Source organism: Pseudomonas sp. JV449, from assembly GCF_032424295.1.
Taxonomy (GTDB): Bacteria; Pseudomonadota; Gammaproteobacteria; order Pseudomonadales; family Pseudomonadaceae; genus Aquipseudomonas; species Aquipseudomonas marginalis.
Genome location: NZ_VYKD01000005.1, coordinates 113070 through 170740, shown reverse-complemented (window position 1 = coordinate 170740; position 57671 = coordinate 113070). Strand labels below are relative to the sequence as shown.

At 61.3% G+C, this 57671-nt stretch carries 54 protein-coding genes (2 of these 54 cut by a window edge); 36 read left to right on the top strand and 18 right to left on the bottom strand.

Annotated features, from left to right (window positions below; all coding sequences use genetic code 11):
- A protein-coding gene (locus F6S08_RS06035; protein WP_065924213.1) for a response regulator crosses the window boundary here: on the bottom strand, nt 1-372 show its start. 438 nt of this gene lie to the left of the window's left edge; the window shows 372 of its 810 coding nt (coding positions 1-372); its start codon is at nt 370-372; its stop codon lies beyond the left edge, outside the window.
- Between the two features lie 416 nt (nt 373-788).
- On the opposite strand from F6S08_RS06035, the gene F6S08_RS06030 reads away from it, so the two are divergent.
- The 8 genes from F6S08_RS06030 to F6S08_RS05995 all read left to right on the top strand — a co-directional run bounded on the left by F6S08_RS06030 (nt 789) and on the right by F6S08_RS05995 (nt 8523).
- The gene (locus F6S08_RS06030) at nt 789-1412 is read left to right on the top strand and encodes a DUF1120 domain-containing protein (RefSeq protein WP_065924214.1); all 624 of its coding nucleotides are present in this window, start codon (nt 789-791) and stop codon (nt 1410-1412) included.
- A gap of 46 nt (nt 1413-1458) precedes the next feature.
- Nucleotides 1459-2073 (top strand): DUF1120 domain-containing protein, encoded by a 615-nt coding sequence (locus F6S08_RS06025; protein WP_137211531.1) that lies wholly within the window; start codon nt 1459-1461, stop codon nt 2071-2073.
- Between the two features lie 38 nt (nt 2074-2111).
- Nucleotides 2112-2732 carry a DUF1120 domain-containing protein gene (locus F6S08_RS06020; protein WP_315871385.1) on the top strand — a complete coding sequence of 207 codons (621 nt, stop codon included), beginning with the start codon at nt 2112-2114 and terminating at the stop codon, nt 2730-2732.
- An 89-nt stretch (nt 2733-2821) separates the two neighbouring features.
- Nucleotides 2822-3445, top strand: a complete 624-nt coding sequence (locus F6S08_RS06015; protein WP_065924217.1) for a DUF1120 domain-containing protein — start codon at nt 2822-2824, stop codon at nt 3443-3445.
- A gap of 33 nt (nt 3446-3478) precedes the next feature.
- The gene (locus tag F6S08_RS06010) at nt 3479-4180 is read left to right on the top strand and encodes a fimbria/pilus chaperone family protein (RefSeq protein ID WP_065924218.1); all 702 of its coding nucleotides are present in this window, start codon (nt 3479-3481) and stop codon (nt 4178-4180) included.
- A 94-nt stretch (nt 4181-4274) separates the two neighbouring features.
- Nucleotides 4275-6707: a fimbria/pilus outer membrane usher protein gene (locus F6S08_RS06005; protein WP_315871384.1), complete on the top strand. Its 2433-nt coding sequence runs from the start codon at nt 4275-4277 to the stop codon at nt 6705-6707.
- A gap of 11 nt (nt 6708-6718) precedes the next feature.
- Nucleotides 6719-7855 carry a DUF1120 domain-containing protein gene (locus F6S08_RS06000; RefSeq protein WP_315871383.1) on the top strand — a complete coding sequence of 379 codons (1137 nt, stop codon included), beginning with the start codon at nt 6719-6721 and terminating at the stop codon, nt 7853-7855.
- A 17-nt stretch (nt 7856-7872) separates the two neighbouring features.
- Nucleotides 7873-8523 (top strand): DUF1120 domain-containing protein, encoded by a 651-nt coding sequence (locus F6S08_RS05995; protein WP_315871382.1) that lies wholly within the window; start codon nt 7873-7875, stop codon nt 8521-8523.
- Here the strand turns inward: F6S08_RS05995 and F6S08_RS05990 are convergent.
- Nucleotides 8520-9785, bottom strand: coding sequence for a CynX/NimT family MFS transporter (locus tag F6S08_RS05990; protein ID WP_315871381.1), 1266 nt, complete (start codon nt 9783-9785; stop codon nt 8520-8522). The two genes, F6S08_RS05995 and F6S08_RS05990, sit on opposite strands and share 4 nt — an antisense overlap.
- On the bottom strand, nt 9775-10434 hold the full coding sequence (locus tag F6S08_RS05985; protein ID WP_027604711.1) for a FadR/GntR family transcriptional regulator: 660 nt from the start codon (nt 10432-10434) through the stop codon (nt 9775-9777). The genes F6S08_RS05990 and F6S08_RS05985 overlap by 11 nt, the downstream gene beginning before the upstream one ends.
- Nucleotides 10435-10593: 159 nt before the next feature.
- Here F6S08_RS05985 and F6S08_RS05980 point away from each other — a divergent pair, with 159 nt between their 5' ends.
- Both F6S08_RS05980 and F6S08_RS05975 read left to right on the top strand, forming a co-directional pair.
- Nucleotides 10594-10905 (top strand): type II toxin-antitoxin system MqsR family toxin, encoded by a 312-nt coding sequence (locus F6S08_RS05980; protein ID WP_074843969.1) that lies wholly within the window; start codon nt 10594-10596, stop codon nt 10903-10905.
- On the top strand, nt 10902-11384 hold the full coding sequence (locus F6S08_RS05975) for a type II toxin-antitoxin system MqsA family antitoxin (protein WP_065924223.1): 483 nt from the start codon (nt 10902-10904) through the stop codon (nt 11382-11384). Before F6S08_RS05980 ends, F6S08_RS05975 begins: the two co-directional genes overlap by 4 nt.
- Nucleotides 11385-11434: 50 nt before the next feature.
- Here the strand turns inward: F6S08_RS05975 and F6S08_RS05970 are convergent, their stop codons facing one another.
- The 4 genes from F6S08_RS05970 to F6S08_RS05955 all read right to left on the bottom strand — a co-directional run bounded on the left by F6S08_RS05970 (nt 11435) and on the right by F6S08_RS05955 (nt 15604).
- Nucleotides 11435-12199, bottom strand: coding sequence for an amino acid ABC transporter ATP-binding protein (locus F6S08_RS05970; protein ID WP_003171943.1), 765 nt, complete (start codon nt 12197-12199; stop codon nt 11435-11437).
- 11 nt (nt 12200-12210) lie between these two features.
- Entirely contained in the window at nt 12211-13308 is a 1098-nt protein-coding gene (locus F6S08_RS05965) for an amino acid ABC transporter permease (RefSeq protein ID WP_027604714.1), read from the bottom strand.
- Nucleotides 13309-13318: 10 nt separating this feature from the next.
- Nucleotides 13319-14500, bottom strand: coding sequence for an amino acid ABC transporter permease (locus F6S08_RS05960; RefSeq protein WP_065948981.1), 1182 nt, complete (start codon nt 14498-14500; stop codon nt 13319-13321).
- Between the two features lie 72 nt (nt 14501-14572).
- Nucleotides 14573-15604 (bottom strand): amino acid ABC transporter substrate-binding protein, encoded by a 1032-nt coding sequence (locus F6S08_RS05955; protein ID WP_065875000.1) that lies wholly within the window; start codon nt 15602-15604, stop codon nt 14573-14575.
- A gap of 345 nt (nt 15605-15949) precedes the next feature.
- Here F6S08_RS05955 and F6S08_RS05950 point away from each other — a divergent pair, with 345 nt between their 5' ends.
- Nucleotides 15950-16606, top strand: coding sequence for an alpha/beta hydrolase (locus tag F6S08_RS05950; protein ID WP_027604717.1), 657 nt, complete (start codon nt 15950-15952; stop codon nt 16604-16606).
- Nucleotides 16607-16701: 95 nt separating this feature from the next.
- Nucleotides 16702-18165: an ATP-dependent RNA helicase RhlB gene (gene rhlB, locus F6S08_RS05945; RefSeq protein ID WP_074843967.1), complete on the top strand. Its 1464-nt coding sequence runs from the start codon at nt 16702-16704 to the stop codon at nt 18163-18165.
- 130 nt (nt 18166-18295) lie between these two features.
- Here the strand turns inward: rhlB and moaE are convergent, their stop codons facing one another.
- The 5 genes from moaE to F6S08_RS05920 form a co-directional block, all read right to left on the bottom strand.
- Nucleotides 18296-18745: a molybdopterin synthase catalytic subunit MoaE gene (moaE, locus tag F6S08_RS05940; RefSeq protein ID WP_065924226.1), complete on the bottom strand. Its 450-nt coding sequence runs from the start codon at nt 18743-18745 to the stop codon at nt 18296-18298.
- Between the two features lie 2 nt (nt 18746-18747).
- On the bottom strand, nt 18748-18990 hold the full coding sequence (moaD, locus tag F6S08_RS05935; RefSeq protein WP_027604720.1) for a molybdopterin converting factor subunit 1: 243 nt from the start codon (nt 18988-18990) through the stop codon (nt 18748-18750).
- Nucleotides 18987-19460 (bottom strand): cyclic pyranopterin monophosphate synthase MoaC, encoded by a 474-nt coding sequence (moaC, locus tag F6S08_RS05930; RefSeq protein WP_027604721.1) that lies wholly within the window; start codon nt 19458-19460, stop codon nt 18987-18989. The genes moaD and moaC overlap by 4 nt, the downstream gene beginning before the upstream one ends.
- A 96-nt stretch (nt 19461-19556) precedes the next feature.
- Entirely contained in the window at nt 19557-20951 is a 1395-nt protein-coding gene (locus F6S08_RS05925; protein WP_005785025.1) for a PhoH family protein, read from the bottom strand.
- Between the two features lie 347 nt (nt 20952-21298).
- A complete protein-coding gene (locus F6S08_RS05920; protein WP_315871380.1) occupies nt 21299-22423 on the bottom strand; it encodes a polysaccharide deacetylase family protein in 1125 nt (374 codons plus the stop codon).
- A gap of 120 nt (nt 22424-22543) precedes the next feature.
- Between F6S08_RS05920 and yaaA the strand changes: the two genes are divergently transcribed.
- From yaaA to F6S08_RS05835, 17 genes are all read left to right on the top strand, one after another.
- Nucleotides 22544-23323 (top strand): peroxide stress protein YaaA, encoded by a 780-nt coding sequence (yaaA, locus tag F6S08_RS05915; protein ID WP_065924228.1) that lies wholly within the window; start codon nt 22544-22546, stop codon nt 23321-23323.
- An 888-nt stretch (nt 23324-24211) separates the two neighbouring features.
- A complete protein-coding gene (locus tag F6S08_RS05910) occupies nt 24212-25528 on the top strand; it encodes a nucleotide sugar dehydrogenase (protein ID WP_065924229.1) in 1317 nt (438 codons plus the stop codon).
- 83 nt (nt 25529-25611) lie between these two features.
- A complete protein-coding gene (gene alg8, locus F6S08_RS05905) occupies nt 25612-27093 on the top strand; it encodes a mannuronan synthase (protein ID WP_161985711.1) in 1482 nt (493 codons plus the stop codon).
- Nucleotides 27094-27131: 38 nt separating this feature from the next.
- On the top strand, nt 27132-28298 hold the full coding sequence (locus F6S08_RS05900) for an alginate biosynthesis protein Alg44 (RefSeq protein WP_065924230.1): 1167 nt from the start codon (nt 27132-27134) through the stop codon (nt 28296-28298).
- 2 nt (nt 28299-28300) lie between these two features.
- Nucleotides 28301-29692 carry an alginate biosynthesis TPR repeat lipoprotein AlgK gene (gene algK / locus F6S08_RS05895; protein ID WP_027604727.1) on the top strand — a complete coding sequence of 464 codons (1392 nt, stop codon included), beginning with the start codon at nt 28301-28303 and terminating at the stop codon, nt 29690-29692.
- Nucleotides 29689-31176, top strand: a complete 1488-nt coding sequence (locus F6S08_RS05890) for an alginate export family protein (protein WP_065924231.1) — start codon at nt 29689-29691, stop codon at nt 31174-31176. Before algK ends, F6S08_RS05890 begins: the two co-directional genes overlap by 4 nt.
- Complete coding sequence (gene algG, locus F6S08_RS05885) at nt 31176-32744, top strand: mannuronan 5-epimerase AlgG (RefSeq protein ID WP_065924232.1); 1569 nt, start codon at nt 31176-31178, stop codon at nt 32742-32744. Before F6S08_RS05890 ends, algG begins: the two co-directional genes overlap by 1 nt.
- An 11-nt stretch (nt 32745-32755) precedes the next feature.
- Nucleotides 32756-34201 carry an alginate O-acetyltransferase gene (locus tag F6S08_RS05880; protein ID WP_074845124.1) on the top strand — a complete coding sequence of 482 codons (1446 nt, stop codon included), beginning with the start codon at nt 32756-32758 and terminating at the stop codon, nt 34199-34201.
- A gap of 24 nt (nt 34202-34225) precedes the next feature.
- Nucleotides 34226-35335: a mannuronate-specific alginate lyase gene (locus F6S08_RS05875; protein WP_315871379.1), complete on the top strand. Its 1110-nt coding sequence runs from the start codon at nt 34226-34228 to the stop codon at nt 35333-35335.
- Nucleotides 35336-35569: 234 nt separating this feature from the next.
- Nucleotides 35570-37102: an MBOAT family protein gene (locus F6S08_RS05870; RefSeq protein ID WP_315871378.1), complete on the top strand. Its 1533-nt coding sequence runs from the start codon at nt 35570-35572 to the stop codon at nt 37100-37102.
- 11 nt (nt 37103-37113) lie between these two features.
- Complete coding sequence (locus F6S08_RS05865; protein WP_027604733.1) at nt 37114-38298, top strand: alginate O-acetyltransferase; 1185 nt, start codon at nt 37114-37116, stop codon at nt 38296-38298.
- 16 nt (nt 38299-38314) lie between these two features.
- On the top strand, nt 38315-38968 hold the full coding sequence (locus tag F6S08_RS05860) for an alginate O-acetyltransferase AlgF (protein WP_027604734.1): 654 nt from the start codon (nt 38315-38317) through the stop codon (nt 38966-38968).
- A gap of 105 nt (nt 38969-39073) precedes the next feature.
- On the top strand, nt 39074-40525 hold the full coding sequence (locus F6S08_RS05855) for a mannose-1-phosphate guanylyltransferase/mannose-6-phosphate isomerase (RefSeq protein WP_315871377.1): 1452 nt from the start codon (nt 39074-39076) through the stop codon (nt 40523-40525).
- 432 nt (nt 40526-40957) lie between these two features.
- Nucleotides 40958-41422 (top strand): multidrug transporter, encoded by a 465-nt coding sequence (locus F6S08_RS05850; protein WP_315871376.1) that lies wholly within the window; start codon nt 40958-40960, stop codon nt 41420-41422.
- A gap of 14 nt (nt 41423-41436) precedes the next feature.
- Entirely contained in the window at nt 41437-42249 is an 813-nt protein-coding gene (locus F6S08_RS05845; RefSeq protein ID WP_315871375.1) for an SDR family oxidoreductase, read from the top strand.
- Complete coding sequence (locus F6S08_RS05840; RefSeq protein WP_027604738.1) at nt 42250-42663, top strand: hypothetical protein; 414 nt, start codon at nt 42250-42252, stop codon at nt 42661-42663. It begins immediately after the preceding gene.
- Nucleotides 42664-42799: 136 nt separating this feature from the next.
- Nucleotides 42800-44104 (top strand): hypothetical protein, encoded by a 1305-nt coding sequence (locus F6S08_RS05835; protein ID WP_315871374.1) that lies wholly within the window; start codon nt 42800-42802, stop codon nt 44102-44104.
- Nucleotides 44105-44789: 685 nt separating this feature from the next.
- On the opposite strand, the gene F6S08_RS05830 is transcribed toward F6S08_RS05835, so the two are convergent.
- The 4 genes from F6S08_RS05830 to F6S08_RS05815 are packed head-to-tail and all read right to left on the bottom strand — an operon-like array spanning nt 44790 to nt 49590.
- Complete coding sequence (locus tag F6S08_RS05830; protein WP_074843945.1) at nt 44790-45650, bottom strand: HlyD family secretion protein; 861 nt, start codon at nt 45648-45650, stop codon at nt 44790-44792.
- Between the two features lie 10 nt (nt 45651-45660).
- Nucleotides 45661-45861, bottom strand: a complete 201-nt coding sequence (locus tag F6S08_RS05825; RefSeq protein WP_065924242.1) for a DUF1656 domain-containing protein — start codon at nt 45859-45861, stop codon at nt 45661-45663.
- Entirely contained in the window at nt 45851-48028 is a 2178-nt protein-coding gene (locus F6S08_RS05820) for an FUSC family protein (protein ID WP_137211543.1), read from the bottom strand. The genes F6S08_RS05825 and F6S08_RS05820 overlap by 11 nt, the downstream gene beginning before the upstream one ends.
- A 26-nt stretch (nt 48029-48054) precedes the next feature.
- A complete protein-coding gene (locus tag F6S08_RS05815; RefSeq protein ID WP_315871373.1) occupies nt 48055-49590 on the bottom strand; it encodes an efflux transporter outer membrane subunit in 1536 nt (511 codons plus the stop codon).
- 183 nt (nt 49591-49773) lie between these two features.
- Here F6S08_RS05815 and F6S08_RS05810 point away from each other — a divergent pair, with 183 nt between their 5' ends.
- The 5 genes from F6S08_RS05810 to F6S08_RS05790 all read left to right on the top strand — a co-directional run bounded on the left by F6S08_RS05810 (nt 49774) and on the right by F6S08_RS05790 (nt 54169).
- The gene (locus tag F6S08_RS05810) at nt 49774-50742 is read left to right on the top strand and encodes a LysR family transcriptional regulator (RefSeq protein WP_027604744.1); all 969 of its coding nucleotides are present in this window, start codon (nt 49774-49776) and stop codon (nt 50740-50742) included.
- A gap of 112 nt (nt 50743-50854) precedes the next feature.
- Nucleotides 50855-51829, top strand: a complete 975-nt coding sequence (locus tag F6S08_RS05805) for a D-glycerate dehydrogenase (protein WP_315871372.1) — start codon at nt 50855-50857, stop codon at nt 51827-51829.
- A 99-nt stretch (nt 51830-51928) separates the two neighbouring features.
- Nucleotides 51929-52831 carry a chemotaxis protein CheV gene (locus tag F6S08_RS05800; RefSeq protein WP_027604746.1) on the top strand — a complete coding sequence of 301 codons (903 nt, stop codon included), beginning with the start codon at nt 51929-51931 and terminating at the stop codon, nt 52829-52831.
- A gap of 3 nt (nt 52832-52834) precedes the next feature.
- Nucleotides 52835-53317 (top strand): GNAT family N-acetyltransferase, encoded by a 483-nt coding sequence (locus F6S08_RS05795; RefSeq protein WP_315871371.1) that lies wholly within the window; start codon nt 52835-52837, stop codon nt 53315-53317.
- A gap of 108 nt (nt 53318-53425) precedes the next feature.
- Nucleotides 53426-54169 carry a YkgJ family cysteine cluster protein gene (locus tag F6S08_RS05790; RefSeq protein WP_315871370.1) on the top strand — a complete coding sequence of 248 codons (744 nt, stop codon included), beginning with the start codon at nt 53426-53428 and terminating at the stop codon, nt 54167-54169.
- A gap of 30 nt (nt 54170-54199) precedes the next feature.
- Here F6S08_RS05790 and F6S08_RS05785 read toward each other — a convergent pair whose 3' ends face one another.
- Both F6S08_RS05785 and F6S08_RS05780 read right to left on the bottom strand, forming a co-directional pair.
- Nucleotides 54200-54982 carry a transporter substrate-binding domain-containing protein gene (locus tag F6S08_RS05785; RefSeq protein WP_315871369.1) on the bottom strand — a complete coding sequence of 261 codons (783 nt, stop codon included), beginning with the start codon at nt 54980-54982 and terminating at the stop codon, nt 54200-54202.
- Between the two features lie 166 nt (nt 54983-55148).
- On the bottom strand, nt 55149-55382 hold the full coding sequence (locus F6S08_RS05780; protein ID WP_027604750.1) for a hypothetical protein: 234 nt from the start codon (nt 55380-55382) through the stop codon (nt 55149-55151).
- Between the two features lie 213 nt (nt 55383-55595).
- Between F6S08_RS05780 and F6S08_RS05775 the strand changes: the two genes are divergently transcribed.
- Both F6S08_RS05775 and F6S08_RS05770 read left to right on the top strand, forming a co-directional pair.
- A complete protein-coding gene (locus tag F6S08_RS05775; protein WP_065948996.1) occupies nt 55596-56762 on the top strand; it encodes an efflux RND transporter periplasmic adaptor subunit in 1167 nt (388 codons plus the stop codon).
- On the top strand, nt 56759-57671 hold the start of the coding sequence (locus tag F6S08_RS05770; RefSeq protein WP_315871368.1) for a multidrug efflux RND transporter permease subunit. It continues 2183 nt past the right edge of the window; 913 of the gene's 3096 nt are visible here — the first part of the coding sequence; the start codon lies at nt 56759-56761; the stop codon falls past the right edge of the window. Before F6S08_RS05775 ends, F6S08_RS05770 begins: the two co-directional genes overlap by 4 nt.

The window sequence follows — 57671 nt, the reverse complement described above, 5'->3', positions numbered from 1 at the left end:
TTCGCGGCAACGTTGCGGATCGTCGTCTACCAAGTTGCCGGTCAAGGCAATGATCGGTACGCGTGCCGACGCATTCGCGCATTCGCGCCGTCGAATCGCCCGGCTCATGCTGTAGCCGTCCATGACGGGCATCTGGCAGTCGCTGATCACCAGATCGTAGGGGTATTCGGCGAGCGCCGCGAGGCCGTCCAGCCCATCGACGGCCAGCTGATGGCCAAGCCCCAGTTTATGCAGAAACCACCCCATCAAGGCGCGGTAGGCGGAGTGGTCTTCCACCACCAGCACCTTCAAATGCTGCCAGTGTGGTGGCAGCGCGGTCGAGGGAGTCAATTCACGGGAAAGCACTGCGCTCAACGATACGCCAGTCTCCATGGTCACCTCAGTGTTGCGATCGGTTCGCCAGCGCCCGGTTGGCGCTGGCGCAAGAGTCAGAGATGCGCCTAAGCACACTCATATGACCGTCATCGCCAGACTAAAATATCTTCATGACCACTTCTAAGACGATGCAACAACTACGAAAAACCAATTTTCCTACATGATCTCGCATCTATTCCGACATGGACCCGATTGACTTTCAGGCCCCCTCGGCATTGTCGTAAAAGTTGTATTTCTCGCGGCCCCTCCCCTCGCTACATTGCGCCCCACCCCGATCAGAGGGAACGGGCTCGCCGCACTGCGGCAGCCTCGACACAGCGCGCCAAGCCACCTTGCAACCTGCCCCTCAACGGGACTGGTAAAGGCTTGCGCACGCCTTAAACAGCCGACCTTGCACTGGAACAATCTGAACAATGAACAAGTCCCTGAATCTGGTGGGCACCGCCCTGTTACTCGCCAGCACAACATCGGCCTTCGCCGCCAGCTCCGTAGACCTGACAGTAAAGGGGTTGATCACGCCGAGCGCCTGTACCCCCAACCTGCCTGGCGCCGTCGACTTTGGGAAAATCTCCGCCAAAGACCTGAGTCAAGAGAGCCAAACCCTGCTTGAGGTCAAAACCCTGCAACTGACCGTGAGTTGTGAAGCCTCCACGCTGTTTGGCATCAACCCCGTCGACAACCGTGCAGGCTCCTCAATGCGCGCCGGTGCCTATGGCCTGGGTCTGATCAACGGAACAGAGAAGCTGGGGCGGTATTACATCACGCTGCGCAATCCCGTCACCGATATCCCCTCGATCATGCTGACGATGTTCACTGACGGGCGGTGGTCAGAGCTTTATGAGGACGATGCGGTGGAACCGAATCGATTGTTTGCCTTCGGCGATTTCAACGGTGAGAGCGGTTGGGCACCTCACCCCCTCAAGAATGCAGCCGTGGAAATCGTACTCAACACCGCTATCGCGCCAGCAAAAGACCTGACCTTGACCAATGAAGTGGCATTGGACGGCTCAGCGACACTGGAAGTGAAGTACCTGTAACCCGGTCGACGCTACGTAGACCCCTCTTGTAAAGAGCCCTTTGCCTATGAACGCTTTTGCCTCCCGACTCATGTTGACACTGTTGTTCGCGCCGCCGGTAATGGCCGCCAGCAACACCGACCTCACCGTCAAAGGCACGATCACACCCAGCGCCTGTGCGCCACTGATCTCCGGCGGCGGCACAATCGACTTCGGAAAAATGGCAGTCAAGGACCTCAACGCCGGGCAATACACCTCATTGCCCAACCAATCCATGCAATTGAGCGTGCGTTGTGAAGCACCGACGTTCTTCACCCTGACCACCGTCGACAACCGCGCCGGCTCCTCTGCCAACCACCAGTACTGGCATGGGCTGGGCCTGACCCAGGAAGGCGAAAAGCTCGGCGGCACGGTTTTCCATCTCTATGGTCCCGTGGCTGATGGTGTCGCGGTACGCACCATCACCTCACAAGACGGCGGCGTGACGTGGCTACCAACCAGCCTGCTGACGCACACCCTGCTGACCGCCGTCGCGGTGGGCAACCAACTGGTGCCGATCGCGGTGAAGGATTTCGACGCTGAAATCCGCCTGTTCACCCACATCGCCCCCGCCGATAGCCTGACGCTGACGGATGAAGTGCCCGTCGACGGGCACGCCACGGTCCAGGTCAGCTACTTGTAAGTGCCACACACAGACTCACTCGAAAGGAACTCGCCCCTATGAAAGCCCTGTTAACCACCCTCACCACCAGCCTGCTGCTGCTCGGCTCCGCCAGCACCTACGCCGCGTCTACCGTCGACCTGACCGTCAAGGGCCTGATCGTGCCTAGCGCCTGCACGCCAAACATGAGCAGTGGCGGGATCATCGACCACGGCAAGATTTCCGCAAAAGACCTGCGTCCGGACAACCCCACATTGATCGGCAGCCACGTTATGACCCTGGTGGTGGTGTGCGATGCGCCCATTCAGTTTGCCCTGCACTCCATCGATAACCGTGCAGGCTCATCCATTTCCTCTTCCGACTACGGCTTGGGCCTGATCAACGGCACCCAGAAGCTGGGCTGGTACAAGCTGATGCTGCGTAACGCCGTTGCCGACGGCGCACAGATGCAACCGATTGCCTCCTCGGATGGCGGCAACACCTGGTACAGCGAAAAGTTCTGGGACGCCGGCTTGTACATGGCGCTGGCCACCCTGGACGACGCCACCCAACCGGCCTCCATCAAGGAACTGGTGACGGAGTTGGTAGTAGACACCTCCATCGCCCGCACCGATGGCCTGGACCTGAGCAACGAGGTGACGCTCGACGGCTCGGCCACCCTGGAAGTGAAGTACCTGTAAGCCTTGGGCGCCCATGCCTGGCGGGAACAGGCAGGCATGGGCATTTCTTCCGTTTCGGCCGTTTGCACGTCGGCCAGTGGCGCAAACCGATGACTACCTACCCTCGCCTCTTGGCGACAGTCCTTTTACTGACGAACGCCACGGCGGCCTTTGCCGCGTCGTTTGTCGACATCACGGTGACCGGTCGGCTGACGCCGGACGCTTGCCACGTGACGCTGTCTGACGAGGGCACGGTCGATCACGGCAAAATCCCGGCTCACACCCTCAGTCCCAGCGAGTTCACCCTACTGCCCAGCCGGGCATTGGCGCTGAATGTGCAGTGCGCCAGGCCCATGCTATTTGCCCTGGTTGGGATCGACAACCGAGCCGAGTCCGCCTTGGGCCCCGGGCTTTACAGCCTGGGCAGAAACATCCACGCGCCCGCCGAACGCCTGGGGTCGGTGGCGCTGTCTTATCGCAACCCGTTGGGCGATGCGCAACCCATGCAAGCGCTGGCTTCCAGCGACAACGGCGAAACCTGGGCACCGCACCCCAATGCCTCCCCCAGGACCTACGTCGGTTTTGCCCCCATCGGTGATCGCCAGCCCGACTTCATCGGCCAGTTGAGCGCCCAACTGCAAATCGACACCGCCATCAACCTGGCCCAGTACCTGACCCTGAACCAGGAAGTGCCGCTCGATGGCTCCATCGTCCTGGATTTGCGCTACCTCTGACTTCTTTATGCTGCCCCTATGGGAAACCCCGTCATGACGACGACATTGTTGAAAACCGCGGCCTGCCTGGCTGCCCTGACGTTGCTGCCGGCCACTTATGCACAGGCCGATGGCATGGTCCCAGACACCTCCGTGGTGATCATTTACGAAACCGATGGCGAAGCCGCCGTATCGGTGACCAACACCGACAGCCAACTCGCCTTGCTGCACGTCACCCTGGAAGATGTTCCCGAGGACACCGAGTCGTTACTGGTGGTCACGCCGCCACTGTCGCGGGTCGAACCGTCCAAATCGCAACTGGTGCGTTTCATCCTGCAAAGCCAGCAACCGTTGCTCACCCAGCGACTCAAGCGGGCAATCTTTGAAGGCATGCCCCAGGGCCGGCCGGCCACTGAAGCCGGGCATGCACGGGTAGGCGTGACGGTGCGCCAGAACTTGCCGGTAATCATTCATCCCAAAGGCCTGGCGCGCAATCGCACACCGTGGACTCTACTGAGCTGGTCGCAGCACGGCGCCACCTTGCAGGTGCGCAACGACAGCCCGTATGTAGTGCGCCTGGCCCAGGAACTGCGCCTGCTGCCCGGTGATGGCAAGGCGATGCTGCCGCGCACCTACGTGTTGCCGGGAGAAACCCTGAGCATGCCGGCCACCGGCGGCCCGGCCAGCACCGTACGGCTGCAACCGGCCACGGTGTATGGCTTTGCGGTAGCCGCCTACGAAGCCCCTCTGACCTGACGGCATACACCAGGCGCCCGGCGCCTGCATAACGAAGTGACGGCTCGAAGACCGTCACCAGGGCGCACAGACGCCCATCACTTGAGTGCCTTTCGTGAAAACAGTATTTAGCGACCGTGACGGCGAAGCCGTGCCCGACACACCTGCCCGCATCACTCGCCCGGCCATGCTGTTGGCGTGTGTGCTCTGGCCCGCAGCACCCTGGGCCGAAGCACGACCGGGGTTTGATGCCACGACCCTGCACCAGCGGGGCATTGATCCACAATTGGCCAGCCTGTTGCTCGACGCACCGCGCTTTGCCGCAGGCCGACATGCTGTCAGCCTGCGGGTCAACGGCCAGCGCCGGGGGCGGCTGGAGGTGGGGTTTGATCAGCAGGGGGCACTGTGTTTTGACCGCGCCCTGCTGGACGCCGCCAACCTGATCGTCCCCGCAGATGACGGCCCCTGCCATGACTTTCTGGAACGCTACCCACAAAGCCTGGTGGAGCCCGACCCGGCCAGCCTGACGGTGTCGCTGGTGGTGCCGACCGAGGCGTTGCGGCCTGCGCAACAAGACGTCTCGGGCTATGAAACCGGTGGGGTTGCCGGTTTGCTCAATTACGACCTCACCGGGTTCTACAACCGCTTCGGTGACGGTGACAGCCGTTTCGGCTCGGCCAATACCGAAGTCGGCTTCAACGCCGGCGACTGGATCGTGCGCAGCCGCCAGGTACAGACCTGGCAGGACGGTCTGTCGCGCAGCACGCACCTGGAGGCCTACGCCCAGCGCACGTTCGCCAGCCACCAGGCCGTGCTGCAACTCGGGCAGATCAACCTCTACAACCCAGTGCTGTCCGGCGCGCAGATCACCGGGGTGCAGGTCCTCACCGAACAGGCCCTTCAAGAGCAGGGCCAGGGCGCGACCATCGAGGGGATCGCCAACAGCCCGGCGCAGGTCGAGGTGCGGCAGAACGGCGCGTTGATTCACTCCACAGTGGTCCCCGCCGGGCCGTTTTCCCTGACGGACGTGCGCCGTTTGAACTCGCGCTCCGACGTCGAAGTCACCGTCCGCGAAAGCAGCGGTGGCGAGCGGCGTTTCACCGTCCCGGCGGCCATGCTCGGCCTTGGTTTGCCAGCACCGGGCTATTCGGTCGCAGCAGGGCGCGTGCGCAACATCGGCAATGCCCAGGGCGATGACCCTTGGGTGGTCAGCGCAGGCTGGACCGGCGCCGTGCACCCGCAACTGTCCCTGGGCAGCGGCGTGCTGGCGTCCAGCGAATATCGCGCGGGCGGGTTGAGCCTGGGCTGGCTGCCGTGGCTGGACAGTCAAATCCAGCTGTCCAGCCAACTCGCCGATACCCAGGCACGGGACAAGGTTCGCGGGCTGCAGACCGACCTGTCATGGGCCCAGCGCCTGAATGATCAGTGGTCGTTCAGCGTGGCCAATTCCTGGCGCACGGCGGGCTATCGGGAGCTGGAAGAAGCCACCTACGAACCCGAGACCACTCAGCAACGGCGCTCGCGTTATCGCGATCAACAAAGCGCGACGTTGGGATGGTCCCACCCGTGGTTGGGCGCGTTCAGTGCGGGGGCTTCACGCTCCAGCAGCTTTGATGGCGACAGCAGCAGCCGGGGCCTGGTCTCCTGGGGCACCAGCGTGCGCGGGGTGTCGCTGTCGGCCAGCGGCGAATGGCAGATGGGCGGCCGCCAGCAACAAGACAATGCGGTGTACCTGAACATCAGCGTGCCCTTGGGCGAGAGCCGCCGGGCCCGCGGCTGGGTGCGCAACTCCGGTGGCGAACACCGCACCGGGCTGGGTTTGAGTGAGCAGATCGACGATCAACTGAGCTACCGCGTCAGTGCCGAACACGACACCCGCGATCGACAGGTGGAAACCACGCTGGGCCTCTCCGCCCTGCCGCGCTATAGCCAACTGGACTTCAGCTACAGCCGCTCCGACGCCGAGCGTTCGAGCTACCAAGGCAGCGCCCGAGGCGGTGTGGTGATGCATGGCGGCGGCGTCACATTATCGCCCTACCCAGTGCGCGACACCTTCGCCGTGGCATCGGTGGGCGACATCAGCGGCATCAAACTGAGCACCCCCAGCGGGCCAGTGTGGACCGACTGGCAAGGCCAGGCCGTGGTGCCGCAGGTCAGCGCTTACGGCCGCAGCCCGGTGGAAGTCCAGACCCGCTCGCTGCCACGCAATGCGGATATCAACAACGGCCTGGCAATGATCGCGGCCGGGCGCGGGGCCGTGGATCGGGTCGAATTTGGCGTGACCCGCACACGTCGGGTATTGCTGCACGCGCGCACCGAACAGGGCACACCCCTGCCGCGCGGGGCGTCCGTCAGTACCGCTGGCGGGGAGTTCGTAACCCTGGTCCAGGACGGCGGCCAGGTGTTCCTGCCCAATGTGCTGGAGCAACCGCAATTGTGGGTCAGCGCCCCTGGCATGACGCGTTGTGCCCTGCGCTTCGAGTTGCCGGAAAAGAGCGACCCCCAGGTGTATTTCGAAACCGCGTCCGCACGCTGCGATAAATCATGAGGACCCTCACCATGAATACCGCTTCTACCCTGTCCCGCCTGGCCATGAGCGTGATGCTGCTGATAGTCGCCAGCAACGCCCTTGCCGAGGACGAGTGCCAACTGAACCTCAATGAATCGCTGCTGGATTTCGGCCTGATGAGCCGTATCGCACAACAGGACAGCCCCCTTGAGCGCCCGTTGGGTGAGCGCCGCGTCAGCCTGAATGTGAGCTGCGCGCAGCCGACCGACATGAGCCTGTTTTATCAGGCGCTGGCGGCCACTTCGCAGCGGCTGCGGTTCACCGAGCATGGCAGCTACGCGATCCAGGCCAGCGACGCGGTGCTGGACGGCACCGCCGTGGAGCTGGGATTGATCCCCGCACTCGGCCAGCCGCCAGTGGCCCGTGGCGCGCTGCTGAACTGGCGCACAGGCCACGGCATCGCACCGGTCAACGGCGAGACGCTACTCAACGGCCAGCATTTTTCCGTGCAATTGACCTTCAGCGCCTTCGCCGACATCGCCGCCACACGGGTCACGGACGCCACCACCTGGGAAGCCTCCGGGACGTTCCATGGCCGTCATAGCGCGCGCGAAGTGAATCTGCGCGCCCACTTCGCCCCCGCCGCGTGCAAACCTCAACTGTCCAACGGTGGCCTGGTGGATTACGGCACGTTGCTGGCGAAAGATCTGAGCCCCACCCACGAAAACCCACTGCCCACCCGCACCTTGCAGTTCTCTGTCAATTGCGACGCGCCCACCCCCTTTGCCCTGCTGATGCACGACAACCGCTCCGGCACGGCCACCGGCGGCACCGATGAAACCGCCTATGGCTTGGACCTGGACAACAGCGGGAACAAGATCGGCCGCTACTACCTGAACATCGACCCGGCAGACTTCACCGCCGACGCCTACCGCACGCTCTACCGCACCGACTCCACCAGCAGCGGCCAGGCCTGGAGCACCTCCAGTGCGCGGCAGATTCCCATCGCCGCCCACAGCCTCATGGGTTTTACCGACAGCGCCGGCAACACCCGCGGCCCCATTGCCCTGCAGAACCTGGCCGGCACCGTGCGTATCAAGGCGTACCTGGCCCCCACCCAGTCCATGGACCTGCGCACGGTGGTGCACATCCATGGTTCCGGCACCCTTGAAATCATCTACCTCTAATCACTGGAATCCGCTGAATGAACAAGTACTGCCTGGTTTTTTCTTCACTGCTATTGCTGCCCTCGACCGCGCCGGCACTGGCGGCGTCGACCGTGGAGCTGATCGTCAAGGGCAGGATCACGCCCGTCGCCTGCACGCCGCTGCTGTCCGCTGGCGGCTTGATCGACTACGGCAAGATTTCCCAGCAGGACCTGAACCTCGACAGAGGCACACGACTGCCGATCAAACATCTGCAAGTCAGCATTGGCTGCAACGCGCCGAGCCGCTTTGCCTTGCGCATGCGTGACAATCGCGATGGCACTGCCACGGTCAATAGCGAGATTTACTACGGGTTGGGGCTGGACCACAGTGGCAATCGCATCGGCCTCTATTCCATGAGCTTCGACCCGCGTAGCACCCAGGCAGACAGCGCCACACCCCTGTACGGCACCGAGTCCACCACCGGTGGCCTGGCCTGGCGCACCGCCAACCTCAACCCTATCGATATCGGGGCCAACAGTTACCTGGGGTTCACCACCGCCGAAGGCAGCACCGCCGGGCCCTCGGCGATCCAGGCGTTAACCAGCACCGTCAAGGTCGAGGCGGTGATCAATGCCAAGCAGAACCTGGACCTGAGCAGCGACACCTTGCTCGACGGCTCGGCGACCCTGGAAGTGCTGTACCTCTAGACTTTCTCGCTGCTGACCTTCACATACAGCGCCCGCCCCGCCCCCAGCCCGGCAACGATGGCGCCCAGGCCGATCACCGCGAAAATCCAGCCGATGGCCGACCAGCCGCCCGTCCAGTCGTGCACCAGGCCCACCGCAAATGGGCCAATGGACGCCAGGGTGTAGCCAAAACCCTGGGCCATGCTCGACAGGTTGGCCGCCACATGGGAGTCGCGCGAACGCAGCACGATCAGGGTCAGCGCCAGGCTGAACGTACCGCCCTGGCCCAGGCCGAGCAGGATCGCCCAGCCCCAGAGGCCGTCCAGCGGTGCATACAGGCAACCGAACAAACCGCCGAGGGTCAGCAGCATCACCACTACGATCGCCAGGCGCTGGTCTTTGCCACGGGTGGCGAGCCAGGGTGCGGCGAGGGAACTGAACAATTGCATGACGATAGAGCCGGACAACGCCAACCCGGCTTCGGTGGCGCTCAGGCCACGACCGATCAGGATCGACGGCAGCCAGCCAAACACGATGTACGACAGGGACGATTGCAGGCCCATGTACAAGGTGACTTGCCAGGCCAACGGATCACGCAGCAGGCCCTTCACTCGATAGGCGACCTGGTGGGTAGCGTGTTTGCGGCCGACCTGCGGTAACCAGAACAACGCCGCCGCCAACGCCGGCAGAATCCAGAAGCCCAGGCCAATGGTCCAGCGGTCACCGAAGTAATGACTCAGCGGCACCGTGGCACCGGCGGCCAACGCCGCGCCCAGGCACAGGGCCATGGTGTAGACCCCGGTCATGGCACCGGCCTGCCTGGCGAAATCACGCTTGATCAGGCCCGGCAGCAAGACGCCGATGATGCCGATGCTCGCACCGGCGATCAGGCTGCCGGCGAACAAGCCCACTTCGCCAAAAGCGCTGCGCAGGATGATGCCGGCGGCCAGGGTCAGCAAAATCCCCAACACCACCCGCTCGGCGCCAAACCGCCGGGCCAGGATCGGCGCCGTGGGTGCGAACAGGCCGAGGCACAACACCGGCAGGGTGGTGAGCAAACCGGCCTTGGCCGCCGACAACCCCAGGCTGCTGGAGACGTCGGCGAGCAATGGCGCCACGCTCGACAGCGCCGGACGCAGGTTCAAGGCCACCAGAATCAGGCCCAGCAGCAACAACCAGGGGCGACTCACCACCGGGTGGCTGCTTTGCACCACTTCGTCGTCGGCCTCGGCGTCGATCAACAGTTCGTCCAACTCGCTCGTACGCTTGGTTTCAGGGTTCATTGATCAACTGCCGGCAAAGGGATTTGGCGCGTTCCGGGTCCTGGTGTTCCACGGCTTCGAGCAGGGCGATATGCAGGTCGAACACCGCCTGGCGACGCGGCGAAATGTTCAGGGTCTGGCGCAACTGCGCGCCGACGATGGCGGAAAAGTACTGGTACAGCTCGCTCAATGCCGGGTTGTGCGCGGCGTCCACCAGGCGTTTGTGGAACAGCAGGTCGGCGCTGATATAGGCCTCGAGGTCACCGTGGTACAGCACCGCGCTGGCCTTGAGTGCCTCATGCAAAGCGGTGAGGTCGGCTTCGGTACGGCGCACCGCCGCGAGCCCGACGGCCTCCACTTCCAGTATCTGCCGCGTCTCCTGCGCCTGCTCCAAGGTGCAGTGGGATAACGCGCGCATGGCCCCCAGCGGGTCGGTCATGGAGCGCAGATAACTGCCGTCGCCCTGGCGGATCTCGATCAACCCGGAAAACGCCAGCACGCGCATGGCCTCGCGCACGGTGTTGCGGCTGATGCCCAGTTCGGCGGCCAGCTCCGGCTCGGTGGGCAGGCGTTCGCCGATGGCCCACCGGCCTTCGCTGATACGCCAGCGCAATTGCTCAAGGGCCTGGTCCACCAGGGAGCGTTTGATCAAGGGGGCGATGTCTGTCATGGGATGCAGGCTTTCGTCCAATCATAGGATGAATTTTCCTACAGCCTATTCAGAGTTGCCTACAAAGGCAACGCACTACGGTTCTTAGGCAGCAAAAGGAGCAGTATTTTCGATTGGTAAAATTACCCTCAAAGGGTAATTATTCAGCTCAGGTGTCTTATGGAAAAGTACACACCTCATTACGATCTGGCGGTGATCAAGACGGATGTCAGGCGGCTTGGAGGCCGGGCATTTACGCTCGCAGCAAAGCAAACAGGCGCGCGGCTCGGCCTGAATATCAACGAGATGCAAGAGGTCGTTTTCGAACTACAAAACAGGATGTTGTACAAATCGATGACCACGTATGCCGATCACCGGGTGTGGCAGGACGTGTACCACATCAATTCACACGGTCTGGAGATTTACATCAAGGTCACTTACTGCACAGCCGGTAACCCTCCAGTGATCTCCTTCAAGAAGAAGAGCTCATGAACACTCAACATTGCTTCATTTGCGGTGCACCCGACGCCATGACGCGCTTCGAAAGCCGCAGCGAAACCCTCCGTGTCAACGGCATGGAACGGCGTGTCGATGACCTGTCTGGCTGGGAATGCCAACTGTGCGGCGACGGCATGCATGACCCTGACAGCTCCGACCGCTATAGCGCCGCCAGCGATGAACTGGTCCGTACCGCGCGGACAATGATCGGCAACGAGATGAAACGCATCCGTCGCAAGCTGCACCTTACGCAGAAAGAAGCCGTGCAACTGTTGTCCGGTGGCGGTCACAACGCTTTTTCACGTTATGAACGCGGTGAGCTTCTGCCACCGAAGCCACTGGTTCTATTGATGCGATTGTTGGACCGTTACCCTCACCTCCTCGCCGACGCCAGGGTATTGGCCGAAGGCGCTGACCTGCGGGGCTTCACCCATACCGCGAACACAGGGCAGGAGGCGCTCAAGGCCTCCTGAACAGACAAAAATAAACCCGGCCAAGCCGGGTTTATTTTTTCAGGCATCGATCAATGCAGGATCTGGCTCAAGAACAGCTTGGTCCGGTCATTCTGCGGGTTGTCGAAGAAGTCATTCGGCGCCGCCTGTTCGACGATCTCGCCCTTGTCCATGAAGATCACGCGGTTGGCCACGGTGCGGGCGAAGCCCATTTCGTGGGTTACGCACAACATGGTCATGCCGTCTTCGGCCAGGCCGATCATGGTGTCGAGTACTTCCTTGACCATTTCCGGGTCGAGGGCCGAGGTCGGCTCGTCGAACAGCATGATTTTCGGCTTCATGCACAGGGCACGGGCAATCGCCACGCGCTGTTGCTGGCCGCCGGACAGTTGCCCCGGAAACTTGTGAGCCTGCTCCGGGATGCGCACACGCTCCAGGTAGTGCATGGCGATTTCCTCGGCCTTGCGCTTGGGCATCTTGCGCACCCACATCGGCGCCAGCGTGCAGTTCTGCAGGATGGTCAGGTGCGGGAACAGATTGAAGTGCTGGAACACCATGCCGACTTCACGGCGGATCGCTTCGATCTGCTTGAGGTCGTTGGTCAGCTCCACGCCATCGACCACGATGCGGCCCTGCTGGTGCTCTTCCAGGCGGTTGAGGCAACGGATGGTGGTGGACTTGCCCGAACCCGACGGGCCGCACAGCACGATACGCTCGCCCTGCTTGACGTTGAGGTTGATGTCTTTCAACACATGGAACTGGCCGTACCACTTGTTGACGCCCTGCATCTGGATAATGCCTTCAGGGCTCACAGGCTGTTTGATCGCTTCGCTCATAACATCAACTCCTAACGCTTGTGGCCTGTGTCGAGCTTGTGTTCCAAATGAATGGAATAGCGCGACATACCAAAACAGAAAATCCAGAACACCAGGGCGGCAAACACATAGCCTTCGGTGGCCATACCCAACCATTTAGGGTCGGCGGCGGCTTGCTTGACGCTGTTGAGCAGGTCGAACAGGCCGATGATGATCACGAGGCTGGTGTCCTTGAACAACGCGATAAACGTGTTGACGATGCCCGGGATCACCATCTTCAGGGCTTGCGGCAGGATCACCAGGCCCATGCTGCGCCAGTAACCCAGGCCCATCGCCGCGGCCGCTTCGTACTGACCTTTGGGAATCGCCTGCAAGCCACCGCGCACCACTTCGGCCACGTAGGCCGACTGGAACAGGATCACGCCGATCAACGCCCGCAGCAGCTTGTCGATGCCCATGCCTTCGGGCAGGAACAAGGGCAGCATCACCGAGGACATGAACAGCACGGTGATCAACGGCACGCCGCGCCAGAACTCGATGAAGGTCACGCAGACCACACGAATCGCCGGCATGTTCGAGCGCCGCCCCAAGGCCAGCACAATCCCCAGCGGCAAGGCACCGGCGATGCCGACAGTGGCGATGACCAGGGTCAGCATCAGGCCGCCCCATTGGCTGGTGGCCACGTTGGTGAGCCCGAAGATCCCGCCGTGCAGCAGGAAGTAGGCGATGATCGGGTACAGCACCAGGAAGCTCAGGCCATAGACCGCCTTGCGTGGGAAACGCGAGATGAACAACGGCGCCACGCCGACGATGGCCAGCCACACGGTCAGGTCCACACGCCAGCGCAGGTCGCCGGGGTAATAGCCGTACATGAACTGCCCGAAGCGCTGTTGGATAAACACCCAGCACGCGCCTTCCTTAGTGCAGTCAGCGCGGGTGGTACCGACCCAGTTGGCATCGAGAATGGCCCACTGCAGGATCGGCGGCACCACCAGGTAGATCAGGTAGAACGCCAACAGCGTCAGCAGGGTATTGAGCCAACTGGAGAACAGGTTGGCGCGCATCCAGGCCATCGGTCCGAAGACTTTGCTCGGCGGCGGCATATCAGGTTTGAAAGTATGCGAACTCATGTGCGTTTCCTCACCGCTCGATCAGCGCAATGCGCTTGTTGTACCAGTTCATCAGCAGGGAAATGCTGATGCTGATCGCCAGGTACACGCTCATGGTGATGGCAATAACCTCGATGGCCTGGCCGGTCTGGTTGAGCACCGTGCCGGCAAACAGCGAAACCATTTCCGGGTAACCGATACCGGCGGCCAGCGACGAGTTCTTCGCCAGGTTCAGGTACTGGCTGGTCAGCGGCGGAATGATCACCCGCAGGGCTTGCGGGATGATGACCTTGCGCAGCGTCGGCCCAGGGCGCAGGCCCAGGGAGCGCGCAGCTTCGGTCTGGCCGTGGCTGACGGACTTGATGCCCGAACGCACGATCTCGGCGATAAACGCTGCCGTGTACACGGTAAGCGCCAGGGTCAGCGCCAGCAGTTCAGGGATCAGTACCCAACCGCCGACAAAGTTGAAACCTGAAAGCTTTGGTATTTCCCAGTGCAGCGGCGCGCCGAAGATCAAGGCACACAGCGCCGGGATCACGATAAACAGCGCCAGGCCCGCCCAGAACTTATGGAAGGGTACGCCGGTCGCTTCAAAACGCTTGTTGGCCCAACGCGCCATCAGCACGATGGCCACGATGGCAACCACAATACTGGCCACAAACGGCCAGAACCCGTCAGCGGCCAGCGCTGCCGGCATGTTCAGGCCACGGCTGCTGACAAAGAAGGTGTCACCGAAGTTATGGCTGTTGCGCGGTCCCGGCATGGTCAGGAACACCGCGAAGTACCAGAACAGGATCTGCAGCAGCGGCGGAATGTTGCGGAACACTTCCACATACACGGTCGCCAGCTTGTTGATCATCCAGTTCGGTGACAGGCGCGCCACGCCGATGATGAAGCCCAGCAGGGTCGCCAGGATCACCCCGATAAAGGTCACCAGCAAAGTGTTGAGCAGCCCGATCACAAAGACGCGGGCATAACTGTCCGATTCGGTGTAGTCGATCAGATGCTGCGCGATGCCGAAGCCGGCACTGCGCTCAAGAAAGTCGAAACCCGAGGTAATGCCCCGGTGCTGAAGGTTGGTCTGGGTATTGTCGAAGAGGTACCAGCCCAGCGAGACCACCGCCACAATCGTGATGATCTGGAAGAGCCACGCACGCACTTTGGGATCGCTGAAGCTGAGCTTCTGCTTTGGTGCGCCGATTTGATTTTGCATGAAGTGCCCCGGAAAGAATGGAACAGAACATCACCCGGCGGTTGGCCCACCGGGTGACAGAACCATCAGCGATCAGCGCACAGGGGGTGCGTATTGAATGCCGCCAGCGTTCCACAGCGCGTTCAGGCCACGGTCGATTTCCAGCGGGGTGCTCTTGCCCAGGTTGCGCTCGAACACTTCACCGTAGTTACCGACTTGCTTGACGATCTGTACGACCCAATCCTTCTTCACTTTCAGGTCTTTGCCGTATTCGCCGTCAGCACCGAGCAGACGCGCAACGTCCGGGTTCTTGGTGGACTTGGCTTCAGCTTCAACGTTTTTGGACGTGATGCCGGCTTCTTCAGCGTTGAGCATGGCGTAGCCCACCCAGCGCACGATGGCCAGCCACTCGTCATCGCCGTTACGCACGACCGGGCCCAGCGGTTCCTTGGAAATGGTTTCCGGCAGAACCACGTAGTCCTTCGGCGCGGCCAGCTTGCTGCGCTGGGCGAACAGTTGGGACTTGTCGGAGGTCAGTACGTCGCAACGACCGGATTCCAGCGACTTGGCGCTTTCATCGGAGGTGTCGAAGGTGATCGGGGTGTATTTGAGGTTGTTGCCACGGAAGTAGTCGGAAACGTTCAGCTCAGTGGTGGTACCGGCCTGGATGCAGATGGTTGCACCGTCCAGTTCCTTGGCACTTTTGACACCCAGCTTGTTGTTAACCAGGAAGCCGATGCCGTCGTAGTAAGTGATGAAGCCCGGGAATTTCAGGCCCATGCCCGCATCGCGGGAGCTGGTCATGGTGGTGTTGCGCGACAGGATGTCGACTTCGCCGGATTGAAGCGCGGTGAAACGCTCCTTGGCGTTCAACTGGCTGAATTTGACCTTGGTGGCGTCGCCGAAAACGGCAGCGGCCACGGCGCGGCAAACGTCAGCATCGATCCCGAGGATCTTGCCGCTGGCATCCGGTACCGAGAAGCCCGGCAAGCCGTCACTCACGCCACATTGCACAAAGCCTTTCTTCTGCACGGCGTCCAGAGTGGCGCCAGCCTGGGCGAAACCACTGACACCCAGTACAGCCGCCGCGCTAACGATGGCCAGGGTGGATTTCAATACCTTCATTCAAACCTCCAGTTGCTCTTGTTGTGTCGAAGCTCCAACCTCAGCGCACCCTTATGAGGCGATATCGACCCGTGTTGGCTTTTTTTAGGGTCAAGCGGCATGAGGCTTTCGCGGTAATTCCAGCGGCTATCCTGAAAGCGGCAGTCACTGATAGTGTTACCGTCCCAGGAAAGTTCTGACATCGACCTACACATAGCAAGGCGCGTACCAGAGTGGCGGCTGAGTCGTTTCAGCCCCTGGTCAATAGAAAAAGATTCAACCTTGCGACATTCTCTTAACAGATCAACCTGTCGCGCACCGTTCCGACGCACCCAATCGGAGCGCACGCACATATATGGAGCAGACATGACCGAACCCTTGATTCTTCAGCCCGCCAAGCCCGCAGACGCCTGCGTAATCTGGTTGCATGGCCTGGGTGCCGATCGCTACGACTTCCTGCCGGTGGCCGAGGCGCTGCAGGAAAGCTTGCTGTCCACCCGCTTTGTATTGCCCCAGGCACCGACCCGTCCGGTGACGATCAATGGTGGCTACGAGATGCCCAGTTGGTACGACATCAAGGCCATGAGCCCGGCCCGCTCGATCAGCCTGGAAGAGCTGGAAGTGTCGGCAAAAATGCTGACCGATCTGATCGAAGCACAGAAGAGAACCGGAATAGACGCTTCGCGGATTTTCCTCGCGGGCTTTTCCCAAGGTGGCGCCGTGGTATTCCACACCGCGTTCCTGAATTGGGAGGGGCCATTGGGCGGCGTCATCGCCCTCTCCACCTACGCGCCCACCTTCAGCGATGAGCTTGAATTGTCGGCCAGCCAACAACGCATTCCAACGCTATGCCTGCACGGCCAGTACGACGAGGTGGTACAGAACGCCATGGGCCGCAGCGCCTACGAGCATCTGAAAACCCGTGGTGTCACCGTGACATGGCAGGAATACCCAATGGGCCACGAAGTGTTACCCCAGGAGATACACGATATAGGGACTTGGTTGACCGCTCGCCTGGGCTGAACCCCACGTTTATGTAGCCGTATGACAGACGCACTACGCCGCGCCCGATTCTTGCATTACACTGGCCGGCGTACATTCCTTAACCAATTAATGAGATCACCGTGCTCAAAGCACTCAAGAAGATGTTCGGCAAAAGCGAGGCTGAGCCGCTCGCGCCTGTTCCCAGTGCTCCTGTCCCCACCTCCGGCAGCCGCAATGACGGTCAACAGCCAGGCCGGACTGCACCTGTCGCCCAGCCGAAGACGCCGACGGTGACACCGCCCGAACAGGCAAAACTCGAGACGCAAGCCGCACCCGCCCCCAAGCCTCGCCGGGAACGCGCGCCCAAACCGCCGGTGATCCCGTGGAAACTCGAAGACTTCGTCGTCGAGCCCCAGGAAGGCAAGACCCGCTTCCACGATTTCAAACTCGCCCCGGAACTGATGCACGCCATCCAGGACCTGGGTTTCCCGTACTGCACGCCGATCCAGGCGCAGGTCCTGGGCTTCACCCTCGCCGGCAAAGATGCCATCGGCCGTGCCCAGACCGGTACCGGCAAGACCGCCGCGTTCCTGATCTCGATCATCACCCAGCTGCTGCAAACGCCGCCGCCGAAAGAACGCTACATGGGTGAACCGCGTGCGCTGATCATCGCGCCTACCCGTGAACTGGTGGTGCAGATCGCCAAGGACGCCGCCGACCTGACCAAGTACACCGGTCTCAACGTCATGACGTTCGTCGGCGGCATGGACTTCGACAAGCAGCTCAAGCACCTCGAAGCCCGCCACTGCGACATCCTGGTGGCGACCCCCGGCCGCCTGCTGGACTTCAACCAGCGCGGCGACGTGCACCTGGACATGGTCGAAGTGATGGTGCTGGACGAAGCCGACCGCATGCTCGACATGGGTTTCATCCCACAAGTGCGTCAGATCATTCGCCAGACCCCGCCAAAGGCCGAGCGTCAGACCCTGCTGTTCTCCGCGACCTTTACCGAAGACGTGATGAACCTCGCCAAGCAGTGGACGACCGAGCCGTCGATCGTCGAGATCGAAGCGCTGAACGTCGCCAGCGAAAACGTCGAACAGCACATCTATGCCGTGGCCGGTGCCGACAAGTACAAGCTGCTCTACAACCTGGTCAACGACAACGGCTGGGAACGCGTGATGGTGTTCGCCAACCGCAAGGACGAAGTGCGCCGCATCGAAGAACGCCTGGTGCGCGATGGCGTGAATGCCGCGCAGCTGTCCGGCGATGTGCCGCAACACAAGCGCATCAAGACCCTGGAAGGCTTCCGCGAAGGCAAGATCCGCGTGCTGGTGGCCACCGACGTGGCCGGGCGCGGGATTCACATCGACGGCATCAGCCACGTGATCAACTTCACCCTGCCGGAAGTGCCGGACGACTACGTGCACCGCATCGGCCGTACCGGCCGGGCGGGGGCTGCGGGCGTGTCGATCAGCTTTGCCGGGGAGGATGACTCGTATCAGCTGCCGTCGATCGAGACGTTGCTGGGGCGCAAGATCAGTTGCGAGACACCGCCGACGCACTTGCTGCGGGCTGTAGAACGCAAACGCCCGTAAGCTGAAATGCGATAAAAAATGTGGGAGGGGGCTTGCTCCCGATGGCAGTGGCACATTCAACATCTCTGTTGACTGATCCACCGCCATCGGGAGCAAGCCCCCTCCCACATTTGGTTCTGTGTTCGGCTGGCTATTTCCAGCGATCCGCCGCAGCGTGGTCGCTGTCTCGCCCTTCCACCCAGCGCGCGCCTTCGCTGGTATTTTCCTTCTTCCAGAACGGCGCACGGGTTTTCAGGTAATCCATCACAAACGCACAGGCATCGAACGCGGCCTGGCGATGGGCACTGGCGGCGGCCACGAACACAATCGGCTCGCCGGGCTCCAGCGCACCGATACGATGCAGCACTTCGAGCTTGAGCAGCGGCCAGCGTTGCTCGGCTTCGACGGCGATCTTGGCCAAGGCTTTTTCAGTCATGCCCGGATAGTGTTCGAGGAACATGCCAGACACCTCGCGCCCCTCGTTGAAGTCGCGCACATAGCCGACAAAACTCACCACCGCGCCCACGCCCACATTCGCCGCGTGCATCGCGTTGACCTCGGCACCGGGGTCAAACGGTTCGACCTGTACACGAATGGCCATGTTCAGCCTCCGGTCACGGGCGGGAAGAACGCGACTTCATCACCGGCCTGCAACGGCTCGTCGAGAGCGCACAACTCCTGGTTGCGAGCACACATCAAGCTGGTTTCGTTGAGCACTTCAAAGCCCGGATCAGCGGCCAGCGCCTGGCGCACGGCATCGACCGTGGCGAATTCGCCTTCCATCTCAAGTGAATCCAGGCCTATTTTTTCGCTGTAACGCGCGAAAAACAGTACGTTGATGCTCATTGTCCATCCGCCTTGAAATGCCCGCTCTTACCGCCAAGCTTTTCCAGCAGGCGAATGTTTTCGATGGTCATGCCGCGATCCACGGCCTTGCACATGTCGTAGATCGTCAGCGCCGCGACGCTGGCCGCCGTCAACGCTTCCATCTCTACGCCGGTCTGCCCGGACAGCTTGCAGCGCGCGACGATGTGCACCGAGTCTGCGCCATCGGCACTCAGTTCGACCTTGACACCGGTCAACATCAGCGGGTGACACAGGGGGATCAAATCACTGGTTTTTTTCGCCGCCTGGATCCCGGCGATGCGGGCCACGGCAAACACGTCGCCCTTGGGATGGGCGCCGTCGACAATCATTTGCAGGGTCTCGGGCAGCATGCGCACCCGCGCTTCGGCCACCGCCTCCCGGAACGTCACGGACTTGTCGGTGACGTCGACCATATGGGCGCGACCTTGGGAATCGAGATGAGTTAGCACGAGGCCTCCTTGAGGCAGCAAAAAAGCTACAAGCTGCAAGCGGCAAGTGAAAAGCTCACAGGACGCACTTGCAGCTTGTAGCTTAAAGCTTGCTACTCAGAGATGCGACTCTGCGTATTCAGCCAGAATCGAGCGAGGCACCCCTTGCAGCGCGATATGCACGCCGTTCGGGAAGTCCTTGAAGCGTTCCGTCAGGTAGGTCAGCCCGGAGCTGGTCGCGGACAGGTAAGGAGTGTCGATCTGTGCCAGGTTACCCAGGCACACCACTTTGGAACCGGCGCCGGCACGGGTGATGATGGTTTTCATCTGGTGCGGGGTCAGGTTCTGGCATTCATCGATCAAAATCAGGCTCTGCTGGAAGCTGCGACCTCGGATGTAGTTGAGGGATTTGAACTGCAACGGCACTTTGCTGAGGATGTAGTCGACGCTGCCATGGGTGTTTTCGTCATCCATGTGCAAGGCTTCGAGGTTGTCGGTGATCGCCCCCAGCCACGGCTCCATTTTTTCCGCCTCGGTACCGGGCAAAAAGCCGATTTCCTGGTCCAGGCCCTGCACGGAGCGGGTGGCGATGATGCGGCGATAGCGCTTGGTCACCATGGTCTGCTCGATGGCGGCAGCCAGGGCAAGGATGGTTTTACCGGAACCGGCAGCGCCCGTCAGGTTGACCAGGTGGATGTCCGGGTCGAGCAGCGCATACAGCGCCAGGCTCTGGTAGATGTCACGCGGTTTCAGGCCCCAGGCTTCCTGGTGCAACAGGGGTTCCTGATGCAGGTCGAGGATCAGCAGCTTGTCGACCTGGATCTCTTTGATCCAGCCCACGAAGCCCTGTTCGTCGACGATAAATTCATTGATATGCACGGCCGGCAGATTGTCGATCAGTTGTACCTGGTGCCAGGTACGGCCATGGTCCTGACGGGTTTCGACCTTGCTGACACGGTCCCAGAACGAGCCGGTCATCATGTGATAACCACGGGACAGCATCGACACGTCGTCGACCAGTTGGTCGGTACTGTAGTCCTCGGCAGCGATCCCACACGCTCGTGCCTTGAGGCGCATATTGATGTCTTTGGTCACCAGCACCACGCGCAGGTCCTTGTCGCGAGCGTGCAGGTCGATCAATTGGTTGATGATTTTGTTGTCGTTCAGGTTTTCGGGCAGCAGGCTGTTGGGCTCGCTGCGCTTGCTCATCAGGATCGACAGCAAGCCCTTGGGCCCGCTTTTGCCGCGCTGGATCGGCACGCCGACCTCAACGTCCTCGGGTGACGCTTCGCCCAGGGTCTTGTCGATCAGGCGGATGGCCTGGCGGCATTCGGCAGCCACGCTGTGGTGCCCGCTTTTGAGTTTGTCGAGCTCCTCAAGCACGATCATCGGGATGGCGACGTGGTGTTCTTCGAAGTTAAGCAGTGCGTTTGGATCGTGGATCAGTACATTGGTATCAAGCACATAAAGGATTGGCTGGTCGGAAGAAGGGTTACGTCCATGATCATCCATACTCGGTCACCTTTGTGGGAGCCAGTCGACGCAATACCACAACAGTGCTGCGCCTCGATTCGACCACCGACTGCACCTGAGTGACGTCAAGCGCAGTGCCCACATGAGGAGTCTTGGAAGACGCCACCTGTGTTGCAGGTTTCGGCGATCTGACTTCGTAATACCGCAAAACCCATGACAGGAAAAAGTACTTTGACGCTTTTTTGAAGTTTATTTTTCAGGATGACGAATAGCACTAGCCGAGTGCCCCATGCACCGTTAAAGTCGGAAGTCCGCCTGCATCGAAATGTCGCACAAAATCAGCGTAAAAATGCCTCGCACCCAACAGGGCCGGGCACTTCATCCTTTTAACGAAACGCCTCCCGGCAGTCCTGCCAACCCAGCCCACTCTGCGCCGTTGCCTGCAGCAACCTCGGCAGTGCTACCCGCGCCTTGTCCTGGGTGTCGTGAAACACAATCACGCCTTTGCGCCACAACAGCATCAACGTCAGCACCCGTTGCGCCGACTCATCGGCCTTGAGCTTGCCCGGCTCGTCCTGGGAATCGATGTCCCATAACGCCACCTGCAAGCCCTGGGACTGGAAGAACCCCTGGCTGTCCGCGCGCCGCTGTCCGTAAGGCGGGCGGAACAGCGGCACGTAGTTTTCCGGCATAAGGTTCTGCACCAACTGCGCGCTGCGGGTGATGGAGCCTTGCCAGTCCACCCAATGGCTGTGGGAACGGTATTGCCAGCCCTGGGTGCCGACGCACTGGCCTTGGTACAACGCCTCCACCTGCGCGGCGGAACTGCGCTCCACGCGGTTTTGCAGGCTGCTGCCGAGGACAAAGAAGGTGGCGTTCATCTTCTGCTTGCGCAGGTAGTCGGCGAGCCAGTCGGTATTGCCGCTGACCGGTGCCGGACCGCCGTCGAAGGTCAGCAGGAACAGGCGGTCGTTGAACTCGTCGCCGTTGCGTTCATGGTCGCCAAAGCGCGCGACTTCGCTGCTGATCTGCGGAAACAGCGCGGCCTTGCGCAGCAGTTCGTCCAGATAACGCTCATGGAAGGCATGGCTGGGTGCAGCCCAGCCTATATAGAAAGAGTCTTCGCTGATCGCCAGCTTGCCGGCCTGCTCCCGCAGGTCGTCCATGCTCTCTACCAGGTAGCAGAACGAGGCGTCGACTTCGCAGCTCTGCTGGGCGAACGTGTAGTTCTCCAGCAGGCGCTGCCACAGCTCGCGGCGCAGGTCGTCCATGGCCGCCCGGTTGATGATCTTCAAGCCCAGGCGCTGCTTGAGTGCGGTTTCATCCTGGGATTCACTGGCCAGCAGGCTGTGGGCGAACATCAGGATTTCCGCACGCGAGGCCACATCGAACAGCGCCGGGCTGCTGAGTTTTTCCGGCCAGGTGCCACGGTCCAGGCTGGCTACATCCACCGGCGCCGCCTGGGCATTCAGGCACAGCAGGCACGCCGACAACAAAAGCGCTATTCGCACACAGGGTCTCCCTCTCCAGAGTCACCGGCCATCATAGCGGATCGCGTCTATCGCCATCATAGGTGGAGTCAAATCGCCCCAGCCCCTAGAATCCCCGCACGATTTACAGGAGACGACTTCATGCTGATGGTGATTTCCCCCGCCAAGACCCTCGATTTCGAGACCCCAGCGGTGACTCAGCGCTTTACCCAGCCACAGTACCTGGACCATTCCCAGGCGCTGATCGAGCAACTGCGCGAACTGAGCCCGGCGCAGATCAGCGAATTGATGCACGTGTCCGACAAGATCGGTGGCCTCAATGCCGCCCGCTTCGGCAGCTGGAACCCGGCCTTCACCCCGGAGAATGCCAAGCAGGCCTTGCTGGCGTTCAAGGGCGACGTGTACACCGGCCTGAACGCCGAGACCTTCAGCGATGCCGACTTCAGCTACGCCCAGGACCACCTGCGCATGCTCTCGGGCCTGTACGGCCTGCTGCGCCCCCTGGACCTGATGATGCCGTATCGCCTGGAGATGGGTACCAAACTCGCCAACGCCCGTGGCAAGGACCTGTACGCCTTCTGGGGCACGCGCATCAGTGAGTGGCTGAACGAAGCCCTGGCCGAACAAGGCGACGACGTACTGCTCAACCTGGCCTCCAACGAGTACTTCTCGGCGGTCAAGCGCACAGCCCTGAACGCGCGGATCATCAACACCGAGTTCAAGGACCTGAAGAACGGCCAGTACAAGATCATCAGCTTTTACGCGAAAAAGGCCCGGGGCATGATGAGCCGCTTCGTGATCGAAGAGCGCATCAACGATCCGACCAGGCTCAAGCAGTTCGATGTGCAGGGTTACCGCTTCAATGCGGAGCAGTCCAAGCCGGACAATCTGGTGTTCCTGCGCGATCGTGCACCGGAATAAGGCCGTACCCGCCTCTTTCAGACAATGAAATCCAAATGTGAGAGGGGGCTTGCCCCCGATTGCGGTGGTTCAGTCACGAATCTATCGACTGATGCACTGCCATCGGGGGCAAGCCCCCTCCCACATTTTTATCCGCGCTTCACGCCAAGAATCGTCATTTATTTGACGTCAAAAAATATCCCGACACATCCCTAACTTTTCTTTCACTCGACATTTGCGATTTTTTTTCGTAGTGGCACCACTTTTTTAAAACACTAGTGGCACAAAACTATCCCTTCGCGCCAACTACCCGTAACTACTGGCCCAAATAGCAAGTGCTATCAATATAGTACCAGTGCCATCTTTACCTATATTTCAAGAAATTTCGGGAAACAGGATGAGCGGCCAGGAACTTCGTCCTGAAGCGCCGCTCATACCACCGGTAACGAAATTCTCTGTTTCTGTAGGAGATGACTTACAAGGCGGACCAACGGAAGTAGCGAAGTTGTCATATTCAACTTTGACTCAGTGGTCACATTACCAACCGATTAGTTGAGAGCGGCGATAAGGATCCATTGCCACGAACTATAAGGCCAAGGCTGTGCTTACCCTAATGGGTCAGTGAGACAACCCAAGGCATTGATATGTAAAGGCTTACAGCCTCTATCAAGGCCCTGCGGCACTGGCGCCAGGCCCTTCTCCCAGGAAGGCTGGCTGCATTTCAGGGCAGGCCCCAATAACAAGGCCAAGTTGCGCACAACTTGAGTGCAATAGTTAGTCACTCGTTATTCAACATGCCTGTACGCGGCAAGTCGGCGTCTATTCGCCCAACTTTCGCGGCATTTGTGACGTTTGCAAACATGAACTCCGGCCATCTAATGGCATGATTTAAATACAGAGGTAATTGCGATGCGCATCAGCATATTTGGTTTGGGTTACGTTGGCGCAGTGTGTGCCGGTTGCCTGTCTGCCCGTGGCCACGAAGTGGTCGGCGTAGACATCTCCAAGGAAAAGATCGACCTGATCAACGCCGGCAAATCGCCGATCGTCGAGCCGGGTCTGGGCGAACTGTTGAGCCAGGGCATCGCAAACGGTCGACTGCGCGGCACCACCAACTTCGCCGAAGCCATCCGTGATACTGACCTGTCGATGATTTGCGTCGGTACGCCGAGCAAGAAGAACGGCGACCTGGAACTCAACTACATCGAATCGGTATGCCGCGAGATCGGTTTTGTCCTGCGTGACAAGACCACCCGCCACACCATCGTGGTACGCAGCACCGTGTTGCCGGGCACCGTCGCCAACGTGGTGATCCCAATCCTCGAAGACTGCTCCGGCAAGAAAGCCGGCGTCGACTTCGGTGTTGCGGTCAACCCGGAATTCCTGCGCGAATCCACCGCCATCGCCGACTACGACCTGCCACCGATGACCGTCATCGGCGAATTCGACAAAGCCTCCGGCGATGTCCTGCAGTCACTGTACGAAGAACTCGACGCACCGATCATCCGCAAGGACATCGCCGTAGCCGAGATGATCAAGTACACCTGCAACGTGTGGCACGCCACCAAGGTCACCTTCGCCAACGAGATCGGCAACATCGCCAAGGCGGTCGGCGTCGACGGTCGCGAAGTGATGGAAGTGGTCTGCCAGGACAAGACCCTCAACCTGTCCCAGTACTACATGCGCCCAGGCTTCGCGTTCGGCGGCTCCTGCCTGCCTAAAGACGTGCGCGCCCTGACCTACCGCGCCGGCTCCCTGGACGTGGAAGCGCCGCTGCTCAACTCGCTGATGCGCAGCAACGAATCCCAGGTGCAGAACGCCTTCGACATCGTCGCCGGCCACGACAAACGCAAAGTCGCCCTGCTGGGCCTGAGCTTCAAGGCCGGTACCGACGATCTGCGCGAAAGCCCACTGGTCGAGCTGGCGGAAATGCTGATCGGCAAGGGCTACGACCTGAGCATCTACGACAGCAACGTCGAGTACGCCCGTGTCCACGGTGCGAACAAGGACTACATCGAAGGCAAGATCCCCCACGTGTCGTCACTGCTCAACTCGGACTTCGATGATGTGATCAACAACTCCGACGTGATCATCCTCGGCAACCGCGACGAGAAGTTCCGTGCCCTGGCGCAGAACGCACCGCACGGCAAGCAAGTGATCGACCTGGTGGGCTTCATGTCCAAGGCCACCAGTACGACAGGCCGTACCGAAGGCATTTGCTGGTAACAGCAACGGTAAGTTTCGAGCTGCAGGCGTACCAATCCCCAGCGCTTGCAGCTCGAAGCCTTCTTCACCTTCGGATGACGCTTATGTCCAAGTTAAAACACGTACTGCTCCAATCCGCCGGCTGGCTGTTCTTTCTGAGCCTGCTGATGGGTCTCGCCCTGCTGTTGCCGGCGAGTACGTTCGACTCCGAGTCGAAGAATTTTATTTTCCTGATTGGCGCCGTCGGTATCTGGCGCTACTCGATGGGTGCTACGCATTTCTTTCGCGGCATGCTGTTCCTGTATGTGGTCTACCCGCACCTGCGCCGTAAAGTGCGCAAGCTGGGCAAGGCTGCCGACCCGTCCCACGTGTTCCTGATGGTCACCAGCTTCCGTATCGATGCGCTGACCACCGCGCAGGTCTACAGCTCGGTGATTCGCGAGGCCATCGAATGCGGCTTCCCCACCACCGTGGTCTGCTCGCTGGTGGAAATGTCCGATGAGCTGCTGGTCAAGAGCCTCTGGGAACGCATGAACCCGCCGGATCACGTCAAGCTCGACTTCGTGCGGATCGCCGGTACCGGCAAGCGCGACGGCCTGGCCTTCGGTTTCCGCGCCATCTCCCGCCACCTGCCGGACGACCGCGCGGTGGTTGCCGTGATCGATGGCGACACCGTGCTCGCCGAAGGCGTGGTGCGCAAGACCGTGCCGTGGTTCCAGCTGTTCGGCAACGTCGGCGGCCTGACCACCAACGAATTCTGCGAAGTGCGCGGCGGCTACATCATGAGCGAGTGGCACAAACTGCGCTTCGCCCAGCGCCACATCAACATGTGCTCCATGGCCCTGTCCAAGCGCGTGCTGACCATGACCGGCCGCATGTCGGTGTTCCGCGCCAACGTCGTGACTGACCCGGGCTTTATCGCCGACGTGGAAAGCGACTCGCTGCAGCACTGGCGCCTGGGCCGCTTCAAGTTTCTCACCGGTGACGACAAGTCCAGCTGGTTCAGCCTGATGCGCCTGGGCTACGACACCTTCTACGTGCCGGACGCCGCGATCCACACCGTGGAACACCCGCCGGAAAAGAGCTTTATCAAAGCCAGCCGCAAGCTGATGTTCCGCTGGTACGGCAACAACCTGCGCCAGAACTCCCGCGCCCTGGGCCTGGGTGTACGCCGGCTGGGCCTGTTCACCAGCATCGTGTTGTTCGACCAGCGCGTGTCGATGTGGACCTCCCTGCTCGGCCTGACCGTGGCAATCATCGCCACCTTCAAGTACGGCGGCGCGTTCATCCTCGCGTACCTGCTGTGGATCGGCATCACCCGCCTGATCCTGACCCTGCTGCTGTCGTGCTCCGGCCACAAGATCGGCCCGGCTTACCCGGCGATTCTCTATTACAACCAGATCATGGGCGCGTTGGTGAAGATCTACGTGTTCTTCCGCCTTGATCAACAGTCCTGGACCCGCCAGGACACCAAACTGACCCGCGATTTGGCCAGCTTTCAACGTTGGTTCAACACCTGGTCGTCTCGGACCATGACCTTCTCCGCCGGCAGCATCTTCGTTGCCGTGTTGCTGATGATGGTCTGACCCTGCCAAGCCTGAATTAACCAAGGAATTACACCGTCATGAACAGCCAAGTAAACGCCAACGTTGTCCACGAATCCGAAGCCCAGCGCCAACATGCCCGGGTCAAAATCCCGGCCAAGCTGCGCTTCTTCAACACCGACCGCACCCAGACCGAAGCACGGGTGATCGACCTCTCGGCCGGCGGCCTGGCGTTCACCGCCACCCAGCCGTTGACCGTGGGTGAAGTGCACAAGGGTCGCCTGCAATTCGTCATCGATAACCTCGGCCTGGCCATGGATGTGGAGCTGCAGATCCGCTCCTACGACCGCCAGAGCGGCCGCACCGGTTGCCAGTTCCAGAACCTCGACGCCCAGGATATTTCCACCCTGCGCCACCTGATCACCTCGCACCTGTCGGGCGACATCGTGACCATGGGTGACGTGCTGGCAACCCTGCAACGCGACAACTTCACCAAGGCGCGCAAGGTCAAGGACAGCGGCAGCAACATGAGCGCCTTCGGTCGCCTGCGCGCCGTGACGTTCAGCCTGGCGATCTTCCTCGTCGGCCTGGCAGCCTTCGGCTTCGTGTTCAAATCGGTGTACGGCATGTACTTCGTCAGCCACGCCCAGGCGGGCCTGGTCAGCGTGCCCGGCATGAACGTGACCATGCCCCGCGACGGCACCGTGCAAAGCCTGCTCAAAGGTGACGCGGTGGCGGCCAAAGGTGCACCACTGGCGACCTTCAGCACCAGCATGCTGGATGTGCTCAAAGGCCACCTGGACGAAGACCAGCTGCAGCCGGCCAAGGTCGAAGAGCTGTTCGGCAAGCAAATGACCGGCACCCTCACCTCGCCGTGCGATTGCGTGGTCGCCCAGCAACTGGTCGCCGACGGCCAGTACGCCAGCAAAGGCGACGTGATCTTCCAACTGGTGCCACGCGGCAGCCAGGCTAACGTCGAAGCTCGCTTTACCTACCGCCAGTTCGGTGACGTGCGCCCAGGCACCCCGGTGAGCTTCCAGGTGGCCGACGAAGAACAGACCCGCACCGGCACCATCGTCAGCAGCACCAGCCTGAACAGCGCCGACCTGTCCTCCGACATCCGCGTCCAGATCAAGCCTGACGCCCCGCTGGACAGCGCCTACGCCGGCCGCCCGGTGGAAGTGACCAGCGACCGTGGCCCATCCCTGAACTGGCTGATCGATAAAGCCATGGCTGCGGGTCTTTAATCATGAGCGCCCTTCGAACCCTGCCGGTGCCCCTGGCGCTGGCCATCGCCCTCGCCGGTTGTGCCGGCCTGCCCGACCAACGCCTGGCCAATGAAGCGCTCAAGCGTGGCGACACCGTCACCGCGCAGCAGAATTACCAGCAACTGGCAGAACTGGGTTACAGCGAGGCCCAGGTGGGCCTGGCCGATATCCAGGTAGGCACCCGCGATCCGGCGCAAATCAAACAGGCCGAGGCCACTTACCGTGCCGCGGCGGATACCTCGCCGCGCGCCCAGGCCCGCCTCGGTCGCCTGCTGGTGGCCAAGCCGGGCTCCACCGAAGCCGAACATCATGAAGCCGAAGGCCTGTTGAAAAAAGCCTTTGCCAATGGCGAAGGCAACACCCTGATCCCGCTGGCGATGCTGTACCTGCAATACCCCCACAGCTTCCCCAACGTGAATGCCCAGCAGCAGATCAGCAAGTGGCAGGCCGCCGGTTACCCGGAAGCCGGCCTGGCCCAGGTCCTGCTGTATCGCACCCAGGACACCTACGACCAGCATCTGGATGATGTGGAGCGCATCTGCAAGGCCGCGCTGAACACCACCGATATCTGCTATGTCGAGCTGGCCACGGTCTACCAGAAAAAAGCCCAGCCGGAAAAACAGGCCGAACTGCTCAAGCAGATGGAAGCCGGCTACAGCCGCGGCACCGTCACCGCACAACGCGTCGACAGCGTCGCCCGCGTATTGGGCGACGCCACGCTGGGCAAGACCGACGAGAAAACCGCCCAGGCCCTGCTGGAAAAAATCGCCCCCGGCTACCCGGCTTCCTGGGTCAGCCTGGCGCAACTGCTCTACGACTTCCCCGAACTGGGCGACGTCGACCAGATGATGAAATACCTGGACAACGGCCGCGCCGCCGACCAGCCGCGCGCCGAGCTGTTGCTGGGCAAGCTCTACTACGAAGGCAAGTGGGTGCCGGCGGACGCCAAGGCGGCTGAAGCGCACTTCCAGAAAGCCGTGGGCCGCGAAGTGGCTGCCGACTACTACCTCGGCCAGATCTACCGCCGTGGTTACCTGGGCCAGGTCTATTCCCAGAAGGCCCTGGACCACCTGCTGACCGCTGCGCGCAACGGCCAGAACAGCGCCGACTTCGCCATCGCCCAATTGTTTTCCCAAGGCAAGGGCACCAAGCCCGACCCATTGAATGCCTATGTCTTCAGCCAATTGGCCAAAGCCCAGGGCACGCCAGAGGCCAATGACCTGGCCACGCAGCTCGAAGCCCCGCTCACACCAGAACAACGCGCCCAAGGCCAACGCCTGGTGCAACAGGAACTGGCCGCCCGCGGCACCCTGGCCCAGAGCACGCTGCAACTGCACGCCCTGGAAGAAGAAGACGGCGAGGAATCCCTATGAAGCTCAATCCATTCGTGCAGGCCGGCATCGGCCTGACCTTCGCCCTGCTGTGGTCGTGCCCGACCCTGGCCGCGCTGACCGAAGCCAAGAACTTCGGCCTGGAAGTCAAAGCCACCGCGCAGTCCGAAGATGACCGCGACCTCGGCACCCAGAAAGGCGGCGACGTCAACGGCATCGGCCTCGACCTGCGCCCGTGGATCTACGGCGAAAGCGGCAACTGGAGCGCCTATGCCATGGGCCAGGCGGTGGCTTCGAGCGACATCATCGAGACCGACACCCTTCAACAGTCGGCGGATGACGAAAACCAGCAAACCACCAACAACGACCGCAAGACCAAGAAAAACTACCTGGCCATGCGCGAGTTCTGGGTCGGCTACAGCGGCTTCACGCCCTACCCCGGCGAGATCCTCAAGCTCGGTCGCCAACGCCTGCGCAATGACGACGGCCAATGGCGCGACACCAACATCGAAGCGCTGAACTGGACCTTCGACACCACCCTGCTCAAGGCCAACGTCGGCGCCGCCGAACGTTTCAGCGAATACCGTACCGACCTCAAGGAACTGTCGCCCAAGGATAAGGACCGTCAGCACCTCTACGCCGACGCGTCCTACCAGTGGACGCCGGGCCAGTGGATCGGCCTGCGTGGCCACCACACCCATGACAACGGCAAGCTCGACTACCCGGAACCGGGCGTCGCCACCGACTCCCTGGACAAGCGCGAGAACGGCGACCTGACCTGGCTCGGTATCGAAGCCAACAGCGACGCCTACAACTGGCGCAACACCAACACCGTCAACTACTGGGCCAGCATCACCGGCATGAAAGGCGACCGCGACTCGGTCAATGCCTTGAACGCCGACGGCACCCGTCCGACAGAGGCCAAGCGCAGCGATGACGTGAGTGGCTGGGCGACCGATCTGGGTATTCGCCTGCGTCTGGACCCGCAATGGCAAGTGGGTGCGGCCTATGCCCGCGCCAGTGCCGAGTACGAGCAGAACGGCCTGCAAAGCAACCGTTCGAACTGGACCGGTACCCAGTCCCGCGTGCACCGTTTCGGCGAAGCGTTTCGTGGCGAGATGAACAACATGCAGTCCATGAGCCTGTTCGGTTCCTGGCAGCTGCGTGAGGACTACGACGCCAGCCTGGTGTACCACAAGTTCTGGCGCGTCGACGGCAACAAGCCGGTGGGCAGCAATGGCATTGACGCCGTGCAGAACAACACCGATGACGTCACCGGCGCGATCCTGTCCAGCACTTCCCTGCCCCTTGAAGACGGCAAGAAAGACCTGGGCCAAGAGATGGACCTGGTCGTCACCAAGTACTTCAAGACCGGCCTGCTGCCCGCCGCGCTCAGCCAGTCAATCGACGAGCCGTCGGCCCTGGTGCGGTTCCGTGCCGGTGTGTTCAAGCCAGGTGATGCCTATGGCAGCCAGGTCGACTCGTACATGCATCGCGCGTTTGTCGACGTGATCTGGAAATTCTGATGGGAGCCTGCGCAATGAATGCTCAAAGCCTACTCGTCGCGGCAATGCTGATGGCCAGCGCCACAGCGTTTGCCGATACGGCGGCCAAGGCGCCGACCATCGCCAAGGAACTGCAACAGGCCAAGACCTACACCATTTCCAGCCCGCCGACCGCGCCGCTGGAAATGGCCAAGCCGGCCCTGCCTGACCTGTCGGGTTATACCGCCGCAGCGATGGAAAAGAAGATCGTACGCACCAGGCCCGGCAAGATCAGCATCCGTCGCATGATGCAGGAAGACGCCCTCAAGGACTTTATCGGCGGCGACAACAAGATGGCCGAATGGGTGGTGCGCCAGCACGGCATTCCCCAGGCGATCTTTGTCGACGACGGCTACATGAACCTCAAGGACCTGCTGGGCAAAGTGCCCAAGCAGTACTTCAGCGAAACTTCGCCGGGCGTGTTCCTGGCCAAGTTGCCGATCGTGGTCGGGCGCAAGGGCATCCTGGACATCGATAAAAACACCCAGGAGCTGCGCCTGTCCCAGCAGGCCGGTTCGTTCCTGATCAACGACGGCCAGTTGTTTGTGCGTGACACCAGGATCACCGGTTGGGACGAAAAAGCCAATGGCCCGGCGCTGTTCAAGTCGCCCAAGGAGTTCCGCCCGTTCCTGCTGGCCTGGGGCGGCACCGAGACCTACGTTTCCAAGACCAAGATGGCAAGTTTCGGCTATGCCAACAGTAAGTCGTATGGGGTGAGTATTTCCCAGTACACGCCGAACATGGCCAAGGTGCTCAAGCGCCCTGAGCCGACCGGCTGGATCATCGATTCCGAGTTCTCGGACATGTGGTACGGCTTCTACTGCTACGAGACCACGGGCTTCGTGATCAAGGGCAATACCTACAAAGACAACATCGTCTACGGCATTGACCCCCATGACCGTTCCCACGGCCTGATCATCGCGGACAACACCGTCTACGGCACCAAGAAGAAGCACGGCATCATCATTTCCCGTGAGGTGAACGACAGCTTCATCTTCAACAACCGCAGCTACGACAACAAGCTTTCGGGCCTGGTGATCGACCGTAACAGCGTGAACAACCTGATCGCCGACAACGAGATCTACCGCAACCACACCGACGGCATCACCCTCTATGAGAGCGGCGACAACCTGCTGTGGGGCAACAAAGTGATCAGCAACCGTCGCCACGGCATCCGCGTGCGTAACAGCGTGAACATCAAGCTGTACGAAAACACCTCGATGGCCAACGGCCTGACCGGCGTGTACGGCCACATCAAGGATTTGACCGACACCGACCGCGACATCGCCCTCGACCCGTTCGACGCCAAGGTCTCGCTGATCGTGGTCGGCGGTGAACTGGCGGGTAACGGCAGCGGGCCGCTGTCCATCGACTCGCCACTGAGTATCGAGCTGTACCGCGTATCGATGCTGGCGCCGACCAAATCCAGCGGCATCAGTTTCTCCGGCGTGCTGGGCGATCGTCAGGAAGAAATTCTCGACCTGCTGGTGCGCCAGCAGAAAGCCGTGCTGATCGACCCTGTCGAACGCCAGACCGAAATGCAGGACTGAGGATGACCCTTATGCACCCACACATGATCAAACTGCTGAGCCTCTCGGGTCTGACCCTCGGCCTGCTCGCAGCCAGCCAGGGCGTGCGCGCCGACGAAATCAAGGCCCCGACCTTCACCGCCGAACCCTGCTGCAGCCTGTGCCCGGCCGCCCATGACGCGAAAAACTACACCACGCGCTACCAGCAGAACTTCACCACCCTGGTGCAAGCCCAGGGCGACTGGCTGTTCCGTACCCAGGAAGACCTACGCACCGAATTCGACACCAGCCCGGCCGGCTACAAGCGCATGCAACAACTGCACGACGCGTTCAAGGCCAAGGGCGTGGAACTGGTGGTGGTCTACCAGCCGACCCGTGGCCTGGTGAACCGCAACAAGCTCAACCCCGCGGAAAAAGCCTCGTTCGATTTCGACAAGGCCCTGGGCAACTACAAGACCATGCTCGGCCGTTTCGCCAAGATGGGCTACGTGGTGCCGGACCTGTCACCGTTGACCAATGAGCAACTGCCGGACGAACTGCCGGCCCACGACTTCTACTTCCGCGGTGACCAGCACTGGACCCCGTACGGCGCCCAGCGCACGGCGAAAATCGTCGGTGCCAAGGTGCGTGCAATGCCTGAGTTCGCCGATATTCCCAAGCGCGAATTCGAGACCAAACGCTCCGGGCGCATGGGCAAGACCGGCACCCTGCACAACATGGCCGGGCAATTGTGTGGCACCAGCTACGCGATCCAGTACATGGACCAGTTCACCACCGAGCCGAAAGGCGAAGCCGGTGACGGCGACCTGTTCGGCGATTCGGGCAACCCGCAGATCACCCTGGTGGGCACCAGCCACAGTGGCAAGAACTACAACTTTGCCGGGTTCCTGGAAGAAGAAATCGGCGCCGACATCCTCAACGTCGCCTTCCCCGGCGGTGGCCTGGAAGGCTCGATGATCCAGTACCTGGGCAGCGACGAATTCCAGAAGAGCCCGCCGAAAATCCTTATCTGGGAATTCTCGCCGCTGTATCGCCTGGACCAGGAGACCATCTACCGCCAGATGATGGCGCTGCTCGACAACGGCTGCGAAGGCAAGACCGCGCAGATGAGTGCGAGCACAACATTGAAACCCGGCAAGAACGAATTGATGGTTAACAGTTCGAATAAAGACCTGCGCAACGCCAACCATCAGGTTGATATCCGCTTCGCCGACCCGTCGGTGAAAACCTTGCAAGCCACCCTCTGGTACATGAACGGGCGCCACGAGGACATCAAGATCGAGAAACCCGAAACATCCGATACAGACGGGCGTTTCGCCTTTGAACTGCGCACCGATGAAGACTGGGCCTCGCAGAACTTGCTGGCCGTGGAAGTGCAGGGCCCCGAAGCGGGCGCTGCCGCGCAGAAGGTCGAAGCGAAAATTTGCACACGCAACGTATTCCCAGCGGGCGGTCAACAGACCGCCTCGACGCCGTGAAATAAGCGTGCAATGAGGTTACTTATGCAGAAGTTATTGATTCCATCGTTGCTGGGCCTGGCGATCTTCGCCGGTGCAGCCAACGCCGCCGCCCCGCTGCGTCCGCCCCAGGGCTACTTCGCACCGATTGAAGCGTTCAAGACCGGCGACTTCAAGGAAAACTGCGACACCATGCCGACGCCCTACACCGGGCCTCTGCAATTTCGCAGCAAGTACGAAGGTTCCGACAAAGCCCGTTCGACCCTGAACGTGCAGTCGGAAAAAGCCTTTCGCGACAGCACCGCCGACATCACCAAGCTGGAAAAAGACACCAGCAAGCGCGTGATGCAATTCATGCGCGACGGTCGCCCGGAACAGCTCGAATGCACCCTGAACTGGCTGGTGTCGTGGGCCAAGGCCGATGCGTTGATGTCCAAGGACTTCAACCACACCGGCAAGTCCATGCGCAAATGGGCCTTGGGCAGCATGGCGTCGGCCTATGTACGCCTGAAGTTCTCCGACTCGCACCCGTTGGCCAACCACCCGCAGGAATCGCAACTGATCGAAGCCTGGTTCAACAAACTGGCCGATCAGGTGGTGAGCGACTGGGACAACCTGCCGCTGGAAAAAACCAACAACCACTCCTACTGGGCCGCCTGGTCGGTGATGGCAACCTCCATCGCCACCAACCGTCGCGACCTGTTTGACTGGGCCGTGAAGGAATACAAGGTCGGCGTGAACCAGGTCGACGACCAAGGCTTCTTGCCCAACGAATTGAAGCGTCAGCAACGCGCCTTGTCGTACCACAACTACGCCCTGCCGCCGCTGGCGATGATCGCCAGTTTTGCCCTGGTCAACGGTGTTGACCTGCGCCAGGAAAACAACAGCGCACTCAAGCGCCTGGGCGACAAAGTGCTGGCCGGGGTCAAGGACCCGGAGATCTTCGAACAGAAGAACGGCAAGGAGCAGGACATGAAGGACCTCAAGGAGGACATGAAGTATGCCTGGCTCGAACCGTTCTGCACCCTCTACACCTGCGCACCGGATGTGATCGAGCGCAAGCACGGGATGCAACCGTTCAAGACCTTCCGCCTCGGGGGTGACCTGACCAAGGTCTACGACCCGACGCATGAAAAAGGCAACAAAGGTAGCTAAGGCTGAATGGATTACCTGTAGTGAGCGGGCTTGCCCCGCGCTGGGCTGCGAAGCAGTCCTAATCGATCCGCCGCCGTGTGCCAGGCATACCGCGGTGTAGGGTTTTGGGGCGGCTTCGCCACCCAGCGCGGGGCAAGCCCGCTCACTACAAAAGCTGCATCGCCGCCCATGAAGTTGTGGGGGGTTTGGGGGGGCTCTGGCCCTTGACTGTTGGTTAAACATGGAGAGATCGGGATGGTTTTCTCGTCCAATGTGTTCCTGTTTCTGTTCTTGCCGATCTTTCTCGGCTTGTACTATTTGAGCGGGCAACGCTATCGCAATCTGCTGCTGCTGTTGGCCAGCTATGTGTTCTACGCCTGGTGGCGAGTGGACTTCCTGGCGCTGTTCGCCGCCGTCACGCTGTGGAACTACTGGATCGGCCTCAAGGTCGGTGCCGCCGGCGTGCGCACCAAACCGGCCCAGCGCTGGCTGCTGCTCGGCGTGGTGGTCGACCTGTGCATCCTCGGCTACTTCAAGTACGCCAACTTCGGTGTCGACAGCATCAACGTGATGATGAAGTCGGCTGGCCTGGAGCCGTTTATCCTCACCCACGTGCTGCTGCCGATCGGGATCTCGTTCTACATCTTCGAGTCCATCAGCTACATCATCGACGTGTACCGTGGCGATACCCCGGCGACCCGCAACCTCATCGACTTCGCGGCGTTCGTGGCGATCTTCCCGCACTTGATCGCCGGTCCGGTGTTGCGTTTCCGCGACCTGGCCGACCAGTTCAATAACCGCACCCACACCATCGACAAGTTCTCCGAGGGCTGCACGCGATTCATGCAGGGCTTCATCAAGAAGGTCTTCATCGCCGACACCCTGGCGGTGGTGGCCGACCACTGCTTCGCCCTGCAAAACCCCACCACCGGCGATGCCTGGCTCGGCGCACTGGCCTACACCGCGCAGTTGTACTTCGACTTCTCCGGCTACAGCGACATGGCCATCGGCCTGGGCTTGATGATGGGTTTCCGCTTCATGGAAAACTTCAAGCAGCCGTACATCAGCCAGTCGATCACCGAGTTCTGGCGGCGCTGGCACATCAGCCTGTCCACCTGGCTGCGTGACTACCTGTACATCACCTTGGGCGGCAACCGTAAAGGCACGCTGACCACCTACCGCAACCTGTTCCTGACCATGCTGCTCGGTGGCCTGTGGCACGGTGCGAACATCACCTACATCGTGTGGGGTGCCTGGCACGGCATGTGGCTGGCGATTGAAAAAGCCATCGGCCTCAACACCGCACCGCGCAGTTTCAACGTCCTACGCTGGGCCTTCACGTTCCTGCTGGTGGTGATGGGCTGGGTGATCTTCCGCTCCGAAAACCTGCACGTCGCCGGTCGTATGTACGGTGCGATGTTCAGCTTTGGCGAGTGGTCGCTGTCGGAACTCAACCGCGCCAACCTCACCGGCCTGCAAGTGGCAACCCTGGTGGTGGCCTACGCAACGTTGGCGTTCTTCGGCCTGCGCGACTTCTACACCAACCGCCCTGCGGAAAAAACCAAGCCGGCCGACCCGAGCCTGATCAAGGCCGTGCCGGGCGACAACCCCGGCAGCATCCACGAGCCAGGTTTCACCGTTGGCCGTGACGCTGCCGTGCAACCGGCCTACTGGACCGCTGACTGGCCACGCTACGCCATGCGCGCTGCAGTGCTGCTGCTGTTCGTGGCGTCGATTCTCAAACTGTCGGCGCAGAGTTTCTCGCCGTTCCTTTACTTCCAATTCTGAGGGAGCCGACCATGACCCGTTCATTACGCGTCCTCTATATCGGCCTGTTCCTGGTGCTGCTGCTGGCCCTGGGCGCTTGGTCGCTGCGCAGTTTTCTGGGCTTCAGCACCAACGCCGACGCGACCGTGCTCAACGGTCGCTGGACCAAGGCCGTCGAGACCCATTACGACGAGGAGTTCCCGATCAAGCGATTGGGCACCAACCTCTGGGCCGCGCTGGACTACAAGCTGTTCAATGAAGGCCGCCCTGGGGTGGTGCTGGGCCGCGATCACTGGCTGTACAGCGACGAGGAGTTCAACCCCGCCGTCAACGAAGACCAGAACCTTCAAGGCAACTACGCGCTGGTCGAAGGCGTACGCCAGAAGCTCAAGGCCCAGGGCATCCAGTTGGTGATGGCGATCGTGCCGGCCAAGGTGCGCCTGTACCCGGAACACCTGGGTGAAGTGAAACCGGCGAGCATCCACGCCAACCTGTACCAGGACTTCCACGCCCGTGTGGCCGCCGACAAGATCATCGCCCCGGACCTGCTCGGCCCGCTGCAACAGGCCAAGCTGGGCGGCAAGCAGGTGTTCCTGCGCACCGACACCCACTGGACCCCGGACGGCGCCGAAATCGCTGCCAAGCAATTGGCTAAAACCATCGCCGACAAGACCCCGCTCCACGGCGAGCCGCAGCGTTTTGTCACCGAGGCCGAGAAGACCGAGCCGCATAAAGGCGACCTGCGTCTGTTCCTGCCCCTGGACCCGCTGTTCGAAAACCTGATGCCGCCGAAAGAGCCGCTGGAAAAACGCGTCACGCACCTGGCCGAAACCAAAGGCGACGACGCGTTGTTCAGCGACAGCGAAACCCCGGTGGCCCTGGTGGGCACCAGCTACAGCGCCAACCCCAACTGGAACTTCGTCGGCGCCCTCAAGCAAGCCCTGGGCAGCGACGTGGTCAGCTACGCCGAAGACGGCCACGGCCCGATCCTGCCGATGCTCAGCTACCTGAAAAGTGACGACTTCAAGAACAGCCCGCCACAGGTGCTGATCTGGGAGTTTCCTGAACGTTATCTGCCCGTGAACAACGAAATCGGTGATGCCGACCCATCGTGGGTTGCGCAACTTAAACAAGCCGGTTCGCGCCAACAAAACATGGCACTGAACACCCCAGCTAAAAACCCAAAATCCGAGACGCCCGACCGGGCGCAAAACTGAAAGAGAGGTAACTCACATGACTTTCACTACTACTCCGCGTCGTCTCGCTAAGACTCTGGCCCTGGCTGCCGGTATGAGCTTGGTATCCCTGTCCGCCTTCGCCGGTGACGCTGCCTTGTACGGCCCAGTCGCACCGAAAGGCTCAAGCTTCGTGCGGATCTACAACGCCTCCAACCAGGAAGTCAGCGCCACTGTCGGCAGCACCAACCTCAGCGACGTGGCCCCGCTGGCCAGCAGCGACTTCAGCTTCATGCCCGGCGGCGACTACAGCGCCAAGGTCGGCAGCCAGACCGTGCCGGTCAAGCTCGCCCCGGACCACTACTACACCCTGGTCAACAACAACAGCGGCCAGCCACAGCTGATCGAAGAACCGCCGTTCAAGAACAAGCAGAAATCCCTGGTGCGCGTGCAGAACCTCAGCGACAAGGCCCTGACCCTGAAGACCGCCGACGGCAAGACCGACGTGGTCAAGTCGGTGGCTGCCAAAGGCCGTGGCGAACGTGAAATCAACCCGGTGAAGGTGAGCCTGGCGTTGTATGACGGCGACAAGAAAGTCGGCGACGTGAAGCCAGTGGCCCTGGAACGCGGTGAAGCAGCGGTGCTGTACGTGACCGGTTCGGGTTCGAGCATTTCGCCAGTCTGGGTAAAACGCCCGGTGTCGACCCGCTGAATGAATTTTCCGGGTCGGCTGCGGCCGGCCCGGACACGAGACAAAAACAAGAGTGAAACGACAAACCTTCGTAGCTCTGACCCAAATTGATTCAAGGAGAAACACATGATCCCAGTAATCCTTTCCGGTGGTAGCGGCTCACGTCTTTGGCCGCTTTCCCGTAAACAGTTCCCAAAACAATTCCTGGCCCTGACCGGCGAGCACACGCTGTTCCAGCAAACCCTGGAACGCCTGGTGTTCAAAGGCATGGACTCCCCGATCGTGGTCTGCAACAAGGACCATCGCTTCATCGTCAACGAGCAACTGGCCAACCGTAAACTGGAGTGCCAACGCATCCTGATGGAACCCTTCGGCCGCAACACCGCGCCGGCCGTGGCCCTCACCGCGATGATGCTGGTCAACGAAGGCCGTGATGAACTGATGCTGGTCCTGCCGGCCGACCACGTGATCGACGACCAAAAAGCCCTGCAACGCGCCCTGGCCCTGGCCACCGTGGCCGCCGAGCGTGGCGAGATGGTGCTGTTCGGCGTGCCGGCGACCCGTCCGGAAACCGGCTACGGCTACATCAAGTCCACCAACGATTCGCTGCTGCCCGAAGGCGTGAGCCGCGTACAGCAATTCGTGGAAAAACCCGATGAAAAACGCGCCGTCGAGTTCGTCAAAAGCGGTGGTTACTTCTGGAACAGCGGCATGTTCCTGTTCCGCGCCAGCCGCTTCCTGGAAGAGCTGAAAAAGCACGATCCGGACATCTACGACACCTGCGTGCTGACCCTGGAGCGCAGCCAGCAAGACGCCGACACCGTGACCTTCGACGAAGCCACCTTCGCCTGCTGCCCGGACAACTCCATCGACTACGCCGTGATGGAAAAAACCCAGCGCGCCTGCGTGGTGCCGTTGAGCGCCGGCTGGAGCGACGTGGGTTGCTGGGCTTCGCTGTGGGCGGTCAACGATAAAGACGCCAACGGCAACGTCACCAAGGGCGACGTGGTGATTCAGGACAGCAAGAACTGCATGATCCACGGCAACGGCAAGCTGGTATCGGTGATCGGCCTGGAAAACATCGTCGTGGTGGAAACCAAGGACGCGATGATGATTGCCCACAAGGACAAGGTCCAGGGTGTCAAGCAGATGGTCAACACCCTCAACGAACAGGGCCGCAGCGAAACCCAGAACCACTGCGAAGTCTATCGTCCGTGGGGCTCCTACGACTCGGTGGACATGGGCGGCCGCTTCCAGGTCAAGCACATCTCGGTCAAGCCGGGCGCGTGCCTGTCGCTGCAGATGCACCACCACCGCGCCGAACACTGGATCGTGGTCAGCGGCACCGCCGAAGTCACCTGTGACGAGAACGTGTTCCTGCTCTGCGAGAACCAGTCCACCTACATCCCGATCGCCTCGGTGCACCGCCTGCGCAACCCCGGCAAGATCCCGTTGGAGATCATCGAAGTGCAATCGGGCAGCTACCTGGGCGAAGACGATATCGAGCGGTTTGAAGATATCTACGGGCGCTCGACGCCGGTTGAACGCGGCGTTTCGGTGAAAACTATCGCGCAGTAAAACAGTCGTACAAGAAGCCCTCACCCAGCCCATTGCGTCCCCTATCCGCAGTGGGTTGGGTGGGGGCTTTTTGTTTGGGATTTGCGCTGGCTATCAGGGCCTCATCGGGGCATGGGTATCTACACAACTTCCAGTGAATACGGAATCTATGGCAATCAGGCTTCTGTGGTGAGCGGGCTTGCCCCGCGCTGGGCTGCGAAGCGGCCCCTAAAACGTTCACCTCGACTGATTCTGGCACTCTGCGGTGACCTTATTGGGGCTGCTGCGCAGCCCAGCGCGGGGCAAGCCCGCTCACCACAGAGTTATGTGTCAGCCTTTAAGAGTTGTGTAGATACCTATGCTCATCGGGGGCACGCCCACCACAGCACTCAAGGTAGCCAATCCCACCTACGCTTAAGTTAGGATGCTCGTTCCCTATTCGAGGTGGTCTCCATGTTCTTCGGCGTTCTACTGATCATCACCTGGCTGATCCTCCTGCTGCGCTACCCGGCCAAGGCATTGCCGGTATCGTTGGCCGCTGCCGTCGGCCTGGGTCTTGTCGCGGTGTGGGTGGTGTGGCTGGACAACCGCGAAGCCTCGCAACTGGCGCGCCTGGAACTGCGCATCACCTACGCCCCGCAGGAATGCCCGACCGACCGACCACTCAAGCTGACCCTGAACAACGGCAACGACGTCCCCCTCACCGAACTGCGCTGGCGCGTCGCCGCCTATGCGCCGGGCGATACGGTCAACCTGGCCGACAACGTCTATGCTGCCCCGCGCTATCGCGGCCCCGGCGAGTTGCAGGCCGGCGCCACTTGGGACGACTGCCTGCCGACCCCGCCCCTGCGCCCCGGCTACCGCGCGCAAACCCTGGAATTTCGCGCCGAGCACCTGCAAGGCAGCTTCTCGGACTGACAAAGGACTGATCCATGCCCAACGTACTCATCACCGGTTGCTCCAGCGGTATTGGCCGCGCCCTGGCCGAGGCCTTCAAATCCGCCGGTTTCAACGTGTGGGCCAGCGCCCGCCGCCCGGAAGACGTCACCGCCCTCGCCGCCGCGGGTTTCAATGCCGTCGAACTCGACGTCAATGACAGTGCCGCTTTACAGCGCCTGGCCGAACAACTGGGAGAGCTGGATGTACTGATCAACAACGCCGGCTACGGCGCCATGGGCCCGCTGCTCGATGGCGGCACCGAAGCGATGCAGCGCCAGTTCGAGACCAATGTATTTTCCATCGTCGGCGTGACCCAGGCACTGTTCCCGGCCCTGCGCAAGCGCAAAGGGCTGGTGGTGAATATCGGCAGCGTTTCCGGCGTGCTGGTCACGCCGTTTGCCGGCGCCTACTGCGCGTCCAAGGCGGCGGTGCATGCGCTGAGTGATGCACTGCGCATGGAGCTGGCACCGTTTGGGGTGCGGGTGATGGAGGTCCAGCCCGGCGCCATCAATACGAGTTTTGCCAAAAACGCCGGCGCCCAGGCCGAGCTGTTAATCAACGAAAAATCGCCGTGGTGGCCGTTGCGCGAGGGCATTCGCGCACGCAGCCAGGCCTCTCAGGACAAGCCCACCCCGGCCGGCGTGTTTGCAGCGGATGTGCTCAAGGCCGTGCAACAACCACAGCCGCCGCGCCTGTTGCGCTCGGGCAATGGCAGCCGGGCGTTGCCGTTGATGGCCGCGTTGTTGCCCAAGGGATTATTGGAAGCCGTGTTGAAAAAACGCTTTGGTTTGAATGGGAGTTTGTAAATGATCGACTACAGCGATTTTTTTGAAGAAGTGATCCAGACCCACGTCGAGATCGAGCAATGGTTTGCCGGGGTTGCGCCAGAAGGCACCCTGCAAAGCCTGCTTGCGCGCTTCTCGCCCGAGTTCAGCATGATCGCCCCCGCCACCGGCACACGCGTCAATGCAGCCGGGGTCAACGCGCTGTTCACTCGCCTGGGCGGCATGCGCCCGGGGTTGAAGATCACCTTGAGTGAAATGGCTGGGATTGACCGGCATGCGCGCGGCGCAACGGTGACTTATCGCGAACATCAGATCGATGCCAGCGGCACACAGACGGATCGCCGTGCGACCGTGGTGTTTGAGAAACAGGCCAGCGGTGCGTTGCTGTGGCGTCATCTGCATGAGACTTTTGTGCCTCAGGCGCGCAACAACTAATGGCCAGTTAGCACCTGTCAGATCTGACAGTAGACGAGGGGGTGTCCCAGGAACAGACTTGCAGCGTAGTCCAGCCAAAGCCTGCTGTTTTATTGACTTGGCCACCATCCCCTCGAGTGCGTGAAGGAATGCTGCGATGAGTTCTTCCAACAGTCAGTCATTGAATCAACCCGGTACTCCGGACCCGGACTTTGGCATCAATGGGCAAACCACCCTGTATTCGATACTCAACCATATTCCCGGCCTGACCCTTCGTTTTCGACTCAAGGGGCTTACTACGAATAACAACGGCCAGCTTCTGTTCAGTGCCAACCTGTTTAAAAAAGAACATTTCGTCTACGGCTTGGGGCGCCTGAAGCCCGACGGGAGCCTGGATGGGGCGTTTACGCCAAACGGCCTGGCCACCGGTGATTTTGGGCAGTCGTTACCAGCCGGAGCTTCAAGACTGACTGTACAGCCCGATGGGAAAATCCTCATGGCGGGCTGGACATCACGCAGCTCATTCGATGATTGGGCCGACTTGGTGGTTGCTCGCTTCGACGACAAGGGCAGACCCGACACAAGTTTTGCCGAAAAAGGCCGATGCATTCTTCAAACCATGCCGGATGAGGGGCTGACGGAGGACTCAGTGAAAGTGCATGTGCAAAAGGACGGATGCATTCTGGTAAGCGCCAATTACTCCAAACGCCGCAATCCAGCCCTGACCGTAGGTGTGCTGTTTCGCCTGTTACCCAATGGGGTTCTGGATCCTGGACTGAACGGCAATGGCAGGCTCGACTTCAACCTTCTCGGCCCCAGTGCCGCCACTGCCATCAACGCATGCATCAGCCAGGGCAACGATTACAAAATAGTCATCGCTGGGCATGCCCAATTCTCCCCTGGGCGCCAAACAGCCTTCTTCGCCCGCCTCAACCCTGATGGAACCACAGATAGTGCTTTTGGCAGCCCGCAGACCCCTGGTTTTCACCGCGTTGACAGCATTGCGGGTGACACCACGCTTTACGATCTTGTCGAACGAACGGATGACAAAAGTCTTATTGGCGCTGGTCAAGTCGGCCTGAATGGCAATGGAACGACGAAAGGCCTGATCCAGGCCATCACCCCCAATGGCGCCGCGCATCAACTGTTCAATAATGGCAAACCGTTGGTCAGCGAATTTGATGACAACCGTGACATTGGCTGGCAGTGCATCATGAACACAAGCGCAGGGGACCTTACGACGGCATCCGGAGGTACTTGGGTATATATCGCTCAATTCAAAGCTGATGGCACACTGAATATGGACTTCAACAACAAGGGCTACATCGATCTGGACGCCCCCGTCATATCCACCCCTTTGGTGTTAGCCAAGCGGGGCGACCACCGCGTTATCGTGGGTGCGAACGTCGCGGGTACAGATCCAGATGGGGGCATTGGCGCTCTATTTAGTTTCTTTGGCTAACTAGGCCGGGCCAATCTCATGCTGTGCTAGTGGCCCTGTCCCAGGTTCAACGAACGCTATCGACAATCGCCGTGCCACCGCAGTGTTTGAGAAACAGGCCAGTAGCGCGCCGTTGTGGCGTCATCTGCATGAAACTTATGTAGCGCAATGAAATAACTGCACGGCCGGGTCCTACAAAAAACAGCGAACGGCCTGACATCATTACAAGGAAACTATCCCCAGGCTCTTTCACCTCTGTCCACTCACAGGTGAAAGGATTCCAAGCGACTTCCTGGGGATGACTGCCGATGAGTACGCGCAGTGGATGGCAAACTCGCCGCGCAAGTCGCAGCTATGGCGTGAGGCAGCGGGGATGGGCCTGGCGTGTGGTGGAGCTGTGATTGGGATTATCGTTGCCAAGGCAGGCATCGCGTCAGCGCCTCTCAGTGCAGGTTCCAGCCTTGCAGCTACTTATATTGCTTATACCGCTGCCGCCGCCAGTGCTTTGCAATGTGCCGCTTCGTCAGCATGCTGCGGGTCAAATGTCGACAAAAAATCAGAGCCAACACACAAACCTGAAGCGGCGCCCAATCTGCCTGTCAACAAAAATCGAATGTGGGAGGGGGCTTGCTCCCGATTGCGGAGTATCAGTCACTTGATACGTTGACTGAGTCACCGCAATCGGGAGCAAGCCCCCTCCCACATTTCAGTTCGGCGTTTGGTTGACGATCACGGTGCACGTAATCCCCGCCGCCAACAACACCCCCTCCGGCACTTCATCAATATGAATCCGCACCGGCACGCGCTGGGCCAAACGCACCCAGTTGAAGGTCGGGTTCACATCGGCGATCAGCTCGCGACTCTCCGGGTTGTCGCGGTCGTAGATGCCGCGGGAGATGCTTTCTACGTGCCCCTTCAACGTCTCGCCGCTCATCAACTGCATGTCAGCTTTGTCGCCGACGTTCACATGGGGCAGCTTGGTTTCTTCGAAGAAGCCATAGACCCAGAACGAGTTCATATCCACCACGGCCATCTTGGCTTCGCCGATGCGCGCGTAGTCGCCGCGATGCACGTTGAGGTTGGTGACGTAGCCGTCCACCGCTGCCACGACCTGGGTGCGTTTCAAGTTGAGTTCGGCCGCCTCGAGTTGTGCCAGTGCGTGCTGGTAATCGGCCAGGGCCGAGTCAGCGATGTTGCTGGCGTCGTCGCGGTTTTCCCTGGAGATCACCAGGGCGTCGAGGTCGGCGCGGCGGTGGGCGTTGACCTTGCGCATTTCCCAGGTGGCCTTGCGCGAGGCGACCAGGGACTGCGCCTGCTTGACCGCGATGCGGTAGTGCTCGGGGTCGATCTGCATCAACAGGTCGCCCTTTTTCACCAACTGGTTATCGCGCACCGGCACGTCGACCACTTCGCCGGTGACGTCGGCGGCGACGTTGATGATGTCGGCACGCACGCGGCCGTCGCGGGTCCACGGCGTTTCCATGTAGTGCACCCACAACGTGCGGCCAATCCAGATCGCCAAAGCCAGTACCAGCAAGGTCGCGAGCAGGCTGAAAAACTTTTTCATCGGGGCATTCTCAACGGTAGACGGTCAGCGCCAGGGCGCCGAACAGGCAAACGAACAGGCTCAGGCGCAGCAGCGCCGGGTGCCAGAAAAACCGGTACAGGTCGAAGCCGGCCAGGAGGCGGTCCAGGGCCCAGGCCAACGCGGCCGCGATCAGGAACATCAGGGTCATGGTCGGCATATAGATGCCGTGGAATGCGATTTCACGAGGCATTCGGGGTTCCTTTGAGGGCCGCCAGCGGTGATTGCGGGTCCAGCAACGAGGTGCGGATAAAGTGCAGGTAGCTTTTCACCCGGCGCAGGGCCGAGGTATCGAAGTGCGGGGCGAAGGGTTCGTCGGTGGCCTGCACGCGGCTGATCGCGTGGTCGACGGCGATCAGGCCACGCTCCAGGTTGCTGGCGCTGGGTTGCAGGAACAGGCGCACCAACGAACGCCCCATGACCCGGATCGCCTGGCGCCACGGCTGGGATTCGGCATAGGCCGGGTGCACCGGCAGGATCGCCTGTTCCTTGCGCAACTCGATGATCGCGTGGCCGACTTCCAGCACCACGAACATCCAGCGCAGCAGGTCACGTTGCACTTGCGGCTGGCCGACAGCGAGGCCGTAGGCCTGGTGCAGGAGGTCTCGGGTGCGGCTTTCGAAACTCGACGCCAACCCCTTGAGCTTGCCGCTGATGGCATACACCACCTGTTCGCGCAGGTCCTGCTCCAGGCGCCGCCACAGCCAGCGGCTGTTGGGCGGCAGGATGATCGCCCCCGCCGCCGCGCATACCAGCATGCCAATGATCATGGCGATGTAGTCGTTGATAAAGATGTAGGGGTTGTAGACCGTGAGGTTGTCCGGCACCGAACCGGTGCTGAAGAAAATCAGCAGGCCTACGCCCACACCGGCATATTGCGGGCGTGAGGCGAGGAACGCGCCGAGGATGATCACCGGGGCGAGCATCACGCACAGCAGCGGGAAGCCGTCGATCCACGGGAACACGAAGAACATTTCCACAAAGCCCACCAACGCGCCGATCAAGGTGCCGCAGGCCATCTGGAACGCCATGCGCTTGGGGTTGGGCGTGGCGGCGGACAGGCCGACGGTGGCAGCGGCGATCAAGGTCATGGTGGCACCGCTGGGCCAGGCCGTGGCCACCCAGTAACTGCCCAGCACAATCAGGATGAACGACGCGCGAATCCCCGAGGCGGCGCAGGCCAGCCAGTTGGTTTTCGGGCTGAAGGTTTCGTCCCATTGCTCCCGTGCATGGCTGTGATCGGCCAGGGAGGCATGGGTTTGCGCGTAGTTGTGCAGGTCATCGACGAAGCGGTAGAGCAGTTCATAAGCGGTGTGAAAATCCAGCTGTTCGGCCTCACTCGGGTTGCCCTCCTGGAAGGTCGCACGCAGGCTGCGGACTTTGGCAGGCAGGCTGTCCTTGTAGGCACTGAGCTGGTTGACCAGGCGCGCGGCATCGGGGCTGGTGAGGGCACGGCCGGAGAAGCCGTCGAGGACTTCGGCGAGGTCCTGCAGGCCCGGTTTGATCGCCGCCACCACATGATCCGCGGAATCCGTGCGCAGGCGTTCGAGCAACTGGTGCAAGGCATTGAAGCGCGTGGTGATGCTCATGAACTCGCTGTTGAGGCGACTGAGCCGACCGTTGCGCCGGCGCATATGCGGGTCTTCGAACACCGTGAGGCTGCGCAGCCCTTCCAGGCCCACGGCCTCGGCGATAAAGCGCACGTTGCTGGCCTCGAACCCTTCACGTTGGCTGCGCCCGCGCAGGCCGTCGGTGACGAACAGCGCGAACACGCCAAAGCGCTGATAGAGCGCGTTGCGCATCGCTGCACTGGAGGTCTGCGGCAGGATCGCCGCGCTGACCAGGGTGGAACACAGGATCCCCAGGGAGATTTCCAACACCCGCCACACCGCCGCCATAAAGGCGCCGTCCGGATGGGCCAGGGCCGGCAGGCCGACCATCGCTGCCGTGTAACCGGCCAGCACGAAGCCGTAGGCGCGAAAGTTACGGTTGCGTGTCGCGCCAGCGGTGCAAATGCCGACCCAGATCGCCAGCGCCCCCAGGAACAACTCGGTGTTCTGCGCAAACAACGCGATCAACACCACCATCACCGCCGACCCCGCCAGGGTGCCGAGGAAGCGATAGAAGCTCTTGGCGAACACCTGGCCGCTCTGCGGTTGCATCACGATAAACACGGTGATCATCGCGGTGCGTGGTTGCGGCAGCTCCAGGCGCATGGCCAGCCACAGCGTGAGGAACGCGGCGATCAGCACCTTGAAGATGTACACCCAGGTCACGCCGTCGCTGCGTGCCCAGTCGAAAAAACCACGGCGCCACTCAAGGGAATGCAGCCAGCGCAGCGGTGCAGGCATCGGAGTCATTAAATCCTACTCAGTGACCAAACTATTCAGTGATCAAACATGGCAAGCGCCGCCGGGGTCTTGCTCGGGAGGGTCTTGGCGTCCTGCGGTAGGTCTTTGCCGGCGTCGAGACCGCCACCCAGTGCGGTCACCAGTTCGGCATGGGCGCCAAGCCGCGCGGCCTGGACCTGCTGCTCGACCTGTTGTTGGCGAAACAGCAGGGTCTGGGCATTGAGTACATTGAGGTAATCGGTCAGGCCGCGCTGGTAGGCGATCATCGCGATGTCGTAGGTCTTCTGCGCCGAGGCCACCGACTGCGCCGCAAATGCTGCTTGTTTGTCCATGGATTCACGGCGAATCAACTGGTCGCTGATGCCCTTGAGCGCATTGACCAGGGTCTGGTTGTAGCGCGCCACGGCGATGTCATAGCCGGCGCTGGCTTCCCCCAGCTCGGCACGCAGGCGGCCGCCGTCGAAGATCGGCAAACTGATCGCCGGGCCGACGCCGTAGTTGAATTTCTTGCCGGCGAGAAACGCCAGCATGCCGCCGCCGGTGGCCATGTAGCCGAGGCTGCCGACCAGGTCGACGTTGGGGTAGAAACCGGCGTGGGCGACATCGATGCCACGGGCTTGCGCCGCGACCTGCCAACGGCTGGCAACCACATCCGGGCGCTGGCCGAGCAATTGCGCGGGCAGGCTCGAGGGCAGTTTCAGTGGTGCGGCAAGGGACAGCGTCGGACGCTGCAACGTGGCCCCCTCCCCCGGGCCTTTACCGGCAAGCGCCGCCAGCTGGTTACGGCTCAGGGCGATTTCCTCGTCCAGGGCATCCAACTGGCGATGGGTTTCCGGCAGCGGCGTTTCGGCCTGGCTCACGTCGAAATGGGTGCCGATCCCGGCGTCCAGGCGTTTGTTGGCCAGGTCGAGGATCTGCTGTTGCTGGGCCAGGGTCGCGGCGACGATATCGCGGTTGGCGTAATGCAACGACAGCTGGATATAGGCGCGCACCACGTTGTTCTGCAGTTCAAGCTGGGCCTGGCGGGCTTCGGCCGCGCTCATGTGGGCCAGGTCGACGGCACGTTCGGTGGCGTTGCTTTCGCGGCCCCACAGGTCGAGGGCGTAGCTCAGGCCCAGGGATGCATTGTTGTCCCAGGTGTTGGCACCGCTCAATTCCCCCGGGCCGTAGAACTGATCCTTCGGCCAATTGTGGCGTTTGAGGGTGGTATCAGCGTTGATCTGCAGCGACTCGGCCGACTCGGCAACCCCGGCCATGGCCCGCGCTTCCCGCACCCGCGCGGCGGCCATCGCCATGCTCGGGCTGTTTTGGGTGGCGAGTTCGACCCAGCGGTTGAGCTGGGGGTCGCCGTAGGCCTGCCACCATTGTGCGGTGGGCCAATGGGCATCCTGGGCGGCGCTGCGGATCGCTTCGTCGGTGGCCAGGGTAGTGGCATTGAGGGCCTGGCCTTTGGGGGCGATTCCTCCGGTTCCGATGCAGCCGCTGATTGCTAACGATAAAGCGCAAACACTGAGAGCCTTCAGCGCTCGGTTAATGAGAGTCTTCAGCTCTCTGCTGATGCGACGCGGCACGGCGAACGAATTCCTGAGGTGGTGTTGCGGGGGGAGGTGGCGCAATTCTAGGCGGCGGCATGGAGGACGATAAGCTGGCATTCCTGTGAATCTTTGTTACCGTTCAAGCGATAATCCGTTGGTAGGGATCACTGGACGGCGTAACTTTCTGTCACAATTTGGCATCTCCCCTGAGAACTCTCCATGGACACTTTGCAAAACATGCGCGCCTTCAGTTGCGTGGCCGAAGCGGGCAGCTTCACCGCCGCCGCCGCGCAACTGGACACCACCACCGCCAACGTCTCGCGCGCGGTCTCCAATCTTGAGGCCCACCTGCAAACCCGCTTGCTCAACCGCACCACCCGCCGCATTGCCCTCACCGAGGCAGGTAAACGCTACCTGCTGCGCTGCGAGCAGATCCTGGCCTACGTCGAAGAAGCCGAAGCCGAGGCCAGCGACGCCCACGCCCGCCCCGCCGGGCAGCTGAAAGTGCACACCATGACCGGTATCGGCCAGCACTTCGTCATCGACGCGATCGCCCGCTACCGCCGCACCCACCCAGACGTGACCTTCGACCTGACCCTGGCCAACCGCGTGCCGGACTTGCTGGACGAGGGCTACGACGTGTCCATCGTGCTGGCCAGCGAGCTGCCGGACTCGGGCTTCGTCTCCCAGCGCCTGGGCATCACCTACAGCATCGCCTGCGCCTCGCCGGACTACGTCAAGGCCAAAGGCTGTGCGCAGCGCCCCCAGGACTTGCTCAACCACGCCTGCCTGCGCCTGGTCAGCCCGGTGATCCAGTTGGACAAGTGGACCTTCAACGGCCCTGAAGGCCAGGAAAGCGTGGCGATCAATACGTCGCCGTTCCTGGTCAACTCCGCCGACGCGATGAAAACCGCGATCACCAGCGGCATGGGCGTCGGCCTGCTGCCGGTGTATGCGGCCATCGAAGGCCTGCGCAACGGCACATTGGTGCGGGTCATGCCCACCTATCGTTCCCAGGAGCTGAACCTGTACGCCATCTACCCGTCTCGCCAGTACCTGGATGCGAAGATCAAGACCTGGGTGGAATACCTGCGCGGTTCGTTGCCGGAGATCCTGGCGGCGCACCAGGCGGAGCTGGTGGCGTATGAGTTGAGCGGCAGCCTCAGCGGTGCACGGCTGGCGAACTGATTTCTACCAGGCGATACACGTCTTTAAATGTGGGAGGGGCGGTGTCCTGACAATTGCCGGCAGGAATGTTAGCGTGCTTGGCATTCTTCCGTAGTCGATGAGCCCGCCTGCAATGAAAAAGACCGTCCTCGCCTTCAGCCGTGTCACCCCGCAAATGATCGAACGCCTGCAACAGGATTTCGACGTGATCGCGCCCAACCCCAAGCTGGGCGACATCAACGCTCAATTCAATGAAGCCCTGCCTCACGCCCACGGTTTGATCGGCGTGGGTCGCAAGCTGGGCCGCGCGCAGCTCGAAGGCGCGGGCAAGCTGGAGGTGGTGTCCAGCGTGTCGGTGGGCTACGACAACTACGATGTGCCGTACTTCAACGAGCGCGGGATCATGCTCACCAACACCCCCGACGTACTGACCGAAAGCACTGCCGACCTGGCCTTCGCCCTGCTGATGAGCAGCGCGCGCCGGGTGGCCGAGCTGGACGCCTGGACCAAGGCCGGCCAATGGAAAGCCAGCGTCGGCGCGCCGCTGTTTGGCTGTGACGTGCATGGCAAGACCCTCGGTATCGTTGGCATGGGCAATATCGGCGCGGCCGTGGCCCGGCGTGGGCGCCTGGGCTTCAATATGCCGATCCTGTACAGCGGCAACAGCCGCAAGACCAAGCTGGAACAGGAACTGGGCGCGCAATTGCGCAGACTGGACCAGTTGCTGGCCGAGGCGGATTTCGTCTGCCTGGTGGTGCCGTTGAGCGACAAGACCCGCCACCTGATCAGCACCCGCGAGTTGGGTCTGATGAAGTCCAGCGCGATTCTGATCAATATCTCCCGTGGTCCGGTGGTCGACGAACCGGCGCTGATCCAGGCCCTGCAAAACCAGACCATTCGCGGCGCCGGGCTGGATGTGTATGAGCAGGAGCCGTTGGCCGAATCGCCATTGTTCCAGTTGAGCAATGCGGTGACCCTGCCGCACATCGGCTCGGCGACTCATGAAACCCGCGAAGCCATGGCCAACCGTGCGTTGGACAACCTGCGCAGCGCCCTGCTGGGCCAGCGTCCGCAGGACCTGGTGAACCCGCAGGTGTGGAAGGGCTGACACGGGCCCGGCCCGACACAAAATCGGGTTAAAGCCTGGCTCTCCCGAGTCGATAACCCTCAATAGAAGTTCGTCATCCCTGATCCACAGAAGGTTTTTATGTCCACCACCAAAGCCCGCGCAGACTCACTCTCGCTTCTGCTCTTTACCTTGCGCAGCGGCAAGCTGATGGCCATCAACCTGCTGAAAGTCAGCGAGATCATCCCTTGCCCGCCGCTGACCAAGCTGCCGGAGTCTCATCCCCACGTCAAAGGCATCGCCACCCTGCGTGGCAATTCGTTGGCGGTGATCGACCTGAGTCGCGCCCTGGGGGAAATGCCCCTGGAAGACCCGAACGGAGGCTGCCTGATCGTCACCGACGTGAGCCGTTCCAAGCAGGGCCTGCATGTGCAGGCCGTCAGTAAGATCGTGCACTGCCTGACCACCGATATTCGCCCACCGCCCTACGGCTCCGGCGGCAACCGTGCGTTCATCACCGGCGTGACTCAGGTGGAAGGCGGCCTGGTGCAGGTGCTGGACATCGAAAAAGTCATCCACGGCATCGCCCCGGCGCCGATTGAAGCGGCGCCTACCGACCTGACCATGGAAGAGGCGGAAGTGCTCGGCAATGCTCGGATCCTGGTGGTGGATGACAGCCAGGTCGCCCTGCAGCAGTCGGTACACACCCTGCGCAACCTTGGCCTGACCTGCCACACCGCACGCAGCGCCAAGGAAGCCATCGATGTGCTGCTGGAGCTGCAAGGCACCGCCGCGCAGATCAATGTGGTGGTGTCGGACATCGAGATGTCCGAAATGGACGGTTATGCCCTGACCCGCACCCTGCGTGAAACCCCGGACTTCCAGGATCTCTACGTGCTGCTGCATACCTCCCTGGACAGCGCGATGAACAGCGAAAAGGCGCGCCTGGCCGGTGCCAACGCGGTGCTGACCAAGTTCTCCTCGCCCGAACTGACCAAGTGCCTGGTGGTAGCCGCGCAGACCGTGGCGCAACAGGGGCTGTAACCCGTGGCGGAGTATTTCCAACTGCTGCGCCGCGATCTCACCGGCAGCCTGCCTGCGCCGCAATGGCCGGCCCATACGCAGTTGGATCACTACCGCGACGAGCTGGCCCCGGCGATCCATGCGGTGCTGCGCATGACCCAGGAGCAAGGGGGTGGCCGCGTTCCTCATCTGCACGCCTGGCAGCATCTGTTCGTCAGCGACGCCGAATTCGATCCCACGCTGTGCCTGGTGGCCAGCAATGGCGATGGCATTCTCGGCGTGGCGCAGTGCTGGACCAGCGCGTTTATCAAGAACCTGTCCGTGCATCCTTGCGCTCAAGGCCAAGGCTTGGGTCGCGCGTTGTTGCTGCACTGCTTCCAGGTGTTCAAGCAGCGTGGCGAACCCTATGTCGACCTCAAGGTACTGGAGAGCAACCGGCGCGCCCGGCAACTGTACGAAAGCGCGGGCATGGTCTTTGTGCTGCGGGATGTGGTCGCAGAGGACTGACAGGCGCTGGCGCATAACTTGCTTCCAGAGCAGCACAACGGTGGATAGAGGTAAAAACCCGTCACTGTTCCTGTGTGCCCTCTGACCTAGCCTGGTGACAGATCCGCCATGAACACCCATTTTTCCTGCGTCGGTTGCGGCAAATGCTGCAGCGATCACCACGTCCCCCTGACCCTCCAGGAAGCCCGCCAATGGGCGGCTGACGGCGGTAACGTCATCGTTCTGGTGGAGGGTTTCCTGAGCAATGGCCTGGGCCTGCCTCAGCAGCAGCGCGAACATGCCGAGCGCCGTTCGGTGGTGGTGCCCAGCGGCAACACCGAGGCGTTTGTGGCAATCACCTTTGCCGCCTACAACGCCGGGCGCTGCCGGAATCTTGACGCAGACAACCGATGCCGCATCTACGAGCGCCGCCCGTTGGTGTGCCGCATCTACCCGATGGAGATCAACCCCCATATCCCGCTCAACCCCGCCGCCAAGGATTGCCCGCCGGAATCCTGGGAACAGGGCCCGGCGTTGATCGTCGGGGGTGAATTGATGGACCAGGAACTGGTGGAACTGATCCAACGCTCGCGCCAGGCCGACCGAGACGACGTGCAGACCAAAGAGGCGGTGTGCGCCTTGCTCGGCATTCGCACCACGGCGCTCAAGGGCGATGGATTTACCGCGTACCTGCCGGACATGAGCGCGTTTGCCCAGGCGATTGAGTTGGCGGTGGACCGGCCGGCCGTGGCCAATGAGTGGGTGTTTCATGTATCGGGGATGGACATCGCCGAACAGTTGCTGGATGCCGGGGCGCAGATTGCCACCGAGGTGCCGGCCAACTATGCGTTTATCTCGCTGCGGGCGGCGTAGACCTTAAAGGCCGCCTCGTGCGGCGGTCGATCAGTGCTCGGCAGGAACGGCGTCAAGGCGGTAGGGCTGGATGATCCGCTGGTACTCGCCGCTCTGCTTCAGTTGTTCAAGGGCGCAGTTGAGTTCGTTGCGCAATGCGGTGTCAGGTTTGCGCACTGCGATGGCCACACCATCGCCCAAAAGCTCGGACGAAATGGCAGGGCCGACGAAGTCGAAATCGTGGCCGTCTTCGGTGTCGAGCAAGGCTTCACGAATTTCTACCGTGCCTTGCAGGGTCGCATCAATCTCGCCGGCTTTAAGGCTGCTGACTAATTCATTGTTGAGCCAGAAGCTCTTGACGATGACGCCATTTGGCGCCCACATCGAGCGGGCAAAAGCCTCACGGTTACTTCCCAGCAACACGCCGACACGCTTGCCCTTGAGCGACTTTACCCGCGGCTGCAAGTTGGACATGCGACGGGCCACCAGACGCGTGGTGAAGGGGTAGAGGTTATCGGTGAAGCCCACCCGGCGTTGCCGTTGCGACGTCGGCGCCATCCCCATGATCGCGTCGAATTTCCTGGCTTCAAGGGAGATGAAATCTTCGGCAAGCACTTGGTCGACCCAGATGCAGCGTGCATTCAACTGCACGCACAGGGCGTTGCCCAACTCGATATTCAAGCCGACCAACTGCCCTTGCGGGTCGCGGCTCTGGAACGGGGGGAACTGTGCAGCAACGGCGAAACGGATTTCACGCAGCGGTGGATCATCGGCCGCAGAGACATCCGCCGCAAGCAACAGGGCAAACACTACACAGATGTGTATCAGAGCCAAGGGAGACGTCCTTTTCCGGAAAGACCAGCATCGCCCTGCTTCCCCCTGAAATCACAGGGGCAGAGCAAAGGCTGTGCAAGCTTTCAAGAAACGGTCGTAGGCCTACAATCAGAAATTTCAGCAGAGGCTGTAGGCAATAATCGACACGATGTGCGACTTGTTAATCTCAGCGTTTACCCATCGAACGACGAGTACCCGGCGGTGCCATGCCTGGCGACTTGGTATGGCCGTTCTTGGCGCCGTTTTTGTACCACGGTTGGGCCGCATTCCTGGCCCCAGCCAACTCACCCGGCTTGAACGGAAACTTGAACGCCGGGATCTCGGCTTTTTCAACGCCTTCGGCGCTGGCCGGATCGACGATGTCGGTCGCTTCAACAGGGGGTTGTGTCGGGGAAGTCATGAAAGCTCCGGGGCGTGCAAAAAATGATGCGGGGCCGGCTTGCGGGCCACACTGGCGCGCAGTATACCTGCGAGCTTCGGATCTTTAACCACCACAGGTACGAATGGTCGGAGTTTGCTGACAGCGCTGTCAGTTAGCCGTCACCGTGCTGACCGGGTTGAAGGGCTATAACGACCGCTCACTCTCCCCATCCTTTGCCCCGGCGCCTCACCCATGCACATTCAACGAAAAACTGCCCTGATCGTGGGTGTCCTCGTGGTCGTGGCGGTTGCAGCCTGGGCGCTGACCCGGCCAGCCAAGGCCAGACTGGCGGCACCCACCGCGATCCCGGTGCGGGTGGTGAGCGTAGCGCAGCAGGACATTCCACGCTTTGTCAGCGGCATCGGCACGGTGCTGTCCCTGCACAGTGTGGTCATTCGCCCGCAGGTCGACGGCATTCTCACCCAATTGCCGGTCAAGGAAGGCCAGTGGGTCAAGGCCGGCGACTTGCTGGCCAGAATCGATGATCGCTCGATCCGCGCCAGCCTCGACCAGGCCAGGGCGCAACTGGGCGAGAGCCAGGCGCAGTTGCAGGTGGCGCTGGTCAACCTCAAGCGCTACAAGGAATTGAGCGTCGACGACGGCGTGTCCAAGCAGACCTACGACCAGCAACAAGCCCTGGTCAACCAACTCAAGGCCACCGTCCAAGGTAACCAGGCCGCCATCGATGCAGCCCAGGTCCAGCTGTCCTACACCCAGATTCGCTCACCGGTCAGTGGCCGCGTCGGTATTCGCAATGTGGATGAAGGCAACTTCCTGCGCACCAGCGATACCCAGGGCCTGTTCTCCGTGACCCAGATCGACCCGATTGCCGTTGAGTTCTCTTTGCCGCAACAGATGCTGCCGACCCTGCAAGGCCTGATCGCAGCGCCTGCCAAGGCCAGCGTCGACGCCTACCTGGGTGCCGACACCGACGGCCAGACCGGAGACCTGCTCGGCGAAGGCCACTTGAGCCTGATCGATAACCAGATCAGCTCCACCACCGGTACCCTGCGCGCCAAGGCCGAGTTCAACAACGCCTCGCAACGCCTGTGGCCGGGGCAACTGGTGACCATCAAGATCCAGACCGCCCTCGACAAAAATGCCTTGGTGGTGCCGCCGACCGTGGTGCAACGCGGCCTGGATTCGCACTTCGTGTACCGGGTCAACGGTGACAAGGTCGATGTGGTGCCGGTGCAAGTCACCTATCAGAACAGCGACGTCAACATTATCAAGGGCGTGCAGGCCGGTGATGTACTGGTCAGTGATGGCCAGTCGCGGCTCAAGGCCGGTGCCCAGGTGGAGGTGCTCAAGGAGCCACCGCAGGTGATCCAGACCGTCGACGCCAAGGTGCAGCCATGAACGGCAGCCGGTCGCCCTCGGCCTGGTGCGTCGACCACCCGGTCGCCACCCTGCTGCTGACGTTTGCCCTGGTGCTGCTCGGGATCATTGCCTTCCCGCGCCTGGCCATCGCGCCACTGCCGGAGGCGGAATTTCCGACGATCCAGGTCACGGCACAACTGCCTGGCGCCAGCCCGGACACCATGGCCTCCTCGGTGGCGACGCCGCTGGAAGTGCAGTTCAGTGCCATTCCCGGCATGACCCAGATGACCTCCAGCAGTGCCTTGGGCTCAAGCCTGTTGACCCTGCAATTCACCCTCGACAAGAGCATCGACACCGCCGCGCAGGAAGTGCAGGCAGCGATCAACACCGCATCCGGCAAGCTGCCCAGCGACATGCCGAGCCTGCCCACCTGGAAGAAGGTCAACCCGGCGGACAGCCCGGTGCTGATCCTCAGTGTCAGCTCCGACAGCATGCCCAGCACCGAGTTGAGCGACTATGTGGAAACCCTGCTGGCGCGGCAGATCAGCCAGATCGACGGCGTCGGCCAGATCAACATTACCGGCCAGCAGCGCCCGGCGATCCGCGTGCAGGCTTCCCCCGACAAACTCGCGGCCATCGGCCTGACCCTGGCCGATATCCGCCTGGCCATCCAGCAATCGAGCCTCAACCTGGCCAAGGGTGCGATCTACGGCGAGAACAGCGTGTCGACCCTGTCGACCAACGACCAACTGTTTCACCCGGAGGACTACGCCCAACTGATCGTGTCCTACAAGGATGGCGCCCCCGTTCAACTGCGCGATATCGCCAAAGTCATCAACGGTTCGGAAAACGCCTACGTGCAGGCCTGGTCCGGCGACACTCCGGGCGTCAACCTGGTGATCTCGCGCCAGCCCGGCGCCAACATTGTCGAGACGGTGGACCGCATCC

What these genes read in the sequence shown, in the direction of transcription:
- F6S08_RS06030 (WP_065924214.1), top strand. Translation starts at nt 789, where the DNA reads ATGAACAAGTCCCTGAATCTGGTGGGCACCGCCCTGTTACTCGCCAGC.
- F6S08_RS06025 (WP_137211531.1), top strand. Translation starts at nt 1,459, where the DNA reads ATGAACGCTTTTGCCTCCCGACTCATGTTGACACTGTTGTTCGCGCCG.
- F6S08_RS06020 (WP_315871385.1), top strand. Translation starts at nt 2,112, where the DNA reads ATGAAAGCCCTGTTAACCACCCTCACCACCAGCCTGCTGCTGCTCGGC.
- F6S08_RS06015 (WP_065924217.1), top strand. Translation starts at nt 2,822, where the DNA reads ATGACTACCTACCCTCGCCTCTTGGCGACAGTCCTTTTACTGACGAAC.
- F6S08_RS06010 (WP_065924218.1), top strand. Translation starts at nt 3,479, where the DNA reads ATGACGACGACATTGTTGAAAACCGCGGCCTGCCTGGCTGCCCTGACG.
- F6S08_RS06000 (WP_315871383.1), top strand. Translation starts at nt 6,719, where the DNA reads ATGAATACCGCTTCTACCCTGTCCCGCCTGGCCATGAGCGTGATGCTG.
- F6S08_RS05995 (WP_315871382.1), top strand. Translation starts at nt 7,873, where the DNA reads ATGAACAAGTACTGCCTGGTTTTTTCTTCACTGCTATTGCTGCCCTCG.
- F6S08_RS05990 (WP_315871381.1), bottom strand. Translation starts at nt 9,785, where the DNA reads ATGAACCCTGAAACCAAGCGTACGAGCGAGTTGGACGAACTGTTGATC.
- F6S08_RS05985 (WP_027604711.1), bottom strand. Translation starts at nt 10,434, where the DNA reads ATGACAGACATCGCCCCCTTGATCAAACGCTCCCTGGTGGACCAGGCC.
- F6S08_RS05980 (WP_074843969.1), top strand. Translation starts at nt 10,594, where the DNA reads ATGGAAAAGTACACACCTCATTACGATCTGGCGGTGATCAAGACGGAT.
- F6S08_RS05975 (WP_065924223.1), top strand. Translation starts at nt 10,902, where the DNA reads ATGAACACTCAACATTGCTTCATTTGCGGTGCACCCGACGCCATGACG.
- F6S08_RS05970 (WP_003171943.1), bottom strand. Translation starts at nt 12,199, where the DNA reads ATGAGCGAAGCGATCAAACAGCCTGTGAGCCCTGAAGGCATTATCCAG.
- F6S08_RS05965 (WP_027604714.1), bottom strand. Translation starts at nt 13,308, where the DNA reads ATGAGTTCGCATACTTTCAAACCTGATATGCCGCCGCCGAGCAAAGTC.
- F6S08_RS05960 (WP_065948981.1), bottom strand. Translation starts at nt 14,500, where the DNA reads ATGCAAAATCAAATCGGCGCACCAAAGCAGAAGCTCAGCTTCAGCGAT.
- F6S08_RS05955 (WP_065875000.1), bottom strand. Translation starts at nt 15,604, where the DNA reads ATGAAGGTATTGAAATCCACCCTGGCCATCGTTAGCGCGGCGGCTGTA.
- F6S08_RS05950 (WP_027604717.1), top strand. Translation starts at nt 15,950, where the DNA reads ATGACCGAACCCTTGATTCTTCAGCCCGCCAAGCCCGCAGACGCCTGC.
- moaE (WP_065924226.1), bottom strand. Translation starts at nt 18,745, where the DNA reads ATGGCCATTCGTGTACAGGTCGAACCGTTTGACCCCGGTGCCGAGGTC.
- moaD (WP_027604720.1), bottom strand. Translation starts at nt 18,990, where the DNA reads ATGAGCATCAACGTACTGTTTTTCGCGCGTTACAGCGAAAAAATAGGC.
- F6S08_RS05925 (WP_005785025.1), bottom strand. Translation starts at nt 20,951, where the DNA reads ATGGATGATCATGGACGTAACCCTTCTTCCGACCAGCCAATCCTTTAT.
- yaaA (WP_065924228.1), top strand. Translation starts at nt 22,544, where the DNA reads ATGCTGATGGTGATTTCCCCCGCCAAGACCCTCGATTTCGAGACCCCA.
- F6S08_RS05910 (WP_065924229.1), top strand. Translation starts at nt 24,212, where the DNA reads ATGCGCATCAGCATATTTGGTTTGGGTTACGTTGGCGCAGTGTGTGCC.
- alg8 (WP_161985711.1), top strand. Translation starts at nt 25,612, where the DNA reads ATGTCCAAGTTAAAACACGTACTGCTCCAATCCGCCGGCTGGCTGTTC.
- F6S08_RS05900 (WP_065924230.1), top strand. Translation starts at nt 27,132, where the DNA reads ATGAACAGCCAAGTAAACGCCAACGTTGTCCACGAATCCGAAGCCCAG.
- algK (WP_027604727.1), top strand. Translation starts at nt 28,301, where the DNA reads ATGAGCGCCCTTCGAACCCTGCCGGTGCCCCTGGCGCTGGCCATCGCC.
- F6S08_RS05890 (WP_065924231.1), top strand. Translation starts at nt 29,689, where the DNA reads ATGAAGCTCAATCCATTCGTGCAGGCCGGCATCGGCCTGACCTTCGCC.
- algG (WP_065924232.1), top strand. Translation starts at nt 31,176, where the DNA reads ATGGGAGCCTGCGCAATGAATGCTCAAAGCCTACTCGTCGCGGCAATG.
- F6S08_RS05880 (WP_074845124.1), top strand. Translation starts at nt 32,756, where the DNA reads ATGCACCCACACATGATCAAACTGCTGAGCCTCTCGGGTCTGACCCTC.
- F6S08_RS05875 (WP_315871379.1), top strand. Translation starts at nt 34,226, where the DNA reads ATGCAGAAGTTATTGATTCCATCGTTGCTGGGCCTGGCGATCTTCGCC.
- F6S08_RS05870 (WP_315871378.1), top strand. Translation starts at nt 35,570, where the DNA reads ATGGTTTTCTCGTCCAATGTGTTCCTGTTTCTGTTCTTGCCGATCTTT.
- F6S08_RS05865 (WP_027604733.1), top strand. Translation starts at nt 37,114, where the DNA reads ATGACCCGTTCATTACGCGTCCTCTATATCGGCCTGTTCCTGGTGCTG.
- F6S08_RS05860 (WP_027604734.1), top strand. Translation starts at nt 38,315, where the DNA reads ATGACTTTCACTACTACTCCGCGTCGTCTCGCTAAGACTCTGGCCCTG.
- F6S08_RS05855 (WP_315871377.1), top strand. Translation starts at nt 39,074, where the DNA reads ATGATCCCAGTAATCCTTTCCGGTGGTAGCGGCTCACGTCTTTGGCCG.
- F6S08_RS05850 (WP_315871376.1), top strand. Translation starts at nt 40,958, where the DNA reads ATGTTCTTCGGCGTTCTACTGATCATCACCTGGCTGATCCTCCTGCTG.
- F6S08_RS05845 (WP_315871375.1), top strand. Translation starts at nt 41,437, where the DNA reads ATGCCCAACGTACTCATCACCGGTTGCTCCAGCGGTATTGGCCGCGCC.
- F6S08_RS05840 (WP_027604738.1), top strand. Translation starts at nt 42,250, where the DNA reads ATGATCGACTACAGCGATTTTTTTGAAGAAGTGATCCAGACCCACGTC.
- F6S08_RS05835 (WP_315871374.1), top strand. Translation starts at nt 42,800, where the DNA reads ATGAGTTCTTCCAACAGTCAGTCATTGAATCAACCCGGTACTCCGGAC.
- F6S08_RS05830 (WP_074843945.1), bottom strand. Translation starts at nt 45,650, where the DNA reads ATGAAAAAGTTTTTCAGCCTGCTCGCGACCTTGCTGGTACTGGCTTTG.
- F6S08_RS05825 (WP_065924242.1), bottom strand. Translation starts at nt 45,861, where the DNA reads ATGCCTCGTGAAATCGCATTCCACGGCATCTATATGCCGACCATGACC.
- F6S08_RS05820 (WP_137211543.1), bottom strand. Translation starts at nt 48,028, where the DNA reads ATGACTCCGATGCCTGCACCGCTGCGCTGGCTGCATTCCCTTGAGTGG.
- F6S08_RS05810 (WP_027604744.1), top strand. Translation starts at nt 49,774, where the DNA reads ATGGACACTTTGCAAAACATGCGCGCCTTCAGTTGCGTGGCCGAAGCG.
- F6S08_RS05805 (WP_315871372.1), top strand. Translation starts at nt 50,855, where the DNA reads ATGAAAAAGACCGTCCTCGCCTTCAGCCGTGTCACCCCGCAAATGATC.
- F6S08_RS05800 (WP_027604746.1), top strand. Translation starts at nt 51,929, where the DNA reads ATGTCCACCACCAAAGCCCGCGCAGACTCACTCTCGCTTCTGCTCTTT.
- F6S08_RS05790 (WP_315871370.1), top strand. Translation starts at nt 53,426, where the DNA reads ATGAACACCCATTTTTCCTGCGTCGGTTGCGGCAAATGCTGCAGCGAT.
- F6S08_RS05780 (WP_027604750.1), bottom strand. Translation starts at nt 55,382, where the DNA reads ATGACTTCCCCGACACAACCCCCTGTTGAAGCGACCGACATCGTCGAT.
- F6S08_RS05775 (WP_065948996.1), top strand. Translation starts at nt 55,596, where the DNA reads ATGCACATTCAACGAAAAACTGCCCTGATCGTGGGTGTCCTCGTGGTC.